We start from the raw sequence: 44,651 nt of genomic DNA on the forward strand, positions 1-44,651 counted from the left end.
GTACATCCAGTACGAGGACTTCCGGCCGGCACACCGAGAGCACGCACCGGGCGCCGCTCCTTGACGGGCAAACGTTGCCTGCCGCGGCACTAGCCAAAGGGGCGGGCGGACCGGGCCAGAAGCCTCAGAACTCCGGCCAGGACGGCTCTTCCCGTCCTTGCCGGGGTAGTTCGAGACCCGAATCGGCCGCCGAGTCGCAGTACTCCCGTACCGCGCTGGTACGTGCCACCACGCGCCCCCGGTGGATCACGATGCGGCTGTACGAGAGGGACAGCGCTCCTGCCAGACCGTCCCCGCGTACGGCGAGCAACTCGGCCGGGAACCCCGCCTCCACGCGCACCTCGGGCAGCCCGAGGACGGCTCTGGCGGCACAACTCACCGTGTCGTACGCCTCCTCGGGGTGCAGCCCGTACCGGGAAGCGAGCAAGTAGGCGGGCTCCAGCGGGTCTCCGCGTCCCACCGGGTTGGACACGTCACGCAGGGCGCCGCCGCCCGCCGCGACCCGTACTCCGGCCGCGCGCAGGAGCCGTACGGGTGCCGTGCCGCGCCCGTCGGCCGAGCCGCAGCCGCCCTGTGGCAGACACACCACGGTCACTCCGGCGGCGGCGAGTTGGTCCGCGGCGCGGGCGGCCACCTCGGAGGGCAGCCGGCCGAGCCCGCCGCACGGGCCGAGGGTCACACCGGGCCGCAGCCCGCCCGCCATCGCGGCCAGCCGGGCCAGCCGGGCGGGATCGGCGGCATCCGTGTGCAGATCCACCGGACAGCCGTGCTCGGAGGCGAGTTCCAGGACGGCCTCGACGTAGCCCGTCGGATCGGGGTCGGCGTCCGGGCAGCCGCCCACCACGGAAGCGCCCATTTTTAGGGCGTCCCGCAGCATCGCGAGCCCGTCGGCGCCGGCCGCCCCGGTCAGCACCCGCGGCATGGCGGCTGTCGTCAGTTCGGCGAGCCCCCGCAACGACCGCCGCACCTCGAGCACCGCCGCCAGCGCGTCCAGCCCCTGCACGTCACCGACGCGCACATGGGACCGCAACGCGGTGGCCCCATGCCCGAGTTGCAGCAGGGCCGCCTCGGTGGCCCTGCGCCGGATCGCCAGGTCGTCGTACGCGAGAGGTCCGTCGCCGTCGGCCGTCAGGGCCGTGTCGCTGTGCGCGTGGGCCTCGGCGGGGGCCGGCAGGAGGAGGTAGCCGTCGAGGTCCACCCGTGCGGCGCGAGCCCCCGAGGCCCCCGCCGCCAGGCTTCCCGCGGTGCCGACCGCCTCGATACGGCCGCCGCCGAGCCGCACGTCCACGGTCCGGCCGTCGGTGAGCCGCGCCCCGCACAGCAGGAGAGCGGCCGGGTCGGTCTGTTCCGAGGGGGAGTGGGGCGGCTGCTGCTGACTGTCGGGCATCGCGCTCCTGTGGCTCGGGGGCGGCTGCGGGAGGGACGACTGCGGAGCGTGGGGACACAAGATCACGCAGCGTGAGTCGAGCCTAGGGCGGCGACCCGTCGACGTCAGGGAGGAGCGCAATAGTCGTACCGGCGTGGTCCGCTGACCGGCCGCGACCGGCCTCTTTCGGGAGCGATCCCGAACAGGCCGCCTGATGACCGGTTCACGACCAGCCAGGGCGCGCCTGGTCGTCGCCCCGTCGTTCCGTGGGCCTCTCCCGGAGCTCGCCCTCGGCCCCGGTACGCGGCCGCTCGGCACAGACCACATCCGGGCTCGGCGCAGGCTACGACCGGGCCCGGCCCAGGCCACGACGGGCCCGGCGCAGGTCCGTGCCTCCGGACGCTCCGAAAGCCGTCACCACCTGTGATCCAGGAGTCCCGAGGGGCCCCTGAAGGCTTGCGGGAACGCCCGGGAAACCGCCTGTGATCAGGCCCGGGCGGGTGCCGCGAAACGGATTTGGGCGATCGGCGGCGGACCGTGTAATGTCTTCATCGCTCGCCCCAATAGCTCAGTCGGTAGAGCGTCTCCATGGTAAGGAGAAGGTCTACGGTTCGATTCCGTATTGGGGCTCTGGTGAGGGAGGTTCCCGTCGCGAGGCGGGAACCGAACCCATCAAAGCGGTGTAGCTCAGTCGGTAGAGCAAGCGGCTCATAATCGCTGTGTCACCGGTTCAAGTCCGGTCACCGCTACTGACAGTAGCCGATTGTGGGGTCGGTCCTTCGATCGGCTACTCTTCTATGCGTTAATGTCCCATCCGTTCGTCAAGGAGCACTCCTGTGGCTGCCACCGACGTCCGCCCGAAGATCACGCTGGCCTGCGTGGAGTGCAAGGAGCGGAACTACATCACCAAGAAGAACCGGCGTAACAACCCGGACCGACTGGAGATGAAGAAGCACTGCCCGCGTTGCAACGCGCACACCGCGCACCGCGAAACGCGATAATTCAGGCTCGTACACGAGGCCGTCCCCTTCACGGGGGGCGGCCTCGCGTCGTTGTGGAACCGACGTCCGGCGCGGACCGGGGCGTCATAGGCGTACCGGTGTTTTCGAGCGAAGATGGGCCGTCCGGTCAAAACGGCCGGTCCCGCTGCGGCAACCGCGACACCTGGCGCACCGAGGACATTCGGCGCACCGAAGACAGCCGCCGCAGCCGAGCCATCCGTGTGCCGAAGAAGGTGTGCGCCGAAGACACCCGGTGCACCGAAGGCATCCGGCGTGGCGAAGGCGGTCGGCGGCGCGAAGACAGCCGTCGCAGCGAAGACGAAGACATCAGGCGCGCAGCGAAGACCATCAGCGCAGCGAAGACAACCAGGAGGTGCCGAGCCCATGGCGCTCGACCAGTCCTTCGTGGGGCGGTCCTACCCGCCCACCGACCCCTATGAGGTCGGTCGGGAGAAGATCCGCGAGTTCGCGGAGGCCGTGGGGGACAGCAACCCTGCGTACACGGACCCCGAGGCCGCACGTGCTCTCGGTCACCCCGACGTGATCGCCCCGCCCACTTTTGTGTTCGCCATCACGTTCAAGGCCGCGGGCGAGGTCGTCCAGGACCCGCAGCTGGGCCTCGACTACAGCCGGGTGGTGCACGGCGACCAGAAGTTCGCGTACACGCGTCCGGTGCGCGCGGGCGACCGGCTCACGGTCACCTCGACCATCGAGTCGATCAAGTCCCTCGCGGGCAACGACATCCTGGACGTCCGTGGCGAGGTCCACGACGAAGCGGGCGAGCATGTCGTGACGGCTGTCACGAAGCTCGTGGCCCGCGCGGCGGAGGTGGGCTGACATGGCGGCGAAGATCTCTTACTCGGACGTCGAGGTCGGCACCGAGCTGCCGCCTCAGACGTTCTCCGTGACGCGCGCCACGCTCGTGCAGTACGCGGGGGCCTCCGGCGACTTCAACCCGATCCACTGGAACGAGAAGTTCGCGGTCGAGGTGGGCCTTCCCGACGTCATCGCGCACGGCATGTTCACGATGGCCGAGGCGATCCGTGTGGTGACCGACTGGGTCGGCGACCCGGCCGCCGTCGTCGAGTACGGAGTTCGCTTCACCAAGCCCGTCGTCGTCCCGAACGACGACAAGGGCGCCACCATCGAGGTCGGCGGCAAGGTCGCCGCCAAGCTCGACGACAACACCGTCCGCGTCGACCTCACGGCGACCAGCGGCGGTCAGAAGGTCTTGGGGATGTCTCGCGCGGTCGTACGACTGGCCTGACCTGACCCTGGGGATTCGGCCGGGAGCGCCCGGGAGGCGGCCGAGAGCTGTAGTGGCTCACGGGCGTCCACGCTTCGTAAGCCTTGTCCCGTAAGCCTTGTAAGGGGCGTCCGTCCATGGCGGGCGCCCCTTACGCAACGGCGACCGCCCCAGGCGGTGCCCGTCCCAGGCCGCGCCTGCTCAAGCCCGGCGCCCGCCCGACGCGGCACCCGCCCAAGAGCCAACACCCGCCCAAGAGCCGGCACCCGCCCCCGCGACCCCTCCCACCCCCACCCTTGACGTAGTTAGTGATTGAGTACTAACTTAGCCGTATGGTCAGGATGAGCGCAGAGGAGAGGCGCGAGAGCGTCATCCGCGCGGCGATGAGCGAGTTCGCCCGCGGTGGCTACCACGGCACATCCACCGAGGCGATCGCCCGGCGCGTAGGCGTCTCGCAGCCGTATCTCTTCAGGCTCTTCCCGGGCAAGAAGGCGATCTTCCTGGCGGCCGCCGAGCGCTGCATGGAGCTCGCCCGGCAGACCATGGTGGAGGCCGCCGAAGGGCTGGAGGGCGAAGAGGCCCTGCATGCCATGGCCAACGCCTACGTCAAGGTCATCGCGGAGCACCCGGAGCGGCTGCTCATGCAGATGCAGACGTACGTCGCGGTGGCGGCGGCCGAGGAGGCCGGTGATCACGAGTTCGGCGAGGCGATCCGGGCCGGCTGGATGCGGCTGTGGGACGCCGTGCACGTGCCGCTCGGGGCCGAAGCCGGCGAGACGACGACCTTCATGGCGTACGGAATGCTCATCAACTGCCTGGTGGCGATGGGGTTCCCGCCCGAGCACCGGGTCTGGGAAGGGCTCTACCCGTCGGCGCGGTCCACGGGCCGGCTGGAGAAGTAGCGCGGGAGAGAAGGCGGAGTGCGGCGCCTTTTCATGTCCATAAAAGTTAGTCATCAATAACTAATCGTCAATGACGATCACATCAGGCTCTGGGGGAGCGATGTCTCAGCGGACGACAAAAACAGCAGACGCGGTACCAGTACCGGAGCCGGCCGCGCGTCGCGGCGGAGCCGGGTGGGCCCTTCTCATCACGAGCGTCGCCGGGTTCATGGCGGCCCTCGACAACCTCGTCGTCACCACCGCGCTGCCCTCCATCCGCAAGGATCTCGGGGGAGCGCTCGGCGACCTGGAATGGACCGTGAGCGCCTACACGCTCACCTTCGCCGTCCTCCTGATGTTCGGCGCGGCGCTCGGTGACCGGTTCGGCCGCCGCAGGCTCTTCCTGGTCGGCCTGACCATCTTCACCGGCGCCTCGGCAGCCGCGGCCATGGCCCCCGGCATCGACTCGCTGATCGCCGCCCGCGCGGTCCAGGGCGTCGGCGCGGCGATCATGATGCCGCTGACCCTGACCCTGCTGACCGCCGCGGTCCCCGTGGCCAAGCGCGGGATGGCGTACGGGATCTGGGGCGCCGTCAACGGCCTCGCGGTGGCCTCGGGGCCCCTCATCGGCGGCAGCCTCACCGAACACGTCTCCTGGCACTGGATCTTCTGGCTGAACGTTCCGCTGGGTCTCGCGGTGCTCCCGCTCGCCCGGCTGCGCCTGTCCGAGTCGTTCGGCGCCGGCGCCCGGCTCGACTTCCCCGGCACCCTGCTCGCCAGCGGCGGCCTCTTCGGGATCGTCTACGGCCTGGTCCGCGGGCCCGCCGACGGCTGGACCAGCCGGTTCGTCCTGACCGGCCTGATCGTGGGCGGTGCCCTGATCGTCGGCTTCGTCGTCCACGGCAGCCGGGCGAAGAACCCGATGCTCCCGATGCGGCTCTTCCGCTCCCGTGCCTTCGCCGGGATCAACGCGGCCAGCCTGCTGATGTTCCTCGGCATGTTCGGTTCGATCTTCCTGCTCAGCCAGTACATGCAGGGCGTGCTCGGCTACTCGCCGACCGAGGCGGGGCTGCGGATGCTTCCCTGGACCGGTATGCCGATGCTGGTCGCGCCGATCGCGGGCATCCTGTCCGATCGCATCGGCGGCCGCCCGGTGGTCGCGGCGGGCCTCTTCTTCCAGGCCGTCGGCCTCGGCTACATGGCGGTCGTGGCCACCGCCCACGCCTCCTACAGCGCTCAGTTGCCGGCTCTGATCATCAGCGGTGTCGGCATGGCGCTGTACTTCGCCCCGGCCGCCAACCTGGTCATGTCCAGCGTCCGCCCGCAGGAGCAGGGCATCGCCTCCGGCGCCAACAACGCGCTGCGCGAGGTGGGCGGTGCCCTCGGCATCGCGATCATGTCGTCGATCTTCGCCGCCCAGGGCGGATACGAGTCCGGCCAGGCCTTCGTGGACGGACTGCGGCCCGCTCTGGTCACCGGCTCGGCGGTCGTGGCCGTCGCCGGAATCGCCGCGCTGGTGATCCCGTCCCGGCGCCGCACTGCGGGGCACGCGGCGGACACGGCGGACACGGCCCAGTCCGGCTCCGCCGGGTCGGCCCCGGTGCTGGAGAGCGCCGGCCGTTGAGCATCGGGCCCACACGCGAACGGCCCCGTCCGCCCGGACGGGGCCGTACGCGTGCCTGCCCGGCGACCGCCACCCGCCCCTCACGGCAAACCCGTCCCCCGGCACCCGCGCGACCCCGCGCGCCCGGAGCAGTCGGTGCCGTCTCGTACTCTTGGGCCCGTGCAGGAACTCCACGATGCCCCGCTCGCCCCGCTGACCACCTTTCGGCTCGGCGGCCCGGCCGCCCGGCTGATCACCGCCACGACCGATGCCGAGATCGTCGCCGCCGTGCGCGAGGCCGACGACGCCGGTACGCCGCTGCTGCTCATCGGCGGCGGATCGAACCTGGTCATCGGCGACAAGGGCTTCGCCGGGACCGCCCTGTGCATCGCCACCAAGGGCTTCTCCCTCGACGGTACGAGCCTGGAGCTGGCCGCGGGCGAGGTGTGGACCGACGCGGTCGCCCGTTCCGTGGAGGCCGGGCTCGCCGGAATCGAGTGCCTCGCGGGCATCCCCGGGTCCGCCGGTGCGACACCGATCCAGAACGTGGGCGCGTACGGCCAGGAAGTGTCGTCGACGATCACCGAGGTGATCGCCTATGACCGGACGACGCGCGAGACGGTCACGCTGACCAACGCCGAGTGCGGCTTCTCGTACCGCCACAGCCGCTTCAAGGCGGACCCCGAGCGCCATGTCGTGCTGCGGGTGCGTTTCGGTCTTGAGGACGCGCAGGGGCTGTCGGCGCCGGTCAAGTACGCCGAGACGGCCCGTGCGCTCGGCGTGGAGCCCGGCGACCGTGTGCCCCTCGACGCCGCCCGCGAGACGGTCCTGAAGCTGCGTGCGGGGAAGGGCATGGTGCTCGACCCCGAGGACCACGACACCTGGTCCGCCGGATCCTTCTTCACCAACCCGATCCTCACGGACGAGGCGTTCGCCGCGTTCCACGCGCGCGTGGAGGAACGGCTCGGCGCCGGTGCCGTAGCGCCGGCGTACGCGGCGGGGGAGGGCCACACCAAGACCTCGGCGGCTTGGCTGATCGACAAGTCGGGCTTCACCAAGGGCTACGGAACCGGACCCGCCCGTATCTCCACCAAGCACACCCTCGCCCTGACCAACCGGGGCGGGGCCACCACCGAGGACCTCCTCGCGCTGGCCAGGGAAGTCGTCGCCGGAGTCCACGAGGCCTTCGGGATCACCCTCGTCAACGAGCCGGTGACGGTGAACGCGAGCCTCTGAGAGGCCCCGGGGCGGAGCCCTAGTAGGCGATGCCCACCCCGTGCTTCACGGTTCCCGGGTCGTCGATCATCGCCAGCATCGCGTGGGCCACGTCGGCGCGCGCGATGAAGCGGCCCCTGGGCGGGAAGCCGCCCACGGCCGTGCGGTAGGAGCCGGTCAGCGGCTTGTCCTGGAGGCGGGGCGGCCGGACGACGGTCCAGTCCGTGGCGCTGCCCGCGAGCTCGTCCTCCATCTCCCGCAGGTCGGCGTAGACGTCCTTCAGGATGCCGGAGATCATGCTCCGCATCGCGCGGTCGACGAGCGTGTCCTCCTCGGCGGCGGGGCCGACCGGACCCGCGCTGACCACCAGCAGTCGCCGCACCTGCTCGGCCTCCATGGCGCCGAGCACCGTACGGGTGAGCCGGGCCGCGACCCCGGCGTCCCTCCGGCTGCGCGCGCCGAGACCGGACAGGACCGCGTGCCGGCCCGCGACGGCCGGGCGCAGCGACTCCGGGTCGGTGAGGTCCGCGCGGAGGACCTCCAGACGCGCGCCCGTGACGGTGAGCCGCGCGGGATCCCGTACGACCGCCGTGACCCGGTGGCCCGCGCCGAGGGCCTGCCGGACGATCTCCTGGCCGATGCCGCCGGTGGCACCGAAAACGGTGAGTTCCATGACCTGCTCCCGCATGAGACGGAGATGAGGTGGGTGAGTGTTCACTCACCCCTGCCTCCTCTAGAGTGAGTAAGTACTCACCCACCCGTCAAGTCCGGCAGGGCAATGTCATGGAATCCTTGGGCCCCATGCAGCAGAAATCCGCCACGGAAGCCGCGCCGTCGAAGCCGGCCAGGGTCCGCATCCTCGACGCGGCGCACGAACTGATGCTCACGCTCGGCCTCTCCCGTGCCACCACCAAGGAGATCGCCAGGGCGGCCGGCTGTTCCGAGGCGGCGCTCTACAAGTACTTCGCGAGCAAGGAAGAGCTCTTCATCCAGGTCCTCCACGAGCGGCTGCCCCAACTGGGCCCCCTCCTGGAGCGGCTGACGGCCGAGCCGCGGGAGCACTCCCTGGAGGAGAACCTCACGGAGATCGCCCGCCAGGCAGCCCTCTTCTACGAGCAGAGTTTCCCGATCGCCGCCTCCTTGTACGCGGAGACACAGCTCAAGCGCCGTCACGACGACGCCATGCGGGCCATGGGCGCGGGCCCGCACATGCCCATCCGGGGCGTCGCCGCCTATCTGCTGGCGGAGCAGCGGGCCGGGCGCGTCCAGCCGGACACCGACACCTACGCGGCCGCGTCCCTCCTCCTCGGGGCCTGCGCGCAGAGGGCGTTCGCCTACGACGCCACCCCGGAGGGCACGCCGCCGCCCCTGGACACCTTCGCCCCGGCGCTCGCCCGCACCCTGCTCGCCGGGATCGCGCCCGGGGACACGACCTACTAGGCCGTCAGCCAGTCGTCGACGCCGGCCAGCAGTTTCGCCCGGACGTCCTCGGGCGCGGCCGAGGCGCGGATCGACTGCCGGGCCAGCTCGGCCAGTTCCTGGTCCGTGAAGGCGTGGTGGCGGCGGGCGATGTCGTACTGGGCGGCGAGCCGGGAACCGAAGAGCAGCGGGTCGTCGGCGCCGAGCGCCATCGGCACCCCGGCTTCGAACAGAGTGCGCAGGGGGACATCGGCGTGCTTCTCGTAGACGCCCAGGGCGACGTTCGAGGCGGGGCAGACCTCACAGGTCACCCCGCGGTCCGCGAGCCGCTTCAGCAGCCGAGGGTCCTCGGCGGCCCGCACCCCGTGGCCGATCCGGGAGGCGTGCAGGTCGTCCAGGCAGTCGCGGACCGAGGCGGGACCGGTCAGCTCGCCGCCGTGCGGCGCGGACAGCAGCCCGCCCTCGCGGGCGATGGCGAAGGCCCGGTCGAAGTCCCGGGCCATGCCCCGCCGCTCGTCGTTGGAGAGCCCGAAACCGACGATCCCCCGGTCCGCGTAGCGCACGGCGAGCCGGGCCAGGGTGCGGGCGTCCAGGGGGTGTTTCATCCGGTTGGCGGCCACCAGGACCCGCATGTCGAGCCCGGTGTCCCGCCTGGCCGAGTCGACCGCGTCCAGGATGACCTCCAGGGCCGGGAGCAGACCGCCCAGGCGCGGGGCGTACGACGTCGGGTCGACCTGGATCTCCAGCCAGCCGGAGCCGTCCTTCAGGTCCTCCTCGGCGGCCTCGCGCACCAGGCGCTGGATGTCCTCGGGCTCCCTCAGACAGGACCGCGCGGCATCGTACAGGCGCTGGAAGCGGAACCAGCCGCGTTCGTCGGTCGCCCGCAGCTTCGGCGGTTCCCCGCTGGTCAGCGCCTCGGTCAGTGTTTCGGGCAGCCGCACGCCGTACTTGTCGGCGAGCTCCAGCACGGTGCCGGGCCGCATCGACCCGGTGAAGTGCAGGTGCAGATGGGCCTTCGGAAGTTGACTGACATCACGTACGCGCTCCATCCAGAGATCCTGCCCCACCCGCGGCTCGTGCCGGTAGGGCTTTCCCTGATCGGGCGCTTGCCCGAACAGACGAACGGGGGCCGGCCGCTCCGTGGAGAGTGGCCGGCCCCCGCACGCACGCGTGGAGCGCGGTGACGTCATGGGTGCGCCGGAGGGCGCGTCAGGACGCCGGAGATCAGTCCGTCGCCTCGGCGAGCAGCTTCTGGATCCGGCTGACCCCCTCGACGAGGTCCTCGTCGCCGAGCGCGTACGACAGCCGCAGGTAGCCCGGCGTGCCGAAGGCCTCGCCCGGGACGACCGCGACCTCGGCCTCCTCCAGGATGAGCGCGGCCAGCTCGACGGTGTCCGCGGGGCGCTTGCCGCGGATCTCCTTGCCGATCAGTGCCTTCACCGAGGGGTAGGCGTAGAAGGCGCCCTCGGGCTCGGGGCAGAGCACGCCGTCGATCTCGTTCAGCATGCGCACGATGGTCTTGCGGCGGCGGTCGAAGGCCTCGCGCATCTTCGCGACGGCCGTGAGGTCGCCGGAGACGGCGGCGAGCGCGGCGACCTGGGCCACGTTCGAGACGTTCGAGGTGGCGTGAGACTGGAGGTTGGTCGCGGCCTTGATGACGTCCTTCGGGCCGATGACCCAGCCCACGCGCCAGCCGGTCATCGCGTACGTCTTGGCGACGCCGTTGACGACGATGCACTTGTCGCGCAGCTCGGGCACCACCACGGGCAGCGAGTGGAACTCCGCGTCGCCGTAGACCAGGTGCTCGTAGATCTCGTCGGTCAGGACCCACAGGCCCTTCTCGGCGGCCCAGCGGCCGATCTCCTCGATCTGCTCGCGGGTGTAGACCGCGCCCGTCGGGTTGGACGGGGAGACGAAGAGCAGCACCTTGGTGTTCTCGGTGCGGGCGGCCTCGAGCTGCTCGACCGAGACGCGGTAGCCGGTGGTCTCGTCGGCGACGACGTCCACCGGGACACCGCCGGCGAGACGGATGGACTCCGGGTAGGTCGTCCAGTACGGCGCGGGGACGATGACCTCGTCGCCCGGGTCGAGGATCGCGGCGAAGGCCTCGTAGATGGCCTGCTTGCCGCCGTTGGTGACCAGGACCTGGGCGGCCTCCACCTCGAGGCCGGAGTCGCGCAGCGTCTTCGCGGCGATCGCGGCCTTCAGCTCGGGAAGCCCGCCGGCCGGCGTGTAGCGGTGGTACTTGGGGTTCGAGCAGGCCTCGATGGCGGCCTGGACGATGTAGTCCGGGGTCGGGAAGTCGGGCTCACCGGCGCCGAAGCCGATCACCGGACGTCCGGCGGCCTTGAGTGCCTTGGCCTTGGCGTCCACGGCGAGGGTGGCGGATTCGGAGATCGCGCCGACTCGGGCGGAGACCCGGCGCTCGGTGGGAGGGGTTGCAGGGCTCATGACCCCATCGTTTCAGACCGGAATCACCCCCGGCACACGGGTTTCACGGACTGAACAAGGGCAGAACATCCGTCCGGATCCGCGCGCTCCACCAGTGGATCTTCAACGCGGCGGGCCCGTACCGACACTTTCTGTTCGACGCCCGGCTCCGGACCACGTACACTCTCACCTCGTTGGCCTTCACCGGCCGCGCTCAACCGGTGCACACCGAGCACCCGGTCGAATGCGGTACGTTGGGGGAAATCAAAGGGTCGTAGCTCAATTGGTAGAGCACTGGTCTCCAAAACCAGCGGTTGGGGGTTCAAGTCCCTCCGGCCCTGCTACACACACCTTTCGCGGATGTGTGCGCATGTACGTACTGCAATGCACCGCCGTGCGGCTCAACCGGGCGCGGCACGGTCACGACCCGGGAATCAGGTGAGGACGAGTGACGGACGCCGTGGGCTCCATCGACATGCCTGATGCCGAGGCGCCGGAGTCCAAGAAGAAGGCCCGCAAGGGCGGTAAGCGTGCCAAGAAGGGCCCGCTGAAGCGCCTTGCCACCTTCTACCGCCAGATCGTCGCGGAACTCCGGAAGGTTGTCTGGCCGACTCGCAATCAGCTGACGACTTACACCACAGTGGTGATTGTGTTCGTCGTCATCATGATCGGCCTGGTCACCGTGATTGACTATGGGCTCAACCACGCCGCCAAGTACGTCTTCGGCTGAGCCGAGAGCGAAGGGCGCCGTCACCGGCGCCCCTTTCGCGCGTTCCACCCCCATGTAACCAGGAAGAAGCAGCCACCGTGTCTGACCCGAACCTGAACGATTCCTCCGAGTCGGTCGAGTCCGTAGACGACGAGCTCGAGATCGTCGAGGGAGCGGACGTCGTGGACGAGTTCGAGGCTGCCGATGCCGCCGCCGGCGAGAGCGCCGAGGACGCGGCCCTGCACGTCGAGGACGAGTCCGGTGAGGACGTCGAGGACGCCGAGGACGAGGGCGTTTCCGACGAGGCACTCGCCGACGAGGCCGAAGAAGAGGCCGAGCCCGAAGTCGAGGCCGAGCCCGTCGACCCCGTGACCGCCCTGCGCGACGAACTGCGCCTGCTCCCCGGCGAGTGGTACGTCATCCACACGTACGCCGGTTACGAGAACCGCGTGAAGACCAACCTCGAGCAGCGTGCCGTCTCGCTGAACGTCGAGGACTTCATCTTCCAGGCCGAGGTGCCGCAGGAAGAGGTCGCGCAGATCAAGAACGGCGAGCGCAAGACGATCAAGCAGAACAAGCTCCCGGGCTACGTCCTGGTCCGTATGGACCTGACGAACGAGTCCTGGGGCGTCGTCCGCAACACTCCCGGCGTCACCGGCTTCGTGGGCAACGCCTACGACCCGTACCCGCTGACCCTGGACGAGATCGTCAAGATGCTCGCCCCGGAGGCCGAGGAGAAGGCCGCCCGCGAGGCCGCCGAGGCCGAGGGCAGGCCCGCTCCGCAGCGCAAGGTCGAGGTCCAGGTGCTGGACTTCGAGGTCGGCGACTCGGTCACCGTCACCGACGGCCCGTTCGCCACGCTGCAGGCCACCATCAACGAGATCAACGCCGACTCGAAGAAGGTCAAGGGCCTCGTCGAGATCTTCGGCCGCGAGACCCCGGTCGAGCTTTCCTTCGACCAGATCCAGAAGAACTAACACCTTCTGGCGTACGTCTTCCGAACAGGTCAGACGGGCTGTCGCAGCCGGTCTGACCTGCTCGGTTTTTAGCCGCGCACAGATACCCGTTATCGTTGTGCGGTATGCCTTCATCCGGATCATTTGCTCGGTTGAAGGCAGCCGTCCGGGGCGACTCGGACGTAGGAAGGCGAAAACGAAAGAGGACCCGGAATGCCTCCCAAGAAGAAGAAGGTCACGGGGCTTATCAAGCTCCAGATCAACGCCGGTGCGGCGAACCCGGCCCCGCCGGTCGGCCCCGCGCTCGGTCAGCACGGCGTCAACATCATGGAGTTCTGCAAGGCCTACAACGCCGCGACCGAGTCGCAGCGTGGCTGGGTCATCCCGGTGGAGATCACGGTCTACGAAGACCGCTCCTTCACCTTCGTGACCAAGACTCCGCCGGCCGCCAAGATGATCCTCAAGGCCGCGGGTGTCGAGAAGGGCTCCGGCGAGCCGCACAAGACCAAGGTCGCCAAGATCAGCCAGGCGCAGGTCCGCGAGATCGCCACGACCAAGATGCCCGACCTCAACGCCAACGACCTGGACGCCGCCGCGAAGATCATCGCCGGCACCGCCCGTTCCATGGGCATCACGGTCGAGGGCTGACACCCACCTTCGTAGGAAATCTGCGGCTCCGGCCGCACGTGGCAGGGCCTGCTCGGCCCACACCACGACTCCTCAGAACACATCAGGAGCAGTAGTGAGCAAGCGCAGCAAGTCTCTCCGCGCTGCGGACGCCAAGATCGACAGGGCGAAGCTGTACGCCCCGCTCGAGGCCGTCCGTCTCGCCAAGGAGACCTCCACGAGCAAGTACGACGGCACCGTCGAGGTCGCCTTCCGTCTGGGTGTCGACCCGCGCAAGGCCGACCAGATGGTCCGTGGCACCGTGAACCTGCCGCACGGCACCGGCAAGACCGCCCGGGTCCTGGTCTTCGCGACCGGTGACCGTGCTGCGGCCGCGGAGGCCGCGGGCGCCGACATCGTCGGCTCCGACGAACTGATCGACGAGGTCGCGAAGGGCCGTCTGGACTTCGACGCCGTCGTCGCCACCCCGGACCTCATGGGCAAGGTCGGCCGCCTCGGCCGCGTGCTCGGTCCCCGTGGTCTCATGCCGAACCCCAAGACCGGCACCGTGACCCCCGACGTCGCCAAGGCTGTCACCGAGATCAAGGGTGGCAAGATCGAGTTCCGCGTCGACAAGCACTCGAACCTGCACTTCATCATCGGCAAGGTGTCCTTCGACGACACCCAGCTGGTGGAGAACTACGGTGCGGCCCTCGACGAGATCCTTCGTCTGAAGCCGTCGGCCGCCAAGGGTCGCTACATCAAGAAGGCCGCGTTCAGCTCGACGATCGGCCCCGGCGTCCCCGTCGACCCCAACCGCACCCGCAACCTCCTCGTCGAGGAGGACCCGGCCGCCGTCTGAGCCTTCCGCTCACCCCGGTGACCGCGTCGCGCACGCGTATCTGAACGGGCCCCGCAACCTTTCGAGGTGCGGGGCCCGTCCTCATGTGCAGAAGTCTTTCCGGCCTTCGCGGGGCGAACGGCCCCGGGAGGAATCCGGATACGAGTGTCGGTGGGCTGCGCTAGCGTGCGGTTCACAGAGTTCGCATAGGGGTGGGGACGAATGAAGAGCACCATGGTCCGCCGTGTGAGTGTCTCGATCGCGCTGACGACGGCGCTGGCTGGGGTGGCGGCCTGCAACTCCTCCGACTCGTCCGGGAGTTCGGACAAGGGCGACAAGGCCGGCCACAAGAGCGCCACGCGCGTCAGCCCCATCGCGGCCCTGCGCTCCGCGGAGAGGTCCACCGACGGCGCGGACTCCGCCAGGATCGAGTCCACGACGACCCTGGGCACGCTGATGTCCATGAAGTCGGGCGGTGTCATGGCCTGGGGCGACGGCTTCACCGGCGACATGACGATCACGTACACCGGCGGCACGATGGCCGACACGATGCGCCAGATGGGCAGCGACTCCATGGAGGCCCGCTATCTGTCCGACGCCTACTACGCGAAGATGGGCGACGCCTACGCCCGGCAGGTGGGCGGCACGCACTGGATCCGGTACGGGTACGACGACCTGGCGAAGCTCGGCGGCGGCTCCGGCGCGCTCCTGAAGGACCAGATGCAGAACAGCTCGCCGAACCAGTCGGTGAAGCTCCTGCTGGCCTCCGGCGACGTGAAGAAGGTCGGCGAGGAGACGGTCCGCGGCAAGAGGACCACGCACTACGCGGGCACGGTGGACGTCGGCGACCTCGCGGCCCGGAGCTCCCACCTCACCGGGAGCCAGCTCTCCGACATGAAGAAGCAGTTCAACCAGGCCGGCATCACCACCGAGGACGTCGGCATCTGGGTCGACGCCGAGGACCTGCTCGTCAAGGCCGTCTCCAAGGCCGCGATGGCGAGCGGCACGATGTCCTCCACGACGTACTACAGCGACTACGGCGTGAAGGTCTCCGCCGTCGCGCCCCCGGCCGGTGACACCACGGACTTCAAGGACATCCTGAAGAAGCAGGGCTTGACGCCCGGCAGCGGCGACACCGCGAGCGGCTCGGGCACCGACTCCCCCTCCTGAGGCCCCGGAGTGGCCCGAAACCCAGGTGATCATTCGAACCGCCTGAGCTACGCTCGCGCCGAATCTGTGAATCGTGCATCTGTTCCTTGGGGGGAACCTTGAAGCTTTCTGTGAGCACTTCGGCAGGGCGCCGGGCGACCGGCGCGGCCCTCGCGGCGCTGGTCCTCGGCGGGGGAGCGGTGGGCTGTTCGAAGGGTGGCGCGGAGGAGTCCCCCGCGCTGACGCCCGCCGCGGCCGTGGCGAAGGCGGCGAAGAAGACCGACGACATCACCTCGTTCCACTACCGGATGACCGGCAAGGTTCCGGGAGAGGGCCGCGTCAGCGGTGAGGCGGCGATGAGCGTGAAGCCGCTGGCCATGAGCATGAAGATGACCGCCGAGGACCAGGCCACCGACGGCCCGGTCGAGATCCGCCTCGTGAACAACGCGATGTACATCGGCGGGGGCGCCCAGGCCGCCAAGGAGATGGACGGCAAGAGCTGGATCAAGTTCGACATGTCCGCCCTGGGCGCGGACAAGGAGCTGAACGCGGGCCAGCTCGGCGGCGGACAGGCCGACAAGAACCCCGCCGCCGAGTCCACCCTCCTCACCGGCTCCAAGGACGTGAAGAAGGTCGGGACCGAGACCGTCGAGGGCGTGAAGACCACGCACTACAAGGGGACGATCCCCCTGGACGCGTTCCGCAAGTCGCTCAAGAGCCAGGACAAGGCCACGCGTGAGAAGCGGGAGAAGGCCCTCGACCAGTACACCAAGATGGGCATCGACGCGATCACGATGGACATGTGGATCGACGGCGACGACCACACCAAGCAGTTCCGCATGCGGGGGACCGCCGACAAGGGTCCGCTCGACATGACCATCACCTTCCTGGACTACAACAAGCCCGTGACCGTGACCGCTCCGCCAGCCAAGGACACCGTCGACCTCGCCGAGATGATGAAGGGCGCCCAGGAGGGCTGATCCGCGCCGCCGGGTCAGCCGGACGCGGCCGGTGACGGCCGCGAGACGCGGCCGGCGGCCGGGCCGTTCGGCCGGATTTGCTTGACGGCGTCCCCTTCACGTACTCTCCTCGAGAAGCCAAAGACCGCTGGTCGTTGCCACGTGCTCGCAAGAGGACGGGGTGACCGAAGGATCCGCACTGCGGACGACCCGCGCAGGTGTTTGTGGATGTGTTCCCGGAGTTCGCACGCTCAGCGTGTGGAGTAATCCGGTCGAGCTACGCCCCGTGCGCCTGCGCCGGGGCGTTTTTGTTGTGTCGGCCCCTTCTGAGCGGTCCTCATCACCCGGAAGGAGGCCGACGCTCTATGGCAAGGCCCGACAAGGCTGCCGCGGTAGCCGAGCTCGCGGACCAGTTCCGCAGCTCGAACGCCGCCGTGCTGACCGAGTACCGGGGTCTCACCGTGGCGCAGCTCAAGACGCTGCGCCGTTCGCTCGGTGAAGACGCCCAGTACGCCGTGGTGAAGAACACGCTGACCAAGATTGCGGCCAACGAGGCCGGGATCTCGACGCTCGACGACCTGTTCAACGGTCCGACGGCGGTCGCCTTCATCTCCGGTGACCCGGTGACGTCGGCGAAGGGTCTTCGTGACTTTGCCAAGGACAACCCCAACCTCGTCATCAAGGGCGGTGTCCTTGACGGCAAGGCGCTGTCCGCCGACGAGATCAAGAAGCTTGCGGACCTCGAGTCCCGCGAGGTTCTGCTCGCCAAGCTGGCGGGTGCCTTCAAGGGCAAGCAGACGCAGACTGCTCGCCTCTTCCAGGCCCTGCCCTCGAAGTTCGTCCGCACCGCGGAGGCGCTTCGTGTCAAGCAGGCCGAGCAGGGCGGTGCCGAGTAATTCGGCTCGCGCATTGACCGCCGCCTGAGGCGACGGTCGTAGCGGGCCGAACGTACGCCCGCCTCACCAGTACATCCGGCACCTGCCGAATTAGTGGAAGGACGCCATCATGGCGAAGCTGTCCCAGGAAGAGCTGCTCGCGCAGTTCGAGAACCTCACCCTCATCGAGCTCGCCGAGTTCGTGAAGGCCTTCGAGGAGAAGTTCGACGTCACCGCCGCCGCCGCGGTCGCCGTTGCCGGTCCGGCCGGCCCCGCTGCCGTCGAGGCCGTCGAGGAGCAGGACGAGTTCGACGTCATCCTCACGGGTGCCGGCGAGAAGAAGATCCAGGTCATCAAGGTCGTGCGTGAGCTCACCTCGCTGGGCCTGAAGGAGGCCAAGGACCTCGTCGACGGCGCTCCGAAGCCCGTCCTCGAGAAGGTCGCCAAGGAGGCCGCCGAGAAGGCTGCCGAGTCCCTCAAGGGCGCCGGCGCCTCCGTCGAGGTCAAGTAACTCGACGAGTCCCCCGAGGACTCCTGTGAAGCTGTCACAGCCGCTCTCGTAGCGCTGTAACGCTGACGCACCGAAGAGCGATCACCCAACTGGGTGGTCGCTCTTCGGCGTTCCAGGGGGTCCCTGAAGCGGCAGCCTTGCGCTGCGGGTCGCGACGAGTATGGTGATCTTCGTTGTGCCTCCGACCACCTGTGACAGGCAGAGGGGCGGGTTGCAAGGCGGGCCGTACGTGACGATCGCGGCACTTGCTTTGGGCATGGGGGGCCTTGACGAACGGCACGCAGCGCGCAATTCTCAGGACGCGTCGTCACAACGATCCGTATCCGAGGCATGGATCGCTGACGAAGAGGGCAGTATCGATGTGCATTGAGGGCGTGGCTTGCTCCAGGTGTTGAGAACAGTGGGAGTCTCAAGAAACCGGGACTGGACATCAGTGGGCCTAGTGGCTACACTGACCCTTTGCGCTGCCTGTTAGCTGCCTCCTGCCCGTCACCAGGGGCATGCCCGTGTTTGAACATCGACTGTTGGACCATCTCTGACCTGGCCGTTGTCCGGCCGGATCGGGAACGGTCCGAGGCTTTGTCCGACATGGGACCGGTACGCGCGTAGTGAGTCCGAGCCCTCGGAAGGACCCCCTCTTGGCCGCCTCGCGCACTGCCTTGACCGCGAATACGAACAACGGCGCCAGCACCGCCCCGCTGCGCATCTCCTTTGCAAAGATCAAGGAGCCCCTCGAGGTTCCGAACCTTCTTGCGCTGCAAACCGAGAGCTTCGACTGGCTGCTCGGCAACGACGCGTGGAAGGCTCGTGTCGAGGCGGCTCTGGACAGCGGACAGGACGTCCCCACCAAGTCCGGTCTGGAGGAGATCTTCGAGGAGATCTCCCCGATCGAGGACTTCAGTGGGTCGATGTCCCTGACGTTCCGCGACCACCGCTTCGAGCCCCCGAAGAACTCCATCGACGAGTGCAAGGACCGCGACTTCACGTACGCGGCCCCGCTCTTCGTCACCGCCGAGTTCACCAACAACGAGACCGGCGAGATCAAGTCCCAGACGGTCTTCATGGGCGACTTCCCGCTCATGACCAACAAGGGCACCTTCGTCATCAACGGCACCGAGCGTGTCGTCGTGTCGCAGCTGGTCCGCTCGCCGGGTGTCTACTTCGACTCCTCCATCGACAAGACGTCCGACAAGGACATCTTCTCGACCAAGGTCATCCCGTCCCGGGGTGCCTGGCTGGAGATGGAGATCGACAAGCGCGACATGGTCGGTGTCCGCATCGACCGCAAGCGCAAGCAGTCCGTCACCGTGCTCCTGAAGGCTCTCGGTTGGACCACCGAGCAGATCCTCGAGGAGTTCGGCGAGTACGAGTCGATGCGCGCCACCCTGGAGAAGGACCACACCCAGGGCCAGGACGACGCGCTGCTCGACATCTACCGCAAGCTGCGTCCTGGCGAGCCGCCGACCCGTGAGGCCGCGCAGACGCTTCTGGAGAACCTCTACTTCAACCCGAAGCGCTACGACCTCGCCAAGGTCGGCCGGTACAAGGTCAACAAGAAGCTGGCCGGAACCGCGCCGCTCGACGCCGGGATCCTGACCGTCGAGGACATCATCTCGTCGATCAAGTACCTGGTGAAGCTGCACGCCGGTGAGACCGAGACCGTTGGTGACAACGGCACCTCGATCGTCGTCGAGACCGACGACATCGACCACTTCGGCAACCGTCGTCTGCGCAACGTCGGCGAGCTCATCCAGAACCAGGTCCGCACGGGTCTGGCTCGTATGGAGCGCGTCGTCCGCGAGCGCATGACGACTCAGGACGTCGAGGCGATCACGCCGCAGACCCTGATCAACATCCGGCCGGTCGTCGCCTCCATCAAGGAGTTCTTCGGCACCAGCCAGCTGTCGCAGTTCATGGACCAGAACAACCCGCTGTCGGGTCTCACCCACAAGCGCCGTCTGTCGGCTCTTGGCCCGGGTGGTCTCTCCCGTGAGCGGGCCGGCTTCGAGGTCCGTGACGTGCACCCGTCGCACTACGGCCGCATGTGCCCGATCGAGACCCCTGAAGGCCCGAACATCGGCCTGATCGGCTCGCTCGCCTCCTACGGCCGCGTGAACGCGTTCGGTTTCGTCGAGACGCCCTACCGCCGGGTCACCGACGGTGTCGTCACCGACGAGGTCGACTACCTCACGGCCGACGAAGAGGACCGATTCGTCATCGCGCAGGCCAACGCGCCGCTGACGGACGAGTTCCGCTTCGAGGAGTCCCGCGTCCTGGTCCGCCGTCGTGGCGGAGAGGTCGACTACGTCCCCGGTGAGGACGTCGACTACATGGACGTCTCCCCGCGCCAGATGGTGTCGGTCGCGACCGCGATGATCCCGTTCCTGGAGCACGATGACGCCAACCGTGCCCTCATGGGCGCGAACATGATGCGTCAGGCCGTTCCGCTCATCAAGTCCGAGGCGCCGCTGGTCGGCACCGGCATGGAGTACCGCTGCGCGGTCGACGCCGGTGACGTCCTGAAGTCGGAGAAGGACGGTGTGGTCCAGGAGGTCTCCGCGGACTACATCACCACCGCCAACGACGACGGCACGTACACCACGTACCGCCTGCACAAGTTCTCCCGGTCGAACCAGGGCACCTCCGTCAACCAGAAGGTTGTCGTGGACGAGGGCGCCCGCGTGATCGAGGGCCAGGTCCTGGCCGACGGTCCCGCGACCGAGGACGGCGAGATGGCGCTGGGCAAGAACCTGCTCGTCGCGTTCATGCCGTGGGAGGGTCACAACTACGAGGACGCGATCATCCTGTCGCAGCGCCTCGTGCAGGACGACGTCCTCTCCTCGATCCACATCGAGGAGCACGAGGTCGACGCCCGTGACACCAAGCTCGGCCCCGAGGAGATCACCCGGGACATCCCGAACGTCTCCGAGGAGGTCCTCGCCGACCTCGACGAGCGCGGCATCATCCGTATCGGTGCCGAGGTCGTCGCCGGCGACATCCTCGTCGGCAAGGTCACGCCCAAGGGTGAGACCGAGCTGACGCCGGAGGAGCGCCTGCTGCGCGCGATCTTCGGTGAGAAGGCCCGTGAGGTCCGTGACACCTCCCTGAAGGTCCCGCACGGCGAGATCGGCAAGGTCATCGGTGTCCGCGTCTTCGACCGCGAAGAGGGCGACGAGCTGCCGCCGGGCGTGAACCAGCTGGTTCGTGTCTACGTGGCGCAGAAGCGCAAGATCACGGACGGTGACAAGCTCGCCGGCCGTCACGGCAACAAGGGTGTCATCTCGAAGATCCTGCCGATCGAGGACATGCCGTTCCTGGAGGACGGCACCCCGGTCGACATCATCCTCAACCCGCTCGGTGTCCCGTCCCGAATGAACCCGGGACAGGTCCTGGAGATCCACCTCGGCTGGCTCGCCAGCCGCGGCTGGGACGTCTCCGGTCTCGCGGACGACTGGGCACAGCGCCTGCAGTCCATCGGCGCCGACCAGGTCGCCCCGGGCACCAACGTCGCCACCCCCGTCTTCGACGGTGCGCGTGAGGACGAGCTCGCGGGTCTCTTCGAGCACACCCTGCCCAACCGCGACGGCGACCGCCTGGTCCTCCCGTCCGGCAAGGCGAGGCTGTTCGACGGCCGCTCCGGCGAGCCGTTCCCGGACCCGGTCTCGATCGGGTACATGTACATCCTCAAGCTGCACCACCTGGTCGACGACAAGCTGCACGCCCGCTCGACCGGTCCGTACTCGATGATCACCCAGCAGCCGCTGGGTGGTAAGGCTCAGTTCGGTGGCCAGCGCTTCGGTGAGATGGAGGTGTGGGCGCTGGAGGCGTACGGCGCCGCTTACGCCCTCCAGGAGCTGCTGACGATCAAGTCCGACGACGTGACCGGCCGCGTGAAGGTCTACGAGGCCATCGTCAAGGGCGAGAACATCCCCGAGCCCGGCATCCCCGAGTCCTTCAAGGTGCTCATCAAGGAGATGCAGTCCCTGTGCCTCAACGTGGAGGTGCTGTCCTCGGACGGCATGTCCATCGAGATGCGCGACACCGACGAGGACGTCTTCCGCGCGGCGGAGGAGCTCGGCATCGACCTGTCCCGGCGCGAGCCGAGCAGCGTCGAAGAGGTCTGACGGGAGTCCGGCCGGGCCTTGGACACCTGTGGAAAAGGTGATCAAGGCCCGCCGGCCCCAGGACCCCCGTATCAGACCCCTAAGACTTACAACCCTGAGAGGGATTGACGCATAGTGCTCGACGTCAACTTCTTCGATGAGCTCCGGATCGGTCTGGCCACCGCTGACGACATCCGTCAGTGGAGCCATGGCGAGGTCAAGAAGCCTGAGACCATCAACTACCGCACCCTCAAGCCCGAAAAGGACGGACTCTTCTGCGAGAAGATCTTCGGTCCGACCCGGGACTGGGAGTGCTACTGCGGCAAGTACAAGCGTGTCCGCTTCAAGGGCATCATCTGTGAGCGCTGTGGCGTCGAGGTCACTCGCGCCAAGGTGCGTCGTGAGCGGATGGGCCACATCGAGCTGGCCGCTCCCGTCACCCACATCTGGTACTTCAAGGGCGTTCCGTCGCGTCTTGGCTACCTGCTCGACCTCGCCCCGAAGGACCTCGAGAAGGTCATCTACTTCGCCGCGTACATGATCACGTACGTCGACGAGGAGCGCCGCACCCGCGACCTGCCCTCGCTGGAGGCCCACGTCTCCGTCGAGCGCCAGCAGGTCGAGAACCGTCGCGACGCCGACCTCGAGGCCCGCGCCAAGAAGCTCGAGACCGACCTGGCCGAGCTGGAGGCCGAGGGCGCCAAGGCCGACGTGCGCCGCAAGGTGCGCGAGGGTGCCGAGCGTGAGATGAAGCAGCTCCGTGACCGTGCGCAGCGCGAGATCGACCGTCTCGACGAGGTGTGGACCCGCTTCAAGAACCTCAAGGTCCAGGACCTGGAGGGCGACGAGCTCCTCTACCGCGAGCTGCGTGACCGCTTCGGCACGTACTTCGACGGTTCGATGGGTGCCGCGGCGCTGCAGAAGCGCCTCGAGTCCTTCGACCTGGACGAGGAGGCCGAGCGCCTCCGCGAGATCATCCGCACCGGCAAGGGCCAGAAGAAGACCCGTGCGCTCAAGCGCCTCAAGGTCGTCTCCGCGTTCCTGCAGACCAGCAACAGCCCCAAGGGCATGGTGCTCGACTGCGTGCCGGTCATCCCGCCGGACCTTCGCCCGATGGTGCAGCTCGACGGTGGCCGCTTCGCGACCTCCGACCTGAACGACCTGTACCGCCGTGTGATCAACCGCAACAACCGTCTGAAGCGGCTTCTCGACCTCGGCGCGCCCGAGATCATCGTGAACAACGAGAAGCGCATGCTCCAGGAGGCCGTCGACGCGCTCTTCGACAACGGCCGTCGTGGCCGCCCGGTGACGGGCCCCGGCAACCGTCCGCTGAAGTCGCTGTCCGACATGCTCAAGGGCAAGCAGGGTCGATTCCGTCAGAACCTGCTCGGCAAGCGTGTGGACTACTCCGCGCGTTCCGTGATCGTCGTCGGTCCGCAGCTGAAGCTGCACCAGTGCGGTCTGCCGAAGGCCATGGCGCTGGAGCTCTTCAAGCCGTTCGTGATGAAGCGACTGGTCGACCTGAACCACGCGCAGAACATCAAGAGCGCCAAGCGGATGGTCGAGCGCGGCCGCACGGTCGTGTACGACGTTCTCGAAGAGGTCATCGCCGAGCACCCGGTTCTGCTGAACCGTGCGCCCACGCTGCACCGCCTCGGCATCCAGGCCTTCGAGCCGCAGCTGGTCGAGGGCAAGGCCATCCAGATCCACCCGCTCGTCTGCACCGCGTTCAACGCGGACTTCGACGGTGACCAGATGGCCGTGCACCTGCCGCTCTCCGCGGAGGCGCAGGCCGAGGCCCGCATCCTGATGCTGTCCTCGAACAACATCCTCAAGCCGGCCGACGGCCGCCCGGTCACGATGCCGACCCAGGACATGGTCCTCGGTCTGTTCTTCCTGACCACCGACGGCGACCTGCGGAACGTGAAGGGCGAGGACCGCTCCTTCGCTTCCGTGGCCGAGGCGATCATGGCGTTCGACGCCGGCGAGCTCTCGCTCCAGTCGCAGGTGGACATCCGCTTCCCGGTGGGCACCATCCCGCCGCGCGGCTGGACCCCGCCGGCGCAGGAGGAGGGCGAGCCGGAGTGGCAGCAGGGTGACACCTTCCGCCTGCGGACGACCCTGGGCCGCGCGCTCTTCAACGAGCTGCTGCCCGAGGACTACCCGTTCGTCGACTACGAGGTCGGCAAGAAGCAGCTCTCCGAGATCGTCAACGACCTCGCCGAGCGGTACCCCAAGGTCATCGTGGCGGCGACGCTCGACAACCTGAAGGCGTCGGGCTTCTTCTGGGCGACCCGTTCCGGCGTCACCGTGGCCATCTCCGACATCGTCGTTCCGGATGCGAAGCGCGCGATCGTCAAGGGCTACGAGGACCTGGACGAGAAGGTCCAGAAGCAGTACGAGCGCGGTCTGATCACCAAGGAAGAGCGCACGCAGGAGCTCATCGCGATCTGGACCAAGGCGACCAACGAGGTCGCCGAGGCGATGAACGCGAACTTCCCGAAGACCAACCCGGTCTCGATGATGGTGAACTCGGGCGCCCGAGGCAACATGATGCAGATGCGTCAGATCGCCGGTATGCGTGGTCTGGTGTCGAACGCCAAGAACGAGACGATCCCGCGTCCCATCAAGGCGTCCTTCCGTGAAGGTCTGTCCGTGCTGGAGTACTTCATCTCCACCCACGGTGCCCGTAAGGGTCTGGCCGACACCGCCCTGCGTACCGCCGACTCGGGTTACCTCACCCGTCGTCTGGTGGACGTCTCGCAGGACGTCATCATCCGCGAGGAGGACTGCGGCACCGACCGTGGTCTGCGTCTGGCCATCGCCGAGCGCGGCGAGGACGGCGTGCTGCGCAAGACGGAGAACGTCGAGACCAGCGTGTACGCACGTGCGCTGGCCGAGGACATCACCGTCGACGGCAAGGTGCTGGCCCCGGCCAACACCGACCTCGGCGACGTCCTCATCGACGAGCTCGTCAAGCACGGCATCGAGGAGGTCAAGACCCGCTCGGTCCTGACCTGTGAGTCCGCCGTCGGCACCTGCGCCATGTGCTACGGCCGCTCGCTGGCCACCGGCAAGCTGGTCGACATCGGTGAGGCGGTCGGCATCATCGCCGCCCAGTCCATCGGTGAGCCCGGTACCCAGCTCACGATGCGTACCTTCCACACCGGTGGTGTGGCCGGTGACGACATCACCCAGGGTCTGCCCCGTGTCGTCGAGCTCTTCGAGGCTCGTACGCCGAAGGGTGTCGCCCCGATCTCCGAGGCCTCCGGCCGCGTGCGGATCGAGGAGACCGAGAAGACCAAGAAGCTCGTCGTCACCCCGGACGACGGCAGCGACGAGACGGCGTTCCCGATCTCGAAGCGCGCCCGTCTCCTGGTGTCCGAGGGCGAGCACGTCGAGGTGGGCCAGAAGCTCACCGTGGGTGCCACCAACCCGCACGACGTGCTGCGCATCCTGGGTCAGCGTGCCGTCCAGGTCCACCTGGTCGGCGAGGTCCAGAAGGTCTACAACTCGCAGGGTGTGTCGATCCACGACAAGCACATCGAGATCATCATCCGGCAGATGCTGCGCCGTGTGACGATCATCGAGTCGGGCGACGCGGAGCTGCTGCCCGGCGAGCTGGTCGAGCGCTCGAAGTTCGAGACCGAGAACCGTCGTGTGGTCACCGAGGGCGGTCACCCCGCCTCCGGCCGTCCGCAGCTGATGGGTATCACCAAGGCCTCGCTGGCGACGGAGTCCTGGCTGTCGGCCGCCTCCTTCCAGGAGACGACCCGAGTTCTGACGGACGCGGCGATCAACGCCAAGTCCGACAGCCTCATCGGCCTCAAGGAGAACGTCATCATCGGTAAGCTCATCCCGGCCGGTACGGGTCTGTCCCGCTACCGCAACATCCGGGTCGAGCCGACCGAGGAGGCCAAGGCCGCGATGTACTCGGCCGTCGGCTACGACGACATCGACTACTCGCCGTTCGGCACGGGCTCCGGCCAGGCCGTCCCGCTGGAGGACTACGACTACGGTCCGTACAACCAGTGAGCGGCTGCCGGTAGGCGCTAGCTAGTACGAAGGGCGGTCATCCCCGTTGGGGGTGACCGCCCTTCGGCGTTCCCGGTCTCAGCGCGGGAGCTGGAGGTACGGCTCCAGGGCACGCAGCCGGGTGTCGTTGTCGGGGTGGGTGGACAGCAGCCTGGCGAGGCCGCTGGGCTCGTGGAGCTTCTTGCCCTGACTCACGGCGGCCGCCTTCGCCGCGTCCTCCTCGGCCTGGAAGTGGTGCAGGACCTCGGCCATCTCGGGCGCGAAGCCGAGGGCGGCGGACTGCTGGTCGGCGCGCAGTTCGCCGAGGCGGCCGGCCCAGGCGAGGAGGTAGGGCGCGACGACGAGGGGGATGGTGATGTACCAGGCGACGAGGAACCCGGCGACGACGAACATCCCCATGAAGAGGATCAGCAGCCCGGTCGCGGCCGCGGAGAAGACCCCGGCGACGGCGAGCGCGATCCGGGCCATCCCGCGGGTGAAGGCCCAGGCGAGCCGGCCGGGCAGCGAGTACCAGTAGCCGAGGAGTCCGGCCCAGGCGTGGCCGCCGGTGTGGTGGCCGAGCTCATGGGCGAGTACGGCGGCGAGGTTGCTGCTGGGGATCCGGTTGAGGGAGTAGGTGGTGACGCCGACGACGTGGCCGGCCACCGCGACCGCGTTCAGGTCGTCGCTGTTCTCCACCATCAGCTCGTAGGTGTTCGCCTCGATGCCGGCCCGGGCGGTGACCTCGCGCCAGATCGGCTCCAGCCGGGCGCGTTCCTCGGCCAGCGGCGCCCGCAGTTTGAGCACGTGCCGGGCGAAGCGGAGCTCGGTGGGCCGGTGGAAGACGAGGGCTCCGGAGGCCACCCAGGCCACGATGACCAGCCAGCCGACGACCGTGCCGAAGATCCCCAGCGAGAGGGCCGACACCACGGCGAGGCTCACCAGGGCCCCGGGGATCTGGGTGGCGAGCTGTCCGATGGCGGTGGCGTCGGCGCCGCGACGATGGCTCGCCAGGTGGACGCGTGAGCCCTCATGGCGGTAGTCGAGATCGTCGGGCGCGACGGCCTGCCGCGGGACGAACGGCTGCGGCTGCGCCCCCGCGAACCGCGGGTCGGCCCCCGGGCTCCCGGGGTACTGGGGAGGTGCCGGGCTTCCGGCCGCCGCTCCCGGGTACTGCGGGGCCGGTCCGCCGGGGCCGGGGGCTCCGGGGTAGGGACTGCCCGGGTACTGAGGCGCGGGGCCTCCGCCTCCGGGGTACTGGTGTGCCTGGCTCCCGGCTCCTGCCCCCGGGTACCGGGGTGGTGCCGGGCTTCCGGCCGCCGCTCCCGGGTACTGCGGGCCCGGTCCGCCCGGGCCGGGGGCTCCCGGGTACCGAGGGGGGTGCCCTGTCGTCGTGCCCGTGCCCGTGCCCGGGTACTGGGGTGCCGGTCCGCCGGGGTACTGCGGCGGGGGAGCGGAGGCCACCGGGTACTCCGGTGGGGAGGTCGCGGCGCCCTGGTACGGGGTTCCCGGGTACGGGGTTCCTGGATACGGGGTCCCTGGGTACGGGGGCTCGTGGGCCGGGTCTGGGGGCTGGGACATGACGGCTCCTTCGGTGTGGCTGGTGGCTGTGCGGGGACGCCGGCCGGTGGGCGGCGCGGCCGACGGCGCCTCTGCGGGTGTGGTCAGGCGGGCCGGTCGTCCGGAGCGGCGTCCGACGGCACGGCTGCTCGCGGGTCGTCGGGGCGGCCGGGCAGGGGAGGTACGGCCGGCGCCGGTCCCGCGGTGGCGTAGGGCGCCGCGGCGGGCGGTTCGTACGCGGCCTGGCCGTCGAGCCCCCCGGCGTACGGCGGCGGGCCGCCCGCGTACGGAGGCTGGGCCGTGTACGGCGGCTGTCCGGCCGTGCCGCCGGTGTACGGAGGCTGTCCGGCGTAGGGCGGCAGGCCTCCCGCGTAAGGGGTCTGGGGCTGTCCGGTGTACGGGGGCGGGCCGCCGGCGTACGGAGCGTGCTCGCCGTACGGCGGCTGTCCCGCGTACGGGGGCTGGGGCGACGGGCCGGGGTGCGGGGACTGGCCCGGATACGGCGGCTGGGGCGGTGTCTGAGGCTGTCCCGGCGTCGCCCCGGCGGGGAGTGCCCCCTGGCCGTCCCGCGGCGCCGGAGGCGTCTGCTGCTGGATCAGCTCGTCGACGGCCCGCAGGGTCGAGCGAGCCGAGTCGGCCTTCTGGAAGTCCTCCAGACTGTCCCCGGCGAGGACCTGGAGCTGCCCCCTGATGATGGACAACTGGTCCTTCTGGATGGACCCGACGACCATCTTGGTGTCCTCGGGGTGCTGGGACAGATGCACGGCCCAGGCCGCGACGCCTCCGTGCTGGAGGTGGTACTGGTAGAAGCTGATCTTCTCGGCGATCAGATGGTGGTCCTGCTGCTGGCGGAGCATCTCCAGCTCGTGCTGCTGCCGGGCCGCCCGGAGCCGGTACTCGTGCTCGGGGTCGAGCATGTCGGACTCGTAGCGCAGGCTCCGCTGCCGTCGCCGGTGCGTGATGGCCTCGTCGTCCAGCCGCAGCCGTACGGCACAGGTCACGGCCAGCCCGATGCCCGCGGCGAAACCGCCCTCGTCCACGGCCCGCTGCACCGCGCGCTCGGCGGCCGGGCTGTCCTCGATGGAGAAGGCCCGGCTCACCGGTCGCGCGAGCTGGTGCAGTTCGCGGGTGAGCCGGGTCGGCACGTCACGCTCACCGCTCGCCACGTACGCGATCGGGTCCGCGACGCGCCAGGTCAGGTCGGCCGTGGCGCCGAAGGAGAACGCGTCGTCGTCGCTCGGCATCTCCACGGCGAGCTGGACGGGGTGGCTGCCCATGTCCACCTCGTAGACGGAGGTGTAGCGGCGGGTGGCCGCGTCCGAGCGGCTCGGCCGGTGCGGCGGTGTGTAGACGTCGTACGTGCCCTTCGCGGTGACGAACACCAGCGCGTGGTCGATCGCGGTGACCGCTCGGCGGACGGTGTAGTCGAAGCGCGCTATGGGCCGCACGGTGAGCACCGGGTCGATGAGCGTGGTGTGCCGGTTGGCGTCCTGCTGCCACTCCGGCTGACGGCGGAACTCCGCCATGGGTCAACTCCTCGATGGATCTCTCGATGGATCTGGGGTGGAGGGGATCAGAAGGCCGAGCAGCCGCTCGGCCACGGGTGAGCGCGCGCCGCCGTCCTGGGCGGGCAGGCCGGCCAGTTCGTGGCTCAGCCGCTTGCGGTCGTCCGCCGTGGCGATCAGCGCGGGCAGCAGCAGCTCCAGGGCCTGCGCGACGTCCGCGCGGCGCTCGGCCAGCCGTACCCAGGTGCGCAGGGCGGTCAGGGCGCCACGGGTGTGCCCCCGGTCGCCGAGCGCGGTCCGCCAGAGGGTGGCGAGGTCGCGGGCCGAGTCCATCTCGTACATGCCGGTGTCGGCGTACCACTCGACGAGCGCGCCCTCCTCCGCGTTGTCGCAGGAGCGCACGAACGCGGCCAGCGCGAGCGCCCGGACCGAGGCGGTGTCGTGGTGGAGCAGGCGCACCAGTTCGGAGAGCATCTCGCCGCGGCGCCCGCCCACGGACAGCAGCAGGGCCGTCGAGTCGACCAGGTTGTTCGACTCGGTCCTGCTGCTGCCGCCGGCGCGGGCTCGGGCGGCGAGGGCGCTGAGCGCCGGGCCGGCGAGGTCGGGGCGCAGCGGGGTGAGCAGGCCGAAGGCGCGGATCGCGGTCCAGCGGCGGGCCCAGTGGGGGTCCGTGCACCACTGGGTGAGCAGGCGCAGGACGACGGGGGCGTCGAGGAGCTGGGCGAGGGTGAGGGTGTTCGCGGCGGTGACCCGGGGGCCGAAGGCCTTGGACACCGCCCAGCCGTCGATCAGCAGCGCCATCGCCGAGGGCAGGTCGGCGCGGGCCAGCAGCGCGGCGGCCGCGGCGGCCCGGGTACGGACGACCGGACGGCTGTCGCGGGCCAGCTCCTTCAGCCAGGCGACGAGCGCGGGCCGGGCCGACGGATGGCCCGTCCAGACCTCGCCGAGCAGCACCCGCGGGGTGTTCTCCTTCTTGAAGCGGGCCGTGAACTGCGGCACCGGCCCCCAGTCCGTCTCCTCGTCGCGTAACTCGCCCTCGGCCCGTGCCCGCTCCAGCCGGGTTTCGGCGGCGAGTCCGAACACCGGGATCTCCGGCGGCCGCCCGGGATGCTGGAGCCGCTGGAAGTGCACGTACAGCTTGTCGGCGAGTTCGGCGGCGAGCACGTAGGGCGCCTGGTCGAAGACGGCGAGCGAGATGAGGAACGCCTTGTCGCGCAGGGTGGCCTCGGGGTCGCTGAGCCATTCCCGGCACTGCTGCTCGACGGCCGCGTGCCCGAAGTCGGCGAGGCGGGCCGCCGCCTCCTCGCCGCCGTCGTAGCGGGCGACCTCGACGGCGAACCGGGCCACCTCGGCGGGCCGGTGGGCGCCGCGCGCGAGGAAGTCGCGGACGGGGCCGAGGCCGAGCAGGCCGGTGCTGTCTCCGGGCTCTTTCCGCAGGTCGGCCAGGTGGGCGCGCAGTACCGCGGCCGCCTCCGGAGGTTCCCAGACGGACGGGGTGACGCCCAGCAGGAACGGGGACTTCTCCAGGGTCACGACCAGATACCCGCCGGTCTTCGCGAGCCGGTCGCGGACCGCGTACAGGTGGGTGTCGCGCAGCGGGCGGTTGCGGCTCAGCGGCAGGTCGCGCAGGACGTGGCCGCCGGGCGCGGTGAGCTGCCCGGCCAGGGTCGCCGGGCCGGTCTCGGCGGACAGCGCGTGCACGGCGGGCACGCCGAGGCGGTGCAGGAGCATGAGCGCGGCGGCGTAGCGGCCGGTGGAGTGGGCGCCGGCGAGGACGAGGACGCGCTCGTCGCGCAGCCGGGCCAGGGCGGCGGCGAAGGCGGGGCTCTCGACGAAGACCGAGGCGAGCGCGTCGAGCCCCTGCCGGGGGATCTCGCCGGAGGCGTACGCCTGCGACGCGGCGGCCGTCCCGTGATGGTGGATCTCCGTCTTGCCGCCCAGGAACACGTCACGGGCCGAGCCGCCCGCCGACACCCCGTGCTGGGCCCCGGCGACCAGGCTGCCGCCGAAGGCCGCGGCCTCGCTGAAGATGAATCCCGGTGTGTGCGCGACGAGTTCGCGCTGTGCGGCCCGGGCCTCCTGGGTGTCCTCCTCGGGTTCGCCCGCGTCGGGGTCCGCCTCGGGGTCCGGGTGCGGCCCCGGTGTCCACGGCGGGTCCGGCGGTGGTACGTCGTCGAGGCCGCCCCGGTTCGTGGGCGAGGGCACGGTCACGCGGGCTCACCCCCGCTCCGGCCCAGGTGGACGTCCCCGGTGACCTGCCCGCCGGACACCCCGTGCTGGTCCCCCGCGACGAGGCTTCCGCCGAAGCTGGGGGAGCCGCCGCCGAAGTTGAAGACGACGTTGCCGGGCGGCGCGGCGGGCCGGGCGGGGTGCTGCTCGGGCTGCGGGGGCTGAAGGGGTTGCTCGGGGCGCGGGGGCTCGGCTGCCGGTTCCGTCGTCGCCGCCGGTTCCGCTGTCGCCGGTTCCGCCCGGGGTACGGAGGTGTCCGCCCCCGGCGCCGGGCTCTCCCCCGAGCAGTCCGGCGCCGGGGCTCCCCCTCTTTCACTGTGGCCGTCCGCCCCGTACGGGACCGGGCCGTGCAGCCAGGCCCGCAGGGGTCCGTTCTTGCTGTCCACCGTCACCGCGCGGAAGTCCTGCGCCGGGACGCCCGGGTGGTCGTGGCGCACGATCCCGGCGTGCACGCCCTCGGAGACGCACAGCGCGAAGTCGTCCGGCCGCTCCCGCAGGGCGGCGCGCAGCAGTGCGGCGTCGAGGAGCCGGCAGGCGTGGTTGAGGTCGGAGCCGACCCAGCCGTCGTGCTCGTCGACGGCGACGTATCCGGTGGCCACGACACCGCGCAGCCGGATCTGGGCCGAGCTGGACGCTGTCCGGTTGACCGCGCGGAGCAGGTCGGGCACCTCGGTGAGCAGGGTGCGCAGCAGTGCCGTGACGGAGGCGTTGGCGTCGATCAGCTCCATCACCGAGTCGCCGCGGTCCGCCCGCAGGCGCAGCCGCTCGTCGATGCCGGCGCTCTCCAGCGCGCGGTCCGTGATGTCGTACAGCATCCGGCGCAGGTAGGCCTGCTCCACGTCGTCCCGGTCGCTGTACTTCTCGATGTCCAGCAGGAGGATCGTCCGGCTCACGGGGTCGGTCATGGTCGCCTTTCGGTGGGGGCCTCGCCTGGCAAGCAGCGTGGCGTCACCGGTGGGACGGGTGTGAGGACGGATGTCCCACTCGAAGTGTGACCGTGTGCACAGAAGTGGCCCGTGGTCACGGGAGTCCCGGCTGCCGGGGGTACGGCGCCGGGCGGTCCGCAGGGGGAGGGGCCGTCGGCGCGTCCCGGCACGGTCGGACGGTTCATCGCCGGGCGATCCTCCGCAGGACGTCCATGCGCAGGATCACCAGCGTCCGCCGGCCCGTCAGCACCGCTTCCCGCTCCCGGAGTTCCTTCAGCAGGCGCTGGACCATCTCCCGGGAGGCCCCCACCGAGCCCGCGAGCTCCTGTTTGCTCAGCGGGACGGAGAGTTCGATGCCCCCCTCGGTGCGGTGGCCGTTCGTGCGGGCCAGGTCGAGCAGGAGCGCCGCGAAGCGCTCGCGGACGCTCATGGAGGCGAACTCCAGACGGCGGCGGTCGGCGGCCCGGGTGCGGTCGGAGGTGAGACCGAGGAGGGCGAAGGAGACCGCGGGGGAGCCGGCGAGGAAGTCCCGGAACTGTTCGCGTACGAGCGCGACCGTGCGGACCGGTTCCAGGGCCGTCACCGTCGCGGAGCGCGGCCGGCCGGTGAGCGCGGCGGACTCCCCGACGATGTCGCCGGGGCCGCGCAGTGCGAGCAGCGCCTCGTAGCCGTTGGCGGCGGCGGCCGTCACCTTCGTCCAGCCGTGCGTCACGATCAGCACGTGCGAGGAGGGCTCGCTCTGGCGCAGGAGCACCGTCCGGGGTGTGAAGGACAGCTCGTGTCCGAGAGACAGCAGTGCGGAGCGGTCCTCGCTCTCCAGGCGTGCCAGGAACGGCACCCGGTCGTCCAGGCTCTCGTCCCCGGGTAAGGGTGCAGCCGCCATGAGTCCATCCCCCGTCCCCCGATCGGCCCCCGTGGCCGACGCACAGTGACCGGTGCGCGGCAACGGGTCAACGTACTCACCCAGTGTGTGCGGTGCGAACCGAATCGGGGACTTTCATCGCGGAACCGGTGACAAGCTGCGCCAAGTGTGAAGTGCCCCGAGAATGGATCGGGAGAAGTCCGGCGTGTCGGGCACCACGGCATTTGTTTTGACCGGAGTCCGTGAGGTAGGTAGGCTCATACCTTGTGCCTGGGGTGTGCCCTGGCTCCCGTGCGTGCCTTCAGACCGCAAGGGGAGCCGTAAGCGGCCACCGCAATCTGCGCCCTTTCCGCCTTGCGGAGAGGGGTCCGCAGTATTCGACACACCCGACCGCGTGGGTCGGTGGCGTTCCAGGTTAGCTTCACCATTCGGCACACAGAAACCGGAGAAGTAGTGCCTACGATCCAGCAGCTGGTCCGGAAGGGCCGGCAGGACAAGGTCGAGAAGAACAAGACGCCCGCACTCGAGGGTTCGCCCCAGCGTCGTGGCGTCTGCACGCGTGTGTTCACGACCACCCCGAAGAAGCCGAACTCGGCCCTGCGCAAGGTCGCGCGTGTGCGTCTGACCAGCGGGATCGAAGTCACCGCTTACATCCCGGGTGAGGGACACAACCTGCAGGAGCACTCCATCGTGCTCGTGCGCGGCGGCCGTGTGAAGGACCTGCCGGGTGTTCGCTACAAGATCATCCGAGGTTCCCTGGACACCCAGGGTGTCAAGAACCGCAAGCAGGCCCGCAGCCGCTACGGCGCCAAGAAGGAGAAGTAGAAAATGCCTCGTAAGGGCCCCGCCCCGAAGCGCCCGGTCATCATCGACCCGGTCTACGGTTCCCCTCTGGTGACCTCCCTCATCAACAAGGTGCTGATGAACGGCAAGCGCTCCACCGCCGAGCGCATCGTTTACGGCGCCATGGAGGGTCTGCGTGAGAAGACGGGCAACGACCCGGTCATCACGCTGAAGCGCGCGCTTGAGAACATCAAGCCGACCCTCGAAGTCAAGTCCCGCCGCGTCGGCGGTGCGACGTACCAGGTGCCGATCGAGGTCAAGCCCGGTCGCGCCAGCACGCTCGCGCTGCGCTGGCTCGTCGGTTACTCCCGCGCCCGCCGCGAGAAGACCATGACCGAGCGTCTGCTCAACGAACTTCTCGACGCCTCCAACGGCCTTGGTGCCGCTGTGAAGAAGCGCGAGGACACCCACAAGATGGCCGAGTCCAACAAGGCCTTCGCGCACTACCGCTGGTAGTCGCTACCCACATCGAGACCGAGAGAAGACCGAAGCCTTATGGCTACCACTTCACTTGACCTGGCCAGGGTCCGCAACATCGGGATCATGGCCCACATCGACGCGGGCAAGACGACCACCACTGAGCGGATCCTCTTCTACACCGGCGTCAGCTACAAGATCGGTGAAGTCCACGACGGCGCCGCCACCATGGACTGGATGGAGCAGGAGCAGGAGCGTGGCATCACGATCACCTCTGCTGCCACCACCTGTCACTGGCCGCTCGAGGACGACGACTACACGATCAACATCATCGACACCCCGGGGCACGTCGACTTCACGGTCGAGGTGGAGCGCTCGCTGCGCGTCCTCGACGGTGCTGTCACGGTGTTCGACGGTGTCGCCGGTGTCGAGCCGCAGTCCGAGACGGTGTGGCGTCAGGCCGACCGTTACGGCGTGCCGCGCATCTGCTTCGTGAACAAGCTGGACCGTACCGGCGCCGAGTTCCACCGCTGTGTGGACATGATCAAGGACCGGCTCGGTGCCGTTCCGATCATCATGCAGCTCCCCATCGGTGCCGAGCTGGACTTCAAGGGCGTTGTGGACCTGGTCCGCATGAAGGCGCTCGTGTGGTCCGCCGAGGCGGCCAAGGGCGAGATGTACGACGTCGTCGACATCCCGGCCACGCACGCCGAGGCCGCCGAGCTGTACCGCGGTCAGCTCGTCGAGACCGTCGCGGAGCACGACGACGAGATCATGGAGCTGTTCCTGGAGGGCCAGGAGCCCACCGCGGAGCAGCTGTACGCCGCGGTCCGTCGCGTCACCATCGCGTCCGGCAAGTCCGAGGGCGTCACGGTCACCCCGGTGTTCTGTGGCACCGCGTTCAAGAACAAGGGCGTTCAGCCCCTGCTCGACGCGGTCGTGCGCTACCTCCCGACTCCGCTTGACGTCGAGGCCATCGAGGGCCACGACGTGAAGGACGCGGAGCTCGTGGTCAAGCGCAAGCCGTCGGTCGACGAGCCGCTGTCCGCGCTCGCGTTCAAGATCATGAGCGACCCGCACCTGGGCAAGCTCACCTTCGTCCGGGTGTACTCGGGCCGCCTGGAGACCGGCACTGCGGTGCTGAACTCCGTCAAGGGCAAGAAGGAGCGCATCGGCAAGATCTACCGCATGCACGCGAACAAGCGTGAGGAGATCGAGGCGGTGGGCGCCGGTGACATCGTCGCCGTGATGGGTCTGAAGCAGACCACGACCGGTGAGACGCTCTGCGATGACAAGAACCCGGTGATCCTGGAGTCCATGGACTTCCCGGCGCCGGTCATCCAGGTCGCCATCGAGCCCAAGTCCAAGGGTGACCAGGAGAAGCTGGGTGTCGCCATCCAGCGTCTCGCGGAGGAGGACCCCTCCTTCCACGTTCACTCGGACGAGGAGACGGGCCAGACCATCCTCGGCGGTATGGGCGAGCTGCACCTCGAGGTGCTGGTCGACCGTATGAAGCGCGAGTTCAGGGTCGAAGCCAACGTCGGTAAGCCGCAGGTCGCCTACCGTGAGACGATCCGCAAGACCGTCGAGCGTCACGACTACACCCACAAGAAGCAGACCGGTGGTACCGGTCAGTTCGCCAAGGTGCAGATCGCGATCGAGCCCATCACCGAGACCGACGGTCCGGCGTACGAGTTCGTGAACAAGGTCACCGGTGGCCGTATCCCGCGGGAGTACATCCCGTCGGTGGACGCCGGTGCGCAGGAGGCCATGCAGTTCGGCATCCTGGCCGGCTACGAGATGACGGGCGTTCGCGTCATTCTTCTCGACGGCGGCTATCACGAGGTCGACTCCTCCGAGCTCGCGTTCAAGATCGCCGGTTCGCAGGCCTTCAAGGAGGCCGCGCGCAAGGCGTCCCCCGTGCTCCTTGAGCCGATGATGGCCGTCGAGGTCACCACGCCCGAGGAGTCGATGGGTGATGTCATCGGCGACCTCAACTCCCGCCGTGGCCAGATCCAGGCCATGGAGGAGCGCAGCGGCGCTCGCGTCGTGAAGGGCCTCGTGCCCCTCTCGGAGATGTTCGGCTACGTCGGCGACCTCCGCAGCAAGACCTCGGGTCGCGCAAGCTACTCGATGCAGTTCGACTCCTACGCCGAGGTTCCGCGGAACGTCGCCGAGGAGATCATCGCGAAGGCCAAGGGCGAGTAACACAGCTCGTTTGCACGCCTTAGGCTTGACACCGACCGTCGGGGTTTTACCGGTAAGGGAAAATCCCGGCGGGCGGCATCCCAGCAAAGATCACCTGGCGCCGATGAGTAAGGCGTACCAGAACCACTCCGCAGGAGGACCCCAGTGGCGAAGGCAAAGTTCGAGCGGACTAAGCCGCACGTCAACATCGGCACCATCGGTCACATCGACCACGGTAAGACGACCCTCACGGCCGCCATTACCAAGGTGCTGCACGACGCGTACCCGGACCTGAACGAGGCCTCGGCCTTCGACCAGATCGACAAGGCTCCTGAGGAGCGCCAGCGCGGTATCACGATCTCGATCGCGCACGTCGAGTACCAGACGGAGGGCCGTCACTACGCCCACGTCGACTGCCCCGGTCACGCGGACTACATCAAGAACATGATCACGGGTGCGGCGCAGATGGACGGCGCCATCCTCGTCGTCGCCGCGACCGACGGCCCGATGCCGCAGACCAAGGAGCACGTGCTCCTGGCCCGCCAGGTCGGCGTTCCGTACATCGTCGTCGCCCTGAACAAGGCCGACATGGTGGACGACGAGGAGATCCTGGAGCTCGTCGAGCTCGAGGTCCGTGAGCTCCTCTCCGAGTACGAGTTCCCGGGCGACGACCTTCCGGTCGTCAAGGTCTCGGCGCTCAAGGCGCTCGAGGGCGACAAGGAGTGGGGCCAGACCGTTCTGGACCTCATGGCCGCCGTCGACGAGGCCATCCCGACCCCGCCGCGTGACACCGAGAAGCCGTTCCTCATGCCCGTCGAGGACGTCTTCACGATCACCGGTCGCGGTACGGTCGTCACCGGCCGTATCGAGCGTGGTGTCCTGAAGGTCAACGAGACCGTTGACATCATCGGCATCAAGCAGGACAAGACCACGACCACGGTCACCGGCATCGAGATGTTCCGCAAGCTGCTCGACGAGGGCCAGGCGGGCGAGAACGTCGGTCTGCTCCTCCGTGGCATCAAGCGCGAGGACGTCGAGCGCGGCCAGGTCATCATCAAGCCCGGTTCGGTCACGCCGCACACCGAGTTCGAGGCCCAGGCCTACATCCTGTCCAAGGACGAGGGTGGCCGCCACACGCCGTTCTTCAACAACTACCGTCCGCAGTTCTACTTCCGTACGACTGACGTGACCGGTGTTGTGACCCTCCCCGAGGGCACGGAGATGGTCATGCCGGGCGACAACACTGAGATGACCGTTACGCTCATCCAGCCCGTCGCCATGGAAGAGGGCCTGAAGTTCGCCATCCGTGAGGGTGGCCGGACCGTGGGCGCCGGCCAGGTCATCAAGATCAACAAGTAATTGTTGATCGTATGACCTGGTAGCTCCTTCCAGAGCTCCAGAAAGGGCCCGTGCGACTTCGGTCGTACGGGCCCTTTCGCATGCCCGGCCCGTCTCGCGAGGCGACCGAATTCGTATACGAAGCTCGAACACTGTTGCGACATCACGCCGATCCCTCCAGGTAAGACGAATCTTGGCGCGTGTCGAAAGAATCACGTAACGCATCCGTAATTCAGGAGGAAGACTGTAGGGACGGTCTCCCGCTCCCGGGCGGGGGCCCGACTGCTCTGCGCACCGCTGCCGCCGGAACCGACCGGTCGAACCGACCCCGGTCAGCCGTTCCGGCGGCCCTGTCTGAAGGGACCCCAGTGACCCGCCCTGACACGAAGAGCCGCATCGCCTCCCTGCTCGCCGACATCGAGCGGCGCAATCCGGCGCAGCCCGAGTTCCTCCAGGCCGCGCACGAGGTGCTCGAAACGCTGGCTCCGGTCCTCTCGCAGCGCCCGGAGTACGGGGAAGCGGCTCTCGTCGAACGCGTGGTGGAGCCCGAGCGGCAGATCATCTTCCGCGTCCCCTGGCAGGACGACCACGGCAAGGTCCACGTCAACCGCGGCTACCGCGTGGAGTTCAACAGCGCGCTCGGCCCGTACAAGGGCGGTCTGCGCTTCCACCCGTCGGTGAACCTCGGCATCGTGAAGTTCCTCGGCTTCGAGCAGATCTTCAAGAACGCCCTGACCGGTCTCGGCATCGGCGGCGGCAAGGGCGGCAGCGACTTCGACCCGCGCGGGAAGTCGGACGCCGAGGTCATGCGGTTCTGCCAGTCCTTCATGACGGAGCTGTACCGGCACATCGGCGAGCACACGGACGTGCCGGCGGGCGACATCGGCGTGGGCGGTCGCGAGATCGGCTACCTGTTCGGCCAGTACCGGCGCATCACCAACCGCTGGGAGGCCGGTGTCCTCACCGGCAAGGGCACGCACTGGGGCGGTTCGCTGATCCGGACCGAGGCGACCGGCTACGGCAACGTCCTGTTCGCCGCCGCCATGCTGCGGGAGCGCGGCGAGGACCTTGAGGGCCAGACCGTGGTCGTCTCCGGCTCCGGCAATGTCGCCACGTACACCATCGAGAAGCTCACCGCGCTCGGTGCCAACCCGGTGACCTGCTCCGACTCGACCGGCTACGTCGTCGACGACAAGGGCATCGACGTCGAGCTGCTCAAGCAGGTCAAGGAGGTCGAGCGCGGCAGGGTCGCCGACTACGCGGCACGGCGCGGTGCCTCGGCGCGGTTCGTCGCGAACGGCAGCGTGTGGGACGTGCCGGGCGATGTCGCGCTGCCCTCGGCCACTCAGAACGAGCTGGACGCGACCGCGGCGGCCACGCTGATCGGCAACGGCGTCAAGGCGGTCTCCGAGGGCGCCAACATGCCCACCACCCCCGAGGCGGTCCACCTCTTCCAGAAGGCGGGCGTCGCCTTCGGCCCCGGCAAGGCGGCCAACGCGGGCGGTGTCGCGGTCAGCGCGCTGGAGATGAGCCAGAACCACGCCCGCACCTCGTGGTCCCGCGAGCGGGTCGAGGACGAGCTGACCGGCATCATGAACGACATCCACGCCATCTGCCACGAGACCGCCGAGCGCTACGGCGTCCCGGGCGACTACGTCAGCGGCGCGAACATCGCGGGCTTCGAGCGGGTCGCGGGCGCGATGCTGGAGCAGGGTGTGATCTGACCCGGCTGCGTCATCGGCCGGACCGGACTCCGGGAGGGGCTCGTACGACGTCGGTCGTACGGGCCCCTTTCCCGTGGCCGGGTTCAGGCGGTCTCAGGCCGTCTCGGGAACGGGTTGCGGCCCGATCGCCATGACCGCGAGGACCGTCAGACGGCTTCCCGGCGCCGTCGGCCGGCGCCGTCGGGACGCCGCCGACATGGACGCCGTAGTCCGGTACCCGATGCAAGCTAGGCGTCCTCCGGGAGATCGGAACGGTGTCGGCAGTGGAGGCAGCGGCCCGGTGCGGGGGCGCGGAAGGCTCGGTCGCAGCCGTCGCAGTTCTGGAGCGGGTGCGGGCGGGTGGTCGCCGGGGCGGCGGGCGTCGGGGGTGGCAGCGACTCCGTGAGCCGGTGGGACAGGACGGCCGCCGGGTGACGCAGCGGCTCCCGTGGCAGACCAGTGGTCAGTGCGGCCCGCACGGCCTCGGGCGCGACACCGCGTTCCAGCCAGGCACTGACGGCCGGCGCGAGGCGGTGGACGTCGCGCTCCGAGAGCAGGAGACGCGGGTCCTGGCGGCGGAGGCTCGCGAGGAGGGCGGTAGCCGTGCGGTGGCGGCCCGGGTCGTGGGTGTCGGGGGTGGGGAGGGGGCACCTGGGTACCGGTGGCGCTGCCGGTGTGGACACGGCTGTGGGAGCCGGGGCGTGACCGGTGGGGGGAGGGGGAACCGGAGCCGGGGCGGATTCGGGTGCGGGACCTGGCACCGGAGCGGGTGCGGGAGCGAGTCCGGCCGGGGGTGCTGTGGGTGCCGTCGGTTCGGGCTCGGGTTTCGGGGGCCGGCCGGGTGCCGGGTCCGGCTCGGGTGCCCTCGGCCGGGAGGCCGGGACGGTCATCCCCTGCGGCTGGTTGTACGACACCGTGTGCGTGACGACCCGGCCGCTGGACAGCCGCTCCCGTCTGCGGGACAGGTAGCCGTACGCCTCCAACTCCCGCAAGGCCGCCGCGATACGGGTCTCGCCCTCGGGCAGGCGCGCGGCGAGCGACTTGATGTCCACGGGGGCCCCGGCGGGCAGCGACTGGATGTGGACGGCGAGCCCGATCGCGGTGAGGGTCAGCCCGCGGTGCTGGGCGAGATGGTTGCCGACCACCGTGTAGCGGGCGGTGTGGCGGACGTTGATGTGGGTGACGCCCCGCGGAATCCGGGGCTGGGCGCACGGGGGCGCGCTAAAGTTCTGGGAGTCCATCGGGAAGGTGTATTCCTCGGTGGTCAGGCCCTCGATCGGGATGCCAGTCCCGGCCGGGGGCCGTTGTCTGTTTGCGGTTGTGGTGCCGCCGCGAGCATATGCCCGGCAATAGCCGCTGAATCCAGCTCAGTTGCCGATTGTCACCCTTGCGGGTGACGGGTCGGCCGCGGGGAGGCTGGTGGGGTTGGCAGGTGGTTCTCACCTCGGGCTTTTAAGAGCCTTTTGATGTCGTGCGTGGCCGCGTCGTCGATCACCGGGTCGTGACGTTCCGCGATCCGGTGGGTGCCGGGACGGATGCCTCTGATGCGAGAGACAGCTCGGCCCAGACGGTCTTGCGTGGGGTGGGTCCTGGTGTCACGCCCCAGCGGTCCGCGAACGCCTCCACGAGGAGCAGGCCGCGGCCGGACTCGATGGCGGCCTCCGCCGGGCCGAGCCGGGGAAGCCGGTCACCCACGGTGTCCGTCACCTCGATGCGGAGGGTGTCGCCGACGACGTACAGCGTGAGGCGGAAGCCGCGTCCCGCTACGCGGCCGTGCGTCGCCGCGTTGCTCGCGAGCTCGGCGACGATCTGGTCCGCCGGGCTCAACGGCATGTCCCAGGAGCGGAGTTGTTCGGTCGCGAGCAGTCTCGCCAGACGGGCACCGCGTGGCGTGGGGGACAGCAGCACGCTGAAGTTGCGGACGGGTTCGACATGGTGGGCTTCGAGCCCGGCGGTTTCCTGATTCACGTCACTCAGCGTGTCCGACTCCGCCTACCGTGAGCTGCGATGACGTCGGTGCGTACAGGGTTTGTCCGGTCGCTGTCCCGATCTGTCCCGGCTGTCCTGGGTGTCGTACGGGAACGGTGGGCGTTGGAGGTGGGTGGGTGTGAGCAGCGAGAGCGCGGACGAGCCGGGGTGGGACGTCAGCCCGGAGGACGAGATCGCCCCGGTGGTCGAGGCGACCGGCCGCCAGATCAGGCTCTGGCGGGAGGCGGCCGGGATGCGGGTGGTCGAGTTCGGCCGGGCCATCGGCTACGGGGAGGACCTGGTCCGGAAGGTCGAGCGGGGCGCGCGGATTCCCCGGGCGGACCTCCTGGACCGCGCGGACGACGTCCTGAACGCCGGCGGGCGCCTCAGGGCGTTCAAGGAGGACATGGAGAAGGCCCGCTACCCGAAGAAGGTGCGCGAGCTGAAGATGCTGGAGGAGCGGGCGGTTGAGCTTCTGCTGTACAGCAACCACAACATCCATGGGTTGTTGCAGACGCCCGAGTACGCACGTGCGTTGCTCGGTACCTGGCGGCCGGCCTATTCGCTCGACGAGTTGGAACGGATGGTTGCCGCGAGGGTGGCCCGCAAGTCCGTCTTCGAGCGGTCGTTGGCTCCCGAACTCGGCTTCGTCCAAGAAGAAGTGACCCTGCGCCGCCCTGTCGGAGGCACAATGGTGCTGCGCCGACAGCTCGAACACATGTTGGAGGTGGCCCGTTTGCCGTTCGTGGAGCTTCAGGTGATGCCGACAGCACACGCGTGCCATCCGGGAACGGGCGGGTTGGTCGAGGTGCTGAAGTTCCATGACGGTTCGGGAGTGGGGCGTACCGACGGTGACTTCGGAGGCCGACCGGTATCCGAACCAAGGCAACTAAGGGTCCTCGAACTGCGCTATGGCATCATCCGAGCCCAGGCCCTTTCGCCCGAGGAGTCCCTGGCCTTCATCGAGCAAATGCTGGGGGAGACATGACCCGTGAGACCTCGGCCCACTTTGATTCCGGACTGCAGTGGGCCAAGAGCACGTACAGCAGCAGCAGCAACGGAAACGACTGCGTCGAGATAGCCCCCACCCTCCAGAGGATCCACATCCGCGACTCCAAGAACCCGGGCGGCGCCCGCCTGGCGACGGCCCCCGCCGCATGGACGGCGTTCGTCCGCTTCGCGGCCCAGGGCTGACCGGGGGAGCGGAGATCCACCCGCAGAGCTACGCCCGTACCGTGTTCGCCGCCCTGGGCGGAGTCGTCGAGATCGGCGCGGTGAACCACGCCGGTACCTGGGACCTGGCCGATGTCTCGGTGGAGGACTTCCTGACGCCCAGGGGCGAGGACATCGCACGGATCGTGGCGGCGGTCCGGGCGATCGGCCGGTTCGACGACCCTGGCATGGCCATCTCGGACGAGCTGGGGTATCTGCGCGAGCACCCGGTCGAGGCGCCGTTCCTGCTGCTCTGGTCGGCGGGCATCGCCTGGGACCCGGAGTCGGCGGACGACCCCGCGTATCTGGCGGATCCGCCGGTGGTGCGCCGGATGTGCCGCATGGGCGCGGACCTCCAACTGGTCAGTCTCCTGGACGCCTTGGTGACCGCCGGAATCGCGGCCGGGGTGCACGCCGGGGAGGGCGGGGCCTTGGCCGCGGAGATCATCCGCATCGCCTGTGAGCTCGTGGGCGATGCCGGGCGCAGTGCTCCGGAGACGGTGTTCCGCATGTGGCGGGTGGCCCATCTGCCCGACACCCTGCGTCCCGACTCCGGTGCGCCGGAGTCCGGCAAGGCGGGGTACCGGGCGTACGACGCGGAGCTGGAGCGGTTGCTCGCGCCGATCTGAGGCCCGCCCGGAGAACAGTCACTGCATGTTCTGCACATGCGGATGGGCGTACGAGGCCACGCACACGTAGATCTGCAGGGTGTAGCTGCGGCCGATGGTGAGCTGGGTGGCGCAGGCCGGGCCGAGGAAGTGCAGGCCGTCGTAGTCGGCGTCCTCCAGAGGGCGCCAGCTCCCGGTGCCGCCGTCCCACTCGGTGCCGTCGATGGTCAGCAGCGGGCGCACGTCCGAGCCGCACTCGGCGCAGGACATCGGGAACGGGTCGCTGAAGCTCCAGGGCCCGTGGCCGCCGAGCTTGCAGCCCGGGGCGACGCTGAGGTCGTACTGGTAGTCGACGACCTCGATGTCGTCCTCGTCGTCCGGGTTCTGTTCCTCCTCCCACGCCTCGATCCGGTCCGCCAGTTCCTCGGGCAGTTCGTGCGGGGCCGGGTACTCGGTGACCGTCTCGGGGTGGAGGAGACAGGGCTCGGGCAGGTAATTGTCGCTGCCGATCACCGAGGGCTCGGGAGGCGCGGGGAGCGGATCGGTGACGTCGGCGGAGGCTCGCCAGTACAGCTCGGCGGCGGGGAGGTAGTCCTCGTCGTGGTCGAACGGGCACCACAGCATCTGCAGGAGGTCGGTGCCGGCCGGGCGGGGCAGGGAGGGGACGTCGGCGGCGTACACCTGGACCACGGGAATGAGCGGGACCGGGCCGTCCTGCGGTATCCGTGTCCCGGCGACGGCACGGTCGACGATCTCGCGTTCCTCGGGAGTGAGTAGGTCGGCGCCCTCCGCGCGCGGCCGGGTCCAGGCATCGGCGAGGATGCGCCGCCGCTGCCGTACGTCGCCGGGGACCACACCGAGGTGAGTGGGCGCGTCGTGATCCGGGCAGGTGGGCCAGGGCTCGTCGGCGGGCCACAGCAGCGGGCCGCCGAGGGAACTGTCGCCGGCCGTCGGCGCGCCCGGGCGGGGGTGCAGCCGGACAGCCGACCGGGCCAGTGGGGCCAACTCCGGGAAGAGAGACGTGACGTCGACGGGGCGGGGTGGGGTCGTCCTGGACATGGAGTGAGAGTAAGGGGAGGTTCTTCGCCTGCTCCTGTGCGGGGTTGCCCGGCCGGCGCACGGCATGAGGCGACCGGGAAGCGAATCTCCGTTCCCTGTAAGTTCGCTTGTGCGTACGGGTGTTGTTGAGGCGGACGTGACGGGGGTTGCGGTATGGCGGGGAATCGGCCGGCGGATTGGCATGTGCTGGATCTGGACAAGGACCCCACTCCCGGGGATCCGGACCGGGTGCAGAAGCTGGCCAAGGATCTGCATGATTTCGCCGATGACGTGTCGGACGCGTTGCGTCTGATCAAGGGGATGGCGGGTGAGGATGCTGTTCTGTCGTGGGCGGGGAAGTCGGCGGAGGC

General features: G+C 69.2%; 37 protein-coding genes, 3 tRNA genes and 1 pseudogene. 29 read left to right on the forward strand and 12 right to left on the reverse strand.

All coding sequences use genetic code 11. From position 1 onward, the window contains the following. Positions 1–124: 124 nt before the first annotated feature. Positions 125–1,387 carry an amidohydrolase family protein gene (locus tag ACWEBX_RS22545; protein ID WP_451886623.1) on the reverse strand — a complete coding sequence of 421 codons (1,263 nt, stop codon included), beginning with the start codon at positions 1,385–1,387 and terminating at the stop codon, positions 125–127. A 536-nt stretch (positions 1,388–1,923) separates the two neighbouring features. Between ACWEBX_RS22545 and ACWEBX_RS22550 the strand changes: the two genes are divergently transcribed. From ACWEBX_RS22550 to ACWEBX_RS22585, 8 genes are all read left to right on the forward strand, one after another. Then, positions 1,924–1,996 (forward strand) — tRNA-Thr (locus ACWEBX_RS22550). 46 nt (positions 1,997–2,042) lie between these two features. Beyond that, positions 2,043–2,115 (forward strand) — tRNA-Met (locus tag ACWEBX_RS22555). An 87-nt stretch (positions 2,116–2,202) separates the two neighbouring features. Continuing rightward, entirely contained in the window at positions 2,203–2,367 is a 165-nt protein-coding gene (gene rpmG, locus ACWEBX_RS22560; RefSeq protein WP_003948671.1) for a 50S ribosomal protein L33, read from the forward strand. A 384-nt stretch (positions 2,368–2,751) separates the two neighbouring features. Continuing rightward, positions 2,752–3,204 (forward strand): MaoC family dehydratase N-terminal domain-containing protein, encoded by a 453-nt coding sequence (locus tag ACWEBX_RS22565; RefSeq protein WP_355760795.1) that lies wholly within the window; start codon positions 2,752–2,754, stop codon positions 3,202–3,204. A 1-nt stretch (position 3,205) separates the two neighbouring features. Further along, positions 3,206–3,634: a MaoC family dehydratase gene (locus ACWEBX_RS22570; RefSeq protein WP_451886624.1), complete on the forward strand. Its 429-nt coding sequence runs from the start codon at positions 3,206–3,208 to the stop codon at positions 3,632–3,634. 311 nt (positions 3,635–3,945) lie between these two features. Further along, positions 3,946–4,515 carry a TetR/AcrR family transcriptional regulator gene (locus ACWEBX_RS22575; protein ID WP_451886625.1) on the forward strand — a complete coding sequence of 190 codons (570 nt, stop codon included), beginning with the start codon at positions 3,946–3,948 and terminating at the stop codon, positions 4,513–4,515. A 100-nt stretch (positions 4,516–4,615) separates the two neighbouring features. Further along, entirely contained in the window at positions 4,616–6,118 is a 1,503-nt protein-coding gene (locus ACWEBX_RS22580) for a DHA2 family efflux MFS transporter permease subunit (protein ID WP_451886626.1), read from the forward strand. Between the two features lie 159 nt (positions 6,119–6,277). Continuing rightward, positions 6,278–7,333 (forward strand): UDP-N-acetylmuramate dehydrogenase, encoded by a 1,056-nt coding sequence (locus tag ACWEBX_RS22585; RefSeq protein ID WP_451886627.1) that lies wholly within the window; start codon positions 6,278–6,280, stop codon positions 7,331–7,333. Between the two features lie 19 nt (positions 7,334–7,352). Here the strand turns inward: ACWEBX_RS22585 and ACWEBX_RS22590 are convergent, their stop codons facing one another. Beyond that, positions 7,353–7,985, reverse strand: coding sequence for an NAD(P)-dependent oxidoreductase (locus tag ACWEBX_RS22590; protein WP_451886628.1), 633 nt, complete (start codon positions 7,983–7,985; stop codon positions 7,353–7,355). 128 nt (positions 7,986–8,113) lie between these two features. Between ACWEBX_RS22590 and ACWEBX_RS22595 the strand changes: the two genes are divergently transcribed. Beyond that, positions 8,114–8,752 (forward strand): TetR/AcrR family transcriptional regulator, encoded by a 639-nt coding sequence (locus tag ACWEBX_RS22595; protein WP_451886629.1) that lies wholly within the window; start codon positions 8,114–8,116, stop codon positions 8,750–8,752. Here ACWEBX_RS22595 and ACWEBX_RS22600 read toward each other — a convergent pair. After that, positions 8,749–9,780, reverse strand: a complete 1,032-nt coding sequence (locus ACWEBX_RS22600) for an adenosine deaminase (RefSeq protein WP_451886630.1) — start codon at positions 9,778–9,780, stop codon at positions 8,749–8,751. The genes ACWEBX_RS22595 and ACWEBX_RS22600 overlap by 4 nt on opposite strands. Before the next feature lie 175 nt (positions 9,781–9,955). Continuing rightward, complete coding sequence (locus ACWEBX_RS22605; RefSeq protein WP_451886631.1) at positions 9,956–11,182, reverse strand: pyridoxal phosphate-dependent aminotransferase; 1,227 nt, start codon at positions 11,180–11,182, stop codon at positions 9,956–9,958. 247 nt (positions 11,183–11,429) lie between these two features. On the opposite strand from ACWEBX_RS22605, the gene ACWEBX_RS22610 reads away from it, so the two are divergent. The 11 genes from ACWEBX_RS22610 to ACWEBX_RS22660 all read left to right on the forward strand — a co-directional run bounded on the left by ACWEBX_RS22610 (position 11,430) and on the right by ACWEBX_RS22660 (position 25,905). Beyond that, positions 11,430–11,502, forward strand: a tRNA-Trp gene (locus ACWEBX_RS22610). 107 nt (positions 11,503–11,609) lie between these two features. Beyond that, complete coding sequence (gene secE, locus ACWEBX_RS22615; RefSeq protein WP_153289137.1) at positions 11,610–11,891, forward strand: preprotein translocase subunit SecE; 282 nt, start codon at positions 11,610–11,612, stop codon at positions 11,889–11,891. 77 nt (positions 11,892–11,968) lie between these two features. After that, positions 11,969–12,847 (forward strand): transcription termination/antitermination protein NusG, encoded by an 879-nt coding sequence (gene nusG, locus ACWEBX_RS22620; RefSeq protein WP_451886632.1) that lies wholly within the window; start codon positions 11,969–11,971, stop codon positions 12,845–12,847. Positions 12,848–13,039: 192 nt separating this feature from the next. Then, on the forward strand, positions 13,040–13,474 hold the full coding sequence (gene rplK / locus ACWEBX_RS22625; RefSeq protein ID WP_355760821.1) for a 50S ribosomal protein L11: 435 nt from the start codon (positions 13,040–13,042) through the stop codon (positions 13,472–13,474). A gap of 94 nt (positions 13,475–13,568) precedes the next feature. Then, complete coding sequence (rplA, locus tag ACWEBX_RS22630; RefSeq protein WP_355987555.1) at positions 13,569–14,294, forward strand: 50S ribosomal protein L1; 726 nt, start codon at positions 13,569–13,571, stop codon at positions 14,292–14,294. A gap of 201 nt (positions 14,295–14,495) precedes the next feature. Then, on the forward strand, positions 14,496–15,443 hold the full coding sequence (locus tag ACWEBX_RS22635) for a hypothetical protein (RefSeq protein ID WP_451886633.1): 948 nt from the start codon (positions 14,496–14,498) through the stop codon (positions 15,441–15,443). Positions 15,444–15,553: 110 nt separating this feature from the next. Then, positions 15,554–16,402, forward strand: coding sequence for an LppX_LprAFG lipoprotein (locus tag ACWEBX_RS22640; protein ID WP_451886634.1), 849 nt, complete (start codon positions 15,554–15,556; stop codon positions 16,400–16,402). A 344-nt stretch (positions 16,403–16,746) separates the two neighbouring features. Next, entirely contained in the window at positions 16,747–17,277 is a 531-nt protein-coding gene (gene rplJ / locus ACWEBX_RS22645) for a 50S ribosomal protein L10 (protein ID WP_037627039.1), read from the forward strand. Between the two features lie 109 nt (positions 17,278–17,386). Then, positions 17,387–17,767, forward strand: coding sequence for a 50S ribosomal protein L7/L12 (gene rplL / locus ACWEBX_RS22650; protein ID WP_328449285.1), 381 nt, complete (start codon positions 17,387–17,389; stop codon positions 17,765–17,767). A 638-nt stretch (positions 17,768–18,405) separates the two neighbouring features. Continuing rightward, complete coding sequence (gene rpoB / locus ACWEBX_RS22655) at positions 18,406–21,891, forward strand: DNA-directed RNA polymerase subunit beta (RefSeq protein WP_451886635.1); 3,486 nt, start codon at positions 18,406–18,408, stop codon at positions 21,889–21,891. 114 nt (positions 21,892–22,005) lie between these two features. Further along, complete coding sequence (locus tag ACWEBX_RS22660; RefSeq protein WP_385404789.1) at positions 22,006–25,905, forward strand: DNA-directed RNA polymerase subunit beta'; 3,900 nt, start codon at positions 22,006–22,008, stop codon at positions 25,903–25,905. Between the two features lie 78 nt (positions 25,906–25,983). Here the strand turns inward: ACWEBX_RS22660 and ACWEBX_RS22665 are convergent, their stop codons facing one another. From ACWEBX_RS22665 to ACWEBX_RS22685, 5 genes are all read right to left on the reverse strand, one after another. Then, positions 25,984–27,465: a M48 family metalloprotease gene (locus tag ACWEBX_RS22665; protein ID WP_451886636.1), complete on the reverse strand. Its 1,482-nt coding sequence runs from the start codon at positions 27,463–27,465 to the stop codon at positions 25,984–25,986. An 83-nt stretch (positions 27,466–27,548) separates the two neighbouring features. Next, entirely contained in the window at positions 27,549–28,970 is a 1,422-nt protein-coding gene (locus tag ACWEBX_RS22670) for a PE-PGRS family protein (protein WP_451886637.1), read from the reverse strand. Positions 28,971–28,973: 3 nt separating this feature from the next. After that, positions 28,974–31,160, reverse strand: a complete 2,187-nt coding sequence (locus ACWEBX_RS22675; protein WP_451886638.1) for a hypothetical protein — start codon at positions 31,158–31,160, stop codon at positions 28,974–28,976. Then, a complete protein-coding gene (locus ACWEBX_RS22680) occupies positions 31,157–32,083 on the reverse strand; it encodes a hypothetical protein (protein WP_451886639.1) in 927 nt (308 codons plus the stop codon). Before ACWEBX_RS22680 ends, ACWEBX_RS22675 begins: the two co-directional genes overlap by 4 nt. A gap of 202 nt (positions 32,084–32,285) precedes the next feature. After that, the gene (locus ACWEBX_RS22685; RefSeq protein ID WP_451886640.1) at positions 32,286–32,987 is read right to left on the reverse strand and encodes a Crp/Fnr family transcriptional regulator; all 702 of its coding nucleotides are present in this window, start codon (positions 32,985–32,987) and stop codon (positions 32,286–32,288) included. 432 nt (positions 32,988–33,419) lie between these two features. Here ACWEBX_RS22685 and rpsL point away from each other — a divergent pair, with 432 nt between their 5' ends. The 5 genes from rpsL (at position 33,420) to gdhA (ending at position 39,475) form a co-directional block, all read left to right on the forward strand. Then, entirely contained in the window at positions 33,420–33,791 is a 372-nt protein-coding gene (gene rpsL, locus ACWEBX_RS22690) for a 30S ribosomal protein S12 (RefSeq protein ID WP_003948652.1), read from the forward strand. Positions 33,792–33,794: 3 nt separating this feature from the next. After that, positions 33,795–34,265, forward strand: a complete 471-nt coding sequence (gene rpsG, locus ACWEBX_RS22695; protein ID WP_055517367.1) for a 30S ribosomal protein S7 — start codon at positions 33,795–33,797, stop codon at positions 34,263–34,265. 39 nt (positions 34,266–34,304) lie between these two features. Beyond that, positions 34,305–36,434: an elongation factor G gene (fusA, locus tag ACWEBX_RS22700; protein ID WP_451886641.1), complete on the forward strand. Its 2,130-nt coding sequence runs from the start codon at positions 34,305–34,307 to the stop codon at positions 36,432–36,434. 144 nt (positions 36,435–36,578) lie between these two features. After that, positions 36,579–37,772 carry an elongation factor Tu gene (tuf, locus tag ACWEBX_RS22705; protein WP_261705315.1) on the forward strand — a complete coding sequence of 398 codons (1,194 nt, stop codon included), beginning with the start codon at positions 36,579–36,581 and terminating at the stop codon, positions 37,770–37,772. A 347-nt stretch (positions 37,773–38,119) separates the two neighbouring features. Beyond that, the gene (gene gdhA / locus ACWEBX_RS22710; RefSeq protein WP_451886642.1) at positions 38,120–39,475 is read left to right on the forward strand and encodes an NADP-specific glutamate dehydrogenase; all 1,356 of its coding nucleotides are present in this window, start codon (positions 38,120–38,122) and stop codon (positions 39,473–39,475) included. Between the two features lie 227 nt (positions 39,476–39,702). Here gdhA and ACWEBX_RS22715 read toward each other — a convergent pair whose 3' ends face one another. After that, positions 39,703–40,695, reverse strand: coding sequence for a helix-turn-helix domain-containing protein (locus ACWEBX_RS22715; protein ID WP_451886643.1), 993 nt, complete (start codon positions 40,693–40,695; stop codon positions 39,703–39,705). A 250-nt stretch (positions 40,696–40,945) separates the two neighbouring features. Continuing rightward, a complete protein-coding gene (locus tag ACWEBX_RS22720) occupies positions 40,946–41,422 on the reverse strand; it encodes an ATP-binding protein (RefSeq protein ID WP_451886644.1) in 477 nt (158 codons plus the stop codon). Between the two features lie 193 nt (positions 41,423–41,615). On the opposite strand from ACWEBX_RS22720, the gene ACWEBX_RS22725 reads away from it, so the two are divergent. From ACWEBX_RS22725 to ACWEBX_RS22735, 3 genes are read left to right on the forward strand one after another with little or no spacing between them, the layout of a single operon-like run. Next, positions 41,616–42,410, forward strand: a complete 795-nt coding sequence (locus ACWEBX_RS22725) for a helix-turn-helix domain-containing protein (RefSeq protein ID WP_451886648.1) — start codon at positions 41,616–41,618, stop codon at positions 42,408–42,410. After that, positions 42,407–42,616 carry a DUF397 domain-containing protein gene (locus tag ACWEBX_RS22730; RefSeq protein WP_451886645.1) on the forward strand — a complete coding sequence of 70 codons (210 nt, stop codon included), beginning with the start codon at positions 42,407–42,409 and terminating at the stop codon, positions 42,614–42,616. The genes ACWEBX_RS22725 and ACWEBX_RS22730 overlap by 4 nt, the downstream gene beginning before the upstream one ends. A 41-nt stretch (positions 42,617–42,657) precedes the next feature. Continuing rightward, the gene (locus ACWEBX_RS22735) at positions 42,658–43,263 is read left to right on the forward strand and encodes a hypothetical protein (protein ID WP_451886646.1); all 606 of its coding nucleotides are present in this window, start codon (positions 42,658–42,660) and stop codon (positions 43,261–43,263) included. Positions 43,264–43,281: 18 nt separating this feature from the next. Here ACWEBX_RS22735 and ACWEBX_RS22740 read toward each other — a convergent pair whose 3' ends face one another. After that, positions 43,282–44,301, reverse strand: a complete 1,020-nt coding sequence (locus ACWEBX_RS22740) for a hypothetical protein (protein ID WP_451886647.1) — start codon at positions 44,299–44,301, stop codon at positions 43,282–43,284. A 153-nt stretch (positions 44,302–44,454) separates the two neighbouring features. Here ACWEBX_RS22740 and ACWEBX_RS22745 point away from each other — a divergent pair. Then, positions 44,455–44,651, forward strand: a pseudogene (locus tag ACWEBX_RS22745) (putative T7SS-secreted protein); the annotation flags it as partial.

Source organism: Streptomyces sp. NPDC005070, from assembly GCF_053600395.1.

Excerpts from the sequence above, each read along its gene's own strand:
- ACWEBX_RS22635 (WP_451886633.1), top strand. The coding sequence starts at position 14,496 with ATGAAGAGCACCATGGTCCGCCGTGTGAGTGTCTCGATCGCGCTGACG.
- rplL (WP_328449285.1), top strand. The coding sequence starts at position 17,387 with ATGGCGAAGCTGTCCCAGGAAGAGCTGCTCGCGCAGTTCGAGAACCTC.
- ACWEBX_RS22570 (WP_451886624.1), top strand. The coding sequence starts at position 3,206 with ATGGCGGCGAAGATCTCTTACTCGGACGTCGAGGTCGGCACCGAGCTG.
- ACWEBX_RS22575 (WP_451886625.1), top strand. The coding sequence starts at position 3,946 with ATGGTCAGGATGAGCGCAGAGGAGAGGCGCGAGAGCGTCATCCGCGCG.
- fusA (WP_451886641.1), top strand. The coding sequence starts at position 34,305 with ATGGCTACCACTTCACTTGACCTGGCCAGGGTCCGCAACATCGGGATC.
- ACWEBX_RS22605 (WP_451886631.1), bottom strand. The coding sequence starts at position 11,182 with ATGAGCCCTGCAACCCCTCCCACCGAGCGCCGGGTCTCCGCCCGAGTC.
- rplJ (WP_037627039.1), top strand. The coding sequence starts at position 16,747 with ATGGCAAGGCCCGACAAGGCTGCCGCGGTAGCCGAGCTCGCGGACCAG.
- ACWEBX_RS22685 (WP_451886640.1), bottom strand. The coding sequence starts at position 32,987 with ATGGCGGCTGCACCCTTACCCGGGGACGAGAGCCTGGACGACCGGGTG.
- rplK (WP_355760821.1), top strand. The coding sequence starts at position 13,040 with ATGCCTCCCAAGAAGAAGAAGGTCACGGGGCTTATCAAGCTCCAGATC.
- ACWEBX_RS22595 (WP_451886629.1), top strand. The coding sequence starts at position 8,114 with ATGCAGCAGAAATCCGCCACGGAAGCCGCGCCGTCGAAGCCGGCCAGG.
- rpsG (WP_055517367.1), top strand. The coding sequence starts at position 33,795 with ATGCCTCGTAAGGGCCCCGCCCCGAAGCGCCCGGTCATCATCGACCCG.
- ACWEBX_RS22600 (WP_451886630.1), bottom strand. The coding sequence starts at position 9,780 with ATGGAGCGCGTACGTGATGTCAGTCAACTTCCGAAGGCCCATCTGCAC.
- ACWEBX_RS22580 (WP_451886626.1), top strand. The coding sequence starts at position 4,616 with ATGTCTCAGCGGACGACAAAAACAGCAGACGCGGTACCAGTACCGGAG.
- ACWEBX_RS22730 (WP_451886645.1), top strand. The coding sequence starts at position 42,407 with ATGACCCGTGAGACCTCGGCCCACTTTGATTCCGGACTGCAGTGGGCC.
- ACWEBX_RS22715 (WP_451886643.1), bottom strand. The coding sequence starts at position 40,695 with ATGGACTCCCAGAACTTTAGCGCGCCCCCGTGCGCCCAGCCCCGGATT.
- ACWEBX_RS22545 (WP_451886623.1), bottom strand. The coding sequence starts at position 1,387 with ATGCCCGACAGTCAGCAGCAGCCGCCCCACTCCCCCTCGGAACAGACC.
- ACWEBX_RS22665 (WP_451886636.1), bottom strand. The coding sequence starts at position 27,465 with ATGTCCCAGCCCCCAGACCCGGCCCACGAGCCCCCGTACCCAGGGACC.
- ACWEBX_RS22670 (WP_451886637.1), bottom strand. The coding sequence starts at position 28,970 with ATGGCGGAGTTCCGCCGTCAGCCGGAGTGGCAGCAGGACGCCAACCGG.
- ACWEBX_RS22680 (WP_451886639.1), bottom strand. The coding sequence starts at position 32,083 with ATGACCGACCCCGTGAGCCGGACGATCCTCCTGCTGGACATCGAGAAG.
- ACWEBX_RS22590 (WP_451886628.1), bottom strand. The coding sequence starts at position 7,985 with ATGGAACTCACCGTTTTCGGTGCCACCGGCGGCATCGGCCAGGAGATC.
- ACWEBX_RS22565 (WP_355760795.1), top strand. The coding sequence starts at position 2,752 with ATGGCGCTCGACCAGTCCTTCGTGGGGCGGTCCTACCCGCCCACCGAC.
- ACWEBX_RS22740 (WP_451886647.1), bottom strand. The coding sequence starts at position 44,301 with ATGTCCAGGACGACCCCACCCCGCCCCGTCGACGTCACGTCTCTCTTC.